The organism is Streptococcus devriesei DSM 19639 (assembly GCF_000423725.1).
Lineage (GTDB): Bacteria > Bacillota > Bacilli > Lactobacillales > Streptococcaceae > Streptococcus > Streptococcus devriesei.
Genome location: NZ_AUIN01000001.1, coordinates 1 through 57,340 on the forward strand (window position 1 = coordinate 1; position 57,340 = coordinate 57,340).

Consider the following 57,340-nt stretch of genomic DNA (forward strand, 5'->3'; position numbering starts at 1 on the left):
GGTCTTGAAAACCGTCAGGCGTGTAAAAGCGTGCGTGGGTTCGAATCCCACATCCTCCTTAAGTCATGAAGACGTTAAGAAAATCCGTATAAAAGTAGGGAACTGACGCAGCGTGGTTAGCACGCAAGGAAGTTTATCTTTTTTACTAGGATTTTAGTCTGAATACTGTTATTATTGTCGCGGGATGGAGCAGTTAGGTAGCTCGTCGGGCTCATAACCCGAAGGTCGTAGGTTCAAATCCTGCTCCCGCAATAGGAAGGCTCGGTAGCTCAGTTGGTAGAGCAATGGATTGAAGCTCCATGTGTCGGCGGTTCGATTCCGTCTCGCGCCATTTTAGCGGGTGTAGTTTAGTGGTAAAACTACAGCCTTCCAAGCTGTTGTCGCGAGTTCGATTCTCGTCACCCGCTTTTATAGTATAGCCAAGCAATAAGCTTGGGCGCGTAGCTCAGCTGGTTAGAGCGCACGCCTGATAAGCGTGAGGTCGGTGGTTCGAGTCCACTCGTGCCCATATATATTTGGAGAATTACTCAAGAGGCTGAAGAGGACGGTTTGCTAAATCGTTAGGTCGGGAAACTGGCGCGGGGGTTCGAATCCCCCATTCTCCGTAGTTAAACGAGATTATCTGTTGATATCTCGTTTTATTTATAGCTTGTGTGCGGGTGGTTAAAATGAAAAAAATTAGATTATCGCGTTTTATTGTTCTTGTTGTTACGGCGCTGCTGGCAATTTCAATAGGACTTTTTTTTATTTTTCAAGATTCTATTGTCATAAAATCAGTGTCTAAACCAGTCAATACTGCAGTTTCCAGCGTTGATAAAATTCTAAATTTACCGTTTCAATTGATCGATGGCACGAAACAGCTATTTAATGCGAATTCGGAGAATAAATCATTAAAGCGCAAAGTAGAACAATTCGAAGGGCAGCAAGGTGAGATCGAAAAACTAAAAGAAGAAAATACGGCACTTCGGAAAACCTTAAAAATTAAAAAATCTTTTCCGGATCAAACAGTCCTGTCTTCTAAAGTTATCGTTCGATCACCTGTCTCTTGGCTGGACGTTCTGACTATAGATTTAGGGGAAAAGGACGGAGTTACTAAGAACATGCTGGCTCTTTCCAATGGCAGTTTAATTGGAAAAGTTGCTCAGATAACCGCCAGTTCGAGTTCTGTAAAGTTGCTTTCCAATACCAAGAATATCGATGAGATTCCTGTTAAAATTGCTGCTAAAAAAGGAGATGTTTTTGGTATTTTAACGCATTATGACAGCGAATCCGGGACCTTTGAAATCACACAGCTGACTTCCTCTCTTAAAGTTCAAAAGGGAGATATTGTTACAACCAGTGGCTTGGACGGTCAGAGCACAGAAGGCATTTCTGTTGGCAAAGTTGTTTCTGAAGAAGATAACTCCAACAATCTTTCGCGAAAAATTATTGTCAAACCAGCGATTGATTTATCAGATATTTCCCACGTAACCTTGGTAGGTGATTAACCATGTCTGTCTTTAAAAATAAACCGTTTGCTATTTTATTAGCTTTTCTCCTCTTGCTTTTGGATGGGCACCTGTCATTATTATCACGGAGCCTGTTCCATAATCAGTTTATTGTTTCCAGCCATCTCTTGATTCTTTTCTTCTTATTTTATACCATTATTTTTAATCCTTATTTTGTCTTTATCTTGGCCTTTCTTTTAGGGATTATCTATGATTTTTACTACTTGGGAATCTATAATTTTGGAATTGCAACACTGCTGTTCCCGCTGATAGCGGTCATTATGATTAAAATCTGGAAGCACATCAGCAGCGAGAGACCGCTATCGCGTTTCTTAATTTTCTTTATTCTGATTTTCTTCCTTGATTTTAGCAGTATTGCTATAGCCTATTTTTATCAATTAACAGCTTATCCGTTAAATGATTTTGTTACTTATAACTTAGCACCATCCTTGATTTTCAATATAATTGCTTTTCTTTTATTGCAAAAACTCTTAGAGAAAACCTATCTTGAAAGGCGCCATTAAAGCTTTTTAAATAAAAATGTAATAATGCCGTAATATATAAAGCGGCTTTTTTTGATATAATAATAGAGTCTTATCGAAAAAGGAGTTATATTTGTAATGAAAAAAAGAATTTTATCTGCAGTTTTAGTTAGTGGTGTGACACTTAGCTCTGCGACAGTGTTGTCATCTGTAAGTGCTGATGATTTTGATTCACAAATTGCGTCGCAAGATGCTAAAATTAACAATTTAAATGCTCAACAGCAAGCAGCACAAACACAAGTCAATACTATTCAGGGACAAGTTAGTGCTTTGCAGACACAGCAAGCACAATTACAAGCTGAAAACCAAAGACTTGAAGCTCAATCTGTTGTTTTAGGGAAAGAAATTCAAACTCTTTCAAATAAGATTGTTGCACGTAACGAATCTTTGAAAAAACAAGCTCGCAGTGCTCAAAAAAGCAATGCAGCGGCAAGCTATGTTAACGCTATTGTTAATTCAAAATCAGTTTCTGATGCTATTAACCGTGTTTCAGCTATCCGCGAAGTTGTTTCAGCAAATAAAAAAATGCTTAAGCAACAAGAGCAAGATAAAGCAGCTGTTGAACAAAAACAACAGCAAAACCAAGCAGCTATTAATACCGTTGCAGCTAACCAAGCAGTAATTGTTCAAAATACAAATGCTTTAACAACGCAAAAAGCACAATTGGAAGCAGCTCAATTAAACTTACAAGCTGAATTGTCAACTGCACAAAATCAAAAAGCTACTTTGGTTGCTCAAAAAGCAGCAGCTGAAGAAGCAGCTCGTCAGGCTGCAGCAGCACAAGCAGCGGCTGAAGCTAAAGCAGCAGCCGAAGCTAAAGCTTTACAAGAACAAGCACAACAGCAAGCAGCAGCTAATCAACAAACTCAAGAAGCACAGCAGCCAGCTACTGATGCGAATGCTCAATCTAACAATCAAGCACAAGCTTCACAAGAACAAGCAGCTCCAGCGGCACAAGCTAGTGAATCTGCAGCACAGCAAGCGGCTCCAGCAGCTAATAATACCAATGCTGCAGCAGCACAACAAAGTGCAGCGCAAGCACAGCAACCAGCAGCAAGTACTACAACTGCAGCTCCGGCAGCGGCAGCATCTAATACTTCTTCTGCAAACACATATCCAGTTGGTCAATGTACTTGGGGTGTTAAATCACTTGCTCCTTGGGTTGGTAATTACTGGGGTAATGGCGGCCAATGGGCAGCTAGTGCAGCATCAGCAGGATTCAGAGTTGGTTCTACACCTACAGCCGGCGCTGTAGCAGTATGGAATGACGGCGGTTATGGACACGTTGCTTACGTTACAGGTGTTCAAGGCGGTCAAATTCAAGTTCAAGAAGCTAATTATAATGGTAACCAATCTATCGGTAACTACCGTGGATGGTTCAATCCAGGAAGTGTAAGCTACATCTATCCACACTAAAAAGTTATGTAAAAAGATAAGATACGTCTTATCTTTTTCTTTTTTCTCAAAATATCCTCGTAAATCTAATTGAAAAATTGCCTTAAAAACGTTAAAATGGAAAGGGATTAAAACTTTGGAGGAATTATGTCGTATTCTAATTTAAAATTGTTTGCTCTGTCTTCAAACAAAGAATTAGCAGAAAAAGTAGCCAAAACGATCGGAATCAGTCTTGGAAAATCAACTGTCCGTCAATTTTCTGATGGTGAAATTCAGGTTAATATTGAAGAATCTATTCGCGGGAAACATGTTTTTATTTTACAGTCAACCAGCTCACCTGTTAATTACCACTTAATGGAAATTTTAATTATGGTTGATGCTCTGAAACGTGCCAGTGCTGAAACGATCAGTGTTGTCATGCCTTACTACGGTTATGCCCGCCAAGACCGAAAAGCCCGTGCTCGCGAACCAATCACCTCCAAGTTAGTAGCCAATATGCTTGCAGTAGCAGGTGTTGACCGTCTTTTGACCGTTGATTTGCATGCTGCTCAAATTCAAGGATTCTTTGATATTCCTGTCGATCACTTGATGGGAGCACCTTTGATTGCTGATTATTTTGTCCGTCGCGGTATGTGCGGCAGTGATTATGTTGTTGTCAGTCCTGATCATGGCGGCGTTACGCGTGCCCGTAAGCTGGCTCAATTCCTCCAAACGCCGATTGCTATTATTGATAAGCGGCGAAATGTTAATAAAATGAATACCAGTGAAGTGATGAATATTATTGGTCATGTTTCCGGGAAAACCTGTATTTTAATCGATGATATGATTGATACGGCAGGAACCATTGCCCACGCTGCGGATGCTCTTGCTGAAGCCGGAGCAACAGCGGTCTATGCTTCTTGTACCCACCCTGTGCTGTCAGGGCCTGCTTTAGATAATATTCAGAATTCTGCGATTGAAAAGCTGGTTGTTTTAGATACTATTGATTTACCGCAGGAACGTTTGATTGATAAGATTGAGCAAATTTCGATTGCAGATCTCATTTCTGAAGCCATCATCCGTGTGCATGAAAAACGTCCGCTTTCACCTCTGTTTGAATTTACTTATCCACAATAAAAGAAGAATCGCTGTAAAGCGATTTCAGACTGAAGAAAAAGTCTATTTTCTCAAAAAGTAATATTTTGTTATGATACTTTCCTTAGGTAGCACGGACGGCAAAACCAAACGCCAAGGCTATAGCTCTTGACTAGGTTTTGCATTAGATTGCCGTTAGAAATAGTATCGATTTCTAACGGCAATCGTCATAGCGACTTCCGTTGGAATTCCATACCTAAGATTTGAGCCTAGGTCTCAAAATCTCCGAGAAGCAGAAACTCAATGTTTCTGCCTCTTTTGCTACATCGGAAAGTATCAGGTTAGGCTTTGATCGTTTCTATATCATTTTACAAAAATGAAAAGTGATATTATTCTATGATGAAATTTTAGAGCGAATTTAGTTTTGGAAGTTTGTCTACAACCTGGAATCGCTGTAAAGCGATTTTTTTATGGGGTGAAAAAGGCGATTTTTTGGTGTATAATAATGATAATATATTTGTAAGGGGTGTTTTTATGGATTTGAGCAAGCGTTTTAATAAGAATTTAGACCGAATTGAAGTTTCTATGATTCGTCAATTTGATCAGTCGATTTCAGATATTCCGGGGGTTTTGAAATTAACTTTGGGAGAACCGGATTTTCCAACACCAGAACACATCAAGGAAGCTGCCAAAAAAGCCATTGATGCTGATAAAAGTCATTACACAGGCATGGCAGGGCTCTTGGAGCTGAGGCAGGCAGCCAGTGCTTTTGTCAAAGAAAAATATCATCTTAACTACAATCCGGATAATGAAATTTTAGTTACTATTGGTGCCACTGAAGCTCTCTCAGCTGCTTTAACAGCTATCATAGAACCTGGGGATAAGGTTCTTTTGCCGGCGCCTGCTTATCCCGGCTATGAGCCTATTGTCAATTTGGTTGGGGGAGATGTTGTTGAAATTGATACCAGAGCCAATGATTTTGTGCTGACGCCTGAAATGCTTGAAAAAGCCATCATAGACGAGGGAGCAGCCCTGAAAGCAGTTATTCTTAATTATCCTACTAATCCGACAGGTGTTACCTATTCACGTCAGCAAATAAAGGATTTGGCTAGCGTCCTTAAAAAATACGATATTTTTGTTATCAGTGATGAAGTCTATGCGGAATTAACTTATACGGATGAAGCGCATGTTTCTATTGCGGAATATTTACCGGAACAGACGATTCTTATATCTGGTCTGTCCAAATCACATGCTATGACCGGCTGGCGTTTAGGCTTGATTTTTGCACCGGCTCTTTTAACGGCGCAATTAATCAAGAGCCATCAATATTTGGTTACTGCAGCGACTACCAGTGTTCAGTATGCGGCCATCGAAGCTTTGGTAAATGGTAAAAATGATGCTTTGCCAATGAAAGCAGAATATATCAAGCGCAGAGACTATATCATTGAAAAAATGGAAGAAATGGGCTTTAAAATAATTAAACCTGACGGCGCTTTCTATATCTTTGCTAAAATTCCTGTTGCCGAGGGTCAGGATTCCTTTAAATTTTTGCAGGATTTTGCCAGAGAAAAAGCAGTAGCCTTTATTCCGGGAGTTGCCTTTGGCAAGTACGGCGAAGGATACGTCAGAATTTCTTATGCAGCCAGCATGGAAACGATTAAAGAAGCCATGAAACGCTTGAAAGAATTTATGGAGCAGTATGCAGACTAAGGAAACCAGAGGCTTGGTGCTTTACAATCGTCATTTTCGTGAGAATGATAAGTTAGTTAAAATTTTTACGGAAAGTTCAGGCAAGCACATGTTTTTTGTACGCCATGCCGGTAATTCAAAGCTGTCTTCGGTTATTGAGCCGCTGACTGTGGCTAATTTCATCTTAAAGATTAATGATACAGGGCTTTCTTATATAGAAGATTATAAGGAGGTCTCTCTTTTTAAGGAGATTAATGCTGATATCTATAAATTAGCCTATGCCAGCTACCTTGTTGCTTTGGCGGATGCCGCTATTCCGGATGCCAGTTTTGATGCCAGTCTTTTTGCTTTTCTGGTTAAAACACTGGAGCTAATGAATGAGGGACTTGATTATGAAATCCTGACGAATATCTTTGAAATTCAGATTTTGGAACGTTTTGGTGTTCAGCTCAATTTCCATGAATGCTGTATTTGTCATCGTGTGGGGCTGGCTTTTGATTTTTCTCACCGTTATTCCGGATTGCTGTGCCCCGAACATTATGAAAAAGATGAGCATCGCAGTCACTTAGATCCCAATGTGCCTTATTTGCTGGATCGTTTTCAGTCTCTGCGTTTTGAGGATTTACAAACAATTTCGGTGAAAGCTGATATGAAAAAGAAGCTTCGGACATTTATTGATGGTCTTTATGAAGATTATGTGGGCCTTCATTTAAAAAGCAAGAAATTTATTGATGATTTGGATAAATGGGGCAGCGTGATGAAAAATGATGACTAAGAGATAAGGTCTGTTTAGATTATTTGTTATTTTTTTGTAACGTTTAAAGCCCTTTTGTTCATGGTATAATTAAGGATAATTGTAAAAAAAGGAAATAAGAATGAAAAAAATTGCAGTTGATGCTATGGGGGGAGATAATGCACCTCAGGCTATTATTGAAGGTGTTAACCAAGCTTTAGCAGAGTTTTCAGATATTGAAATTCAGCTCTACGGAGACCAAAGTAAGATTAAACCTTACCTTCAGACTAATGAGCGCGTCACTATTATTCATACTGATGAAAAGATTGATTCGGATGACGAGCCAGCCAAGGCTGTCCGTAAGAAGAAACAGGCTTCTATGATTTTAGGAGCGCAGGCAGTTAAAGATGGTAAAGCTGACGCTGTACTTTCTGCAGGAAATACAGGAGCCTTGCTTGCAGCCGGTCTTTTTGTTGTCGGCCGTATCAAAAATATTGATCGTCCGGGTCTCATGTCCACGCTGCCGACAGTTAATGGTCAGGGATTTGATATGCTTGATTTGGGAGCCAATGCTGAAAATACAGCCCGCCATCTGCATCAATATGCTATTTTAGGATCTTTTTATGCGCAAAATGTCCGCGGCCTTGCTAATCCGCGTATTGGTCTGCTCAATAATGGTACGGAATCAACCAAGGGAGATTCACTGCGCAAGGAGGCTTTTGAGCTTTTATCAGCTGATCAGTCGCTTAATTTTATCGGAAATGTTGAAGCGCGGGATTTGATGAATGGTGCTGCTGATGTTGTTGTTGCCGATGGTTTCACGGGAAATGCGGTCTTGAAAGCTATTGAAGGAACAGCACTTGGTATTATGGGACAGCTGAAAACGTCTATTAAAAAAGGCGGTCTTAGAGCAAAATTGGGAGCCTTTTTACTGAAAAACAGTCTTTATGATTTGAAGGATAATTTGGATTATTCAGGTGCCGGCGGTGCAGTTCTTTTTGGACTTAAAGCACCGGTTGTTAAGTGCCATGGCGCAAGTGATGCTAAGTCTGTTTATTACACGATAAAGCAGATACGCACAATGCTTGAAACCGATGTTGTGGGACAATTAGTGGGAGAATTTTCTAAAAAGGGGGATTAGAATGACTAATAGCGAGATTTTTGCAAAACTTTCTGCTCTGATTAAGGAACAGCTGCACGATGAGAAACTAGAGGTAACCAAAGAGACTGCTTTTAATGATGATCTGGGAGTGGATTCGATTGCTCTCGTGGAGTTTATCATTACCTTAGAAGATGAATTTGATCTTGATATTCCTGATGAAGATGTGGAAGATATCCAAACGATGGGAGAATTGGCAGATTACCTTGAACAAAGATTTAAAAAATAAAATCGTTCGTAAATAACGAACGATTTTATTTTTGTTATGTAACAAAGTTTGTTAAATCTTGAATTATAGGATTTCGTGTGTTAAAATCTAAAGTAGAATATATGAAAGGCGAACGATTTAATGACCAGAGAACTTATTTATTCGGGTAAGGCCAAGGATATTTTTGCAACGGAAGACGAAAATGTGATTATTGCGCAGTATAAGGACCAAGCAACTGCTTTTAACGGTGTTAAAAAGGAGCAGATTGCAGGTAAAGGGCAGTTAAATAATCAGATTTCGTCTTTAATTTTTGAAAAATTAAATGCAGCAGGAATTGCAACCCACTTTATTGAGAAAATTTCAGACACGGAGCAGTTAAATAAAAAAGTTGATATCATTCCGCTTGAAGTGGTGCTTCGTAACTACACTGCAGGTTCTTTTTCCAAACGTTTTGGCGTTGAAGAGGGCATTAAGCTGGATGTGCCGATTGTAGAATTTTACTATAAGAATGATGAGCTGGATGATCCTTTTATCAATGATGAACACGTCAAATTTTTAGGTGCTGCTAATGATGAGGATATTGCTTATATCAAGGCAGAAACGCGTCGCATTAATGACTTGCTGTCCGACTGGTTTCAGCAAATCGGCCTTAAACTGATTGATTTTAAATTGGAATTTGGCAAAGACAAGGCTGGTAATATTATTTTAGCGGACGAGTTTTCACCGGATAACTGCCGCCTCTGGGATGCACAAGGCCATCACATGGATAAAGATGTTTTCCGCCGCGGGCTGGGTGAGCTGACAGATGTCTATACGGTCGTTTTAGAGAGATTGAAGGGAATCAAGTAGGAAAAAGTATGGATAAACGTATTTTTGTTGAAAAAAAAGCAGCATTTCGCGTTAAATCGGAGTCTCTGGTCAAGGAGCTGAGCCATAATTTACAGCTAAAGACACTGTCAGATTTGCGAATTATACAAGTTTACGATGTTTTTAATTTGTCTGAGGAACTTTTGGACAAGGCTGAGAAGCATCTCTTTTCGGAACAGGTAACAGATGCTATTTTAACTGAGGAACAAGTGTCTGAAGCTCTTGATAGCTCTGCTTACTTTGCTATTGAGGCCCTGCCCGGTCAGTTTGACCAGCGTGCTGCCAGTTCCCAGGAAGCGCTGTTTCTGCTTGGTGCAGCTGATGATGTGCGGGTTAATACAGCCCAGCTCTATCTGGTTAATCAGACAGTTGAAGAAGCTGAATTGGAGGCGATCAAAAACTATCTGCTTAATCCTGTTGACTCACGTTTTAAGGATATACGAGCGGGAATTCAGCCTCAGGAATTTTCCAGCTCCGATAAAACCATTCCCAAGCTTGATTTCTTTACTACTTATCAGGCGGAGGATTTTGCTGCCTATAAGGCTGAGCAAGGTTTGGCTATGGAAGTGGATGATCTGCTCTTTATTCAAGATTACTTTAAGCAGCTGGGTCGGGTACCGACTGAGACGGAGCTCAAGGTATTAGATACTTATTGGTCGGATCACTGCCGGCATACGACATTTGAGACAGAGCTGAAATCTATCGATTTCTCAGCGTCGCAATTCCAATCACAGCTGCAGGCAGCCTATGACAATTATCTGTCTATGCGCCATGAGTTAGGACGCGATGACAAACCGCAGACACTTATGGATATGGCAACTATTTTTGGCCGCTATGAGCGGGCAAATGGGCGTCTTGATGATATGGAAGTGTCTGATGAAATCAACGCTTGTTCAGTCGAGATTGAAGTGGATGTTGACGGTGTCAAGGAACCTTGGCTCTTGATGTTTAAGAATGAGACCCATAACCATCCAACAGAAATTGAACCTTTTGGGGGTGCGGCAACCTGTATTGGCGGTGCTATCCGTGATCCTTTGTCTGGACGTGCTTATGTTTATCAGGCTATGAGAATTTCAGGAGCTGGTGATATTACAAGACCGGTAGCAGAAACACGTAAAGGAAAACTTCCGCAGCAGGTTATTTCTAAAACTGCAGCGCATGGCTACTCCTCTTATGGCAATCAAATTGGTCTGGCAACAACTTATGTCAAGGAATATTTCCATCCGGGCTTTGTGGCTAAACGAATGGAACTCGGTGCTGTTGTAGGTGCCGCACCAAAAGAAAATGTCGTTCGCGAAAAACCTGTAGCCGGTGATGTTGTCATACTGTTAGGCGGTAAAACCGGACGTGATGGTATTGGCGGTGCGACAGGCTCCTCTAAGGTTCAAACGGTTGAATCTGTAGAGACAGCAGGTGCGGAAGTACAAAAAGGGAATGCTATTGAAGAGCGCAAAATTCAGCGCCTTTTCCGTAAACCTGAAGTGACAACCTTAATTAAGAAATCTAATGATTTTGGTGCCGGCGGTGTCTGTGTTGCTATCGGCGAATTAGCTGACGGTCTTGAAATTGATTTGGATAAGGTGCCCTTGAAATATGCCGGGCTCAATGGTACGGAAATCGCTATTTCTGAATCCCAAGAACGAATGTCTGTTGTGGTTCGGCCTGAAGATGCTGAACAGTTTATGGCAGAATGCGCCAAGGAAAATATTGCTGCGGTTGCCGTTGCAACTGTGACGGAAAAACCAAATCTGGTCATGACTTGGAACGGCGAAACTATCGTTGATATTGAGCGCTCCTTCCTTGATACGAATGGGGTGCGCGTGGTTGTTGATGCCAGTGTCGTTGACAGCGGTGTCAAGCTGCCGGAGCAGCGGACAACTTCAGCAGAAACGCTTGAACAAGATATTTTAACTGTTCTTTCAGATCTCAACCATGCCAGTCAAAAGGGTCTGCAGACCATTTTTGACTCCTCAGTCGGCCGCTCAACGGTAAACCATCCGCTTGGCGGTCGCTATCAAATCACACCTGCCGAAAGCTCTGTGCAAAAGCTGCCCGTTCAAAACGGTATTACTAAGACAGCTTCTGTCATGGCGCAAGGCTATAACCCTTACATTGCAGAGTGGTCACCTTATCACGGCGCTGCTTATGCCGTTATTGAAGCGACAGCTCGCTTGGCTGCAACAGGGGCAAATTGGTCTCGTGCCCGCTTTTCTTATCAGGAATATTTCCAGCGTATGGATAAGCAAGCAGAGCGCTTCGGTCAGCCGGTAGCAGCTCTGCTGGGTTCCATTGAGGCTCAAGCTCAGCTGGGACTGCCATCCATCGGCGGTAAGGATTCGATGTCCGGTACCTTTGAAGATTTAACAGTACCGCCGACATTGGTTGCTTTTGGGGTGACTACGGCAGATGTTGATCACGTGCTTTCACCGGAATTCAAGCAAGCCGGAGAGACGATTTATTATCTTCCTGGGCAAATTCTGGCTGAAGAGATCGATTTTGCAGCTATTAAAAACAACTTGACAGCCTTGTCAAGCATTCAAAGTAAATACAAGTTGACAGCTGCTGCTGCTGTGAAATACGGCGGTCTTGCAGAAAGCCTTGCTCTTATGAGCTTTGGCAATCATATTGGTGCACAGGTTGAGCTTGATAAAGTTGACAATATCTTGACAGCTCAATTGGGCGGTTTCCTCTTTACCAGTACTGAAGATATTGCAGAAGCTGTGAAAATTGGTCAAACCAGCCCTGAATTTAATCTGACTATTAACGGTACAGTTCTTGATGGCCCAGCTCTTCTGGCGGCTTTCGAAGGCAGGCTGGAAGAGGTTTACCCGACCGAATTTGACCAAAGTAGAGCACTGGAAGAGGTGCCTGAGGTTGTTTCTGACACTGTTGTTAAGGCAAAGGAAACAGTCGCTGAACCTCTGGTATACATTCCTGTTTTTCCGGGCACCAATTCTGAGTATGATTCGGCTAAGGCTTTTGAACAAGCCGGAGCTCAGGTTAATCTAGTACCTTTTGTGACTTTGGATGAAACAGCCATTGCCCACTCTGTTGATACTATGGTGACTAACATTAACAAATCTCATATCATTTTCTTTGCCGGCGGTTTCTCCGCAGCGGATGAACCGGATGGCTCGGCTAAATTCATCGTCAATATCTTGCTCAATCAAAAAGTTCGCTCAGCTATTGACCGCTTTATTGACCGCGGCGGTCTGATTATCGGTATTTGCAATGGCTTCCAGGCTCTGGTGAAATCAGGTCTGCTGCCTTATGGCAATTTTGAAGAGGCAACTGAGACAAGCCCAACTCTCTTTTATAATGATGCTAACCAGCACGTGGCTAAGATGGTTGAAACACGCATTGCCAATACCAATTCGCCATGGCTGGCAGGTGTTGAAGTTGGTGATATCCATGCTATTGCCGTATCGCACGGCGAAGGGAAGTTTGTTGTAACAGCAGAAGAATTTGCAGAGCTTCGTGACAACGGTCAAATTTGGAGCCAGTACGTTGATTTTGACGGTCAGCCAAGCATGGATTCAAAATATAATCCTAATGGTTCTGTCAATGCTATTGAAGGCATTACCAGCAAAAACGGTCAGATCATTGGTAAAATGGGGCATTCAGAGCGTTTTGAAGACGGCCTTTTCCAAAATATTCCTGGTAACAAAGACCAAAAACTCTTTGAAAGTGCTGTTAAGTATTTCACTGGGAAATAATATCCTTTGAATAGGAGGTATGATATCGGTTAGACTTAGCGGTCTTTGGGCTGTCTAAGTTTTCACCGGTTTAACTTAGCATGACAGCAAGTTTGTCGAACTTGCTGTACTGATGGCCTAAGCGCTCGGTTAAAATAAGGAAATGGCAGAAAATCAGGATTTTCTAGACATTTTATCTTTTTGACACAGCGCTTGATGGGCCTTTGTATCGAGGTAAAAATGACATACGAAGTAAAATCTCTTAATGAAGAGTGCGGTTTATTCGGTATTTGGGGACATTCTCAAGCTGCACAGGTAACCTATTTTGGACTGCACAGTCTGCAGCACCGCGGGCAGGAGGGAGCCGGTATTCTATCCAATGATCAGGGCAAGCTCCTGCGTCACCGTGACACAGGTCTGGTATCAGAGGTGTTTAAAGATCCGGCCGATTTAGAAAAACTCAAGGGTCAGGCAGCGATTGGTCATGTTCGCTATGCAACTGCGGGAGAAGCTTCGATTGATAATATCCAGCCCTTTCATTTCAAATTCTATGATATGGCTTTTGGTTTGGCTCATAATGGCAATCTGACCAACACCAAAACGCTGAAAAGGGAATTGGAGCAAGATGGAGCTATTTTTTCATCATCATCGGACACAGAAATTCTAGCCCATTTGATCCGCCGCAGTCACAAGACTGACTTTGTTGATAAGGTGAAAGAAGCTCTCAATAAGGTAAAAGGCGGCTTTGCTTACCTGCTTATGCTGGAAGATAAAATTATTGCCGCTTTGGATCCCAACGGTTTTAGGCCGCTGTCTATTGGTCAGACGGCTAACGGAGCGATTGTGGTTTCCAGCGAAACTTGCGCCTTTGAAGTTATTGGAGCCAAGTGGCTGCGTGATTTAAAACCGGGGGAACTTGCCATTATTGATGACTCCGGTGTGCATTATGACAGTTACACAGATGAGACTCAGCTGTCCATCTGCTCCATGGAATATATCTATTTCTCACGTCCTGACTCTGTTATTCACGGGGTTAATGTACATACTGCTCGGAAAAATACCGGCCGCCGTTTGGCTCAGGAATTTGCACATGAAGCAGATATTGTCGTTGGCGTTCCAAATTCTTCCCTGTCAGCTGCCAGTGGCTTTTCCGAAGAATCAGGATTGCCAAATGAAATGGGTTTAATTAAAAATCAATACACTCAGCGAACCTTTATCCAGCCGACGCAGGAATTGCGCGAGCAGGGGGTTCGTATGAAGCTGTCGGCCGTGTCCAGCATTGTCAAAGGCAAGCGCGTGGTTATGGTGGATGATTCCATTGTCCGCGGAACAACCAGCCGCCGGATTGTCCAGCTGCTGCGGGATGCCGGCGCAGCTGAGGTTCATGTTGCCATTGCCAGTCCACCGCTTAAGTACCCTTGTTTTTACGGGATTGACATTCAGAGCCGCCGCGAATTGATTGCGGCTAACCATACCGTTGATGAAATTCGGCAGATTATTGGTGCAGACAGTCTAACTTATTTGTCTATTGATGGCTTGATTGAGTCTATCGGACTTGAAACAGATGCACCAAATGGAGGACTCTGTGTGGCTTATTTCGACGGTAAGTATCCGACGCCGCTCTATGACTATGAAAAAGCCTATCTTAAGAGTTTGAAGGAAAAAACAAGTTTCTTTCTTGATGAAGTGAAATAGCTTCTGGCATGTTTTAAAAAGCAGAGCACTCTTTTATACAAGCAATAAAAATGAAAAGGTAACGATTATGACAGAAAAAAATGCTTACGCGAAGTCCGGAGTTGACGTTGAAGCGGGTTATGAGGTTGTTGAGCGGATCAAAAAACACGTCGCTCGCACAGAACGCCTTGGCGTTATGGGAGCACTGGGCGGCTTTGGCGGCATGTTTGATTTGACAGCAACCGATGTTAAAGAGCCCGTCCTTATCTCAGGCACAGACGGTGTCGGAACCAAGCTCATGCTTGCTATCAAGTACGACAAACATGACACCATCGGGCAGGACTGCGTGGCTATGTGTGTCAATGACATCATTGCTGCAGGGGCCGAACCGCTTTACTTCCTTGATTATGTGGCAACCGGTAAAAATGAGCCTGCCAAATTGGAACAGGTGGTGGCCGGTGTGGCTGAAGGCTGTGTTCAGGCCGGTGCTGCCCTTATCGGTGGTGAGACGGCTGAAATGCCCGGCATGTACGGCGAGGACGATTACGATTTAGCCGGTTTTGCTGTTGGAATTGCTGAGAAATCACAAATTATTGACGGTTCAAAGGTCAAAGCAGGTGATGTCCTGCTGGGACTGGCTTCAAGCGGTATTCATTCAAATGGTTACTCCTTGGTTCGCCGTGTCTTTGCAGACTATACCGGTGAAGAAGTGCTGCCGGAATTAGAGGGCAAAAAACTCAAAGATGTCCTGCTTGAACCAACTCGGATTTACGTCAAAGCCGTCCTGCCTTTGGTTAAAGAAGGCTTGGTTAATGGGATTGCTCATATCACGGGCGGCGGCTTTGTCGAAAATGTGCCGCGGATGTTTGCGGATAATTTGGCCGCTGAAATCGAGGAAGATAAGGTTCCGGTTTTGCCGATTTTCAAGGCCCTTGAAAAATACGGCAATATCAAGCATGAAGAAATGTTTGAAATCTTTAACATGGGGATTGGTCTCATGTTGGCCGTCAGCTCTGAAAAGGCTGACCGCGTCAAGGAACTCTTGGACGAGCCTGTATATGAGCTCGGCCGTATCGTGGAAAAAGCGGGCGCTAGTGTGGTGATAAGATAATGGCAAAAAAAATCGCAGTCTTTGCTTCCGGCAACGGATCTAATTTCCAAGTCATCGCTGAGCAATTTCCAGTAGCCTTTGTTTTTGCGGATCACAGAGATGCTTATGTACTGGAGCGCGCTAAAAATCTGGGTGTGAAGAGTTATGCCTTTGAACTGAAGGAATTTGACTGCAAAGAAGATTATGAAGCAGCTATTATTGACCTCCTCAGCAAACATGCCATTGATCTGGTAGTGCTGGCTGGCTATATGAAGATTGTTGGACCGACGCTGCTTTCAGCCTATGAGGGGCGCATTATCAATATCCACCCAGCTTATCTGCCGGAATTTCCAGGTGCTCACGGTATCGAAGATGCTTGGCAGGCGGGTGTTGACCAATCCGGCGTGACCATTCACTGGGTAGACTCAGGTGTTGACACCGGACAAGTCATCAAGCAAGTTCGAGTGCCGCGACTAGCTGACGACACTATTGAAACTTTTGAAGCACGGATTCACGAAAACGAGTACCAGCTTTATCCTCAAGTGCTGGAGAGTTTGGGAGTGGGGAGGAAATAGAGAAGGCGTTGATTATGAGGATTTCAGCCGAAGACATCGCCCAATGGCAATAAACAGCTGTTGACTAGCACAGCGACCGCAGGTCGCCTAACCGATGTTTCTTGCCGTGGTGAAAAGACGATTGATGTTTTATCAATCGTCTCGGAACTTTTGAGACTTTGGCTCAAAAGTTAGGAATGAAATCCCGTAGGGAGTTGCTTCCGTCCGCACCACCTAAGAGAAACATCAAAAAGAAAGGAAAAATTGATGATTAAACGTGCACTGATTAGTGTATCTGACAAAGCGGGCATTGTTGAATTTGCCCAAGAATTGACAGCCCTTGGTTGGGAGATTATCTCAACTGGTGGCACCAAAACAGCTCTTGACAATGCAGGGGTAGCAACCATTGCCATTGACGATGTGACAGGTTTTCCTGAGATGATGGATGGCCGTGTCAAGACTCTTCATCCAAATATCCACGGTGGGCTTTTGGCTCGCCGTGATTTAGACAGCCATTTGCAGGCTGCCAAAGATAACAAGATTGAACTCATTGACCTTGTGGTGGTCAACCTCTATCCTTTCAAGGAAACGATTTTGAAGCCTGATGTGACCTATGCGGACGCTGTGGAAAATATTGATATTGGCGGACCATCAATGCTTCGTTCAGCAGCGAAAAACCATGCCAGTGTGACGGTTGTCGTGGATCCGGCTGATTATGCGGTGGTTCTTGACGAACTCAAAGCAGATGGTGAGACAGCTTACGCAACTCGTCAGCGCTTGGCGGCTAAGGTTTACCGCCATACGGCAGCTTACGATGCTTTGATTGCGGATTACTTCACAGCGCAAGTTGGAGAGACAAAACCTGAGAAACTAATCCTCACTTATGACCTCAAACAGCCCATGCGCTATGGCGAAAACCCGCAGCAGGATGCGGATTTCTATCAGTCAGCTATTCCAACGGATTATTCCATCGCGTCAGCTAAACAGCTCAATGGTAAGGAACTTTCCTTCAATAACATTCGTGATGCTGATGCAGCCATTCGCATTATTCGTGACTTTACTGACCGTCCGACCGTTGTGGCGCTCAAGCACATGAACCCTTGCGGTATCGGTCAGGCCGACACGATCGAAGGGGCTTGGGACAATGCTTACGCTGCGGATCCTGTTTCGATTTTTGGCGGTATTGTCGTTCTCAACCGTGAGGTGGATGCAGCTACCGCAGAAAAAATGCACAGCATTTTCTTAGAAATTATCATTGCGCCTTCATACTCAGACGAAGCGCTGGCTATCCTCACAACCAAAAAGAAAAACCTGCGCATCTTGGAGCTGCCCTTTGATGCCCAAGCAGAGAGCGAAGTCGAAAAAGAATACACCGGCGTAGTCGGCGGTATGTTAGTGCAAAACCAAGACGTCATCAAGGAAAATCCGGCCGATTGGGAAGTTGTAACCAAGCGCCAACCAGATGCGCGTGAGCAGACAGCTCTTGAATTTGCTTGGAAGGCCATTAAGTATGTCAAATCAAACGGCATCTTGGTGGCCAACGATCGCATGACTCTGGGGGTCGGACCTGGTCAGACCAACCGTGTCGGTGCCGTTAAGATTGCCCTTGAACACGCAGCGGATCGCCTTGACGGCGCCGTTCTTGCCAGTGATGCCTTCTTCCCATTCGCAGACAATGTGGAAGAAATCGCAGCCGCAGGCATCAAGGCTATTGTCCAACCCGGCGGCTCCGTCCGTGACCAAGAAGTCATCGAAGCAGCTGACAAATATGGCATTGCCATGGTATTTACGGGAGTAAGGCATTTTAGACACTGATAATAAAAAGACAGGCATCTATTGGGGAATAGATGCCTTTTGGGGGGAGGAGATTCGTTATGTTAAAATACTTTAGGAAAAATAGTAAGGTTTTATTGCTGCTTGTTGCATTGATTGTTGTTTCTGGGCCGCTATTTTCAATCATCTTATCATCCATTTCCAGCTTATTGAATACCAACTTAGGGGATTGGTTAAGCTTCTATGGTGCGATGACAGGCATTGTGATTTCATTGGTTGTTATTCATTTCCAGCTCTATCTGGAAAATGAAAAAAATCTCAAAGGGCAGCGGCCCAAGCTGTTTTTAGAATACGATTATCAGGATATCAAACCCGGCTGCCCTATTTATTATCAAGATAAATATTGGTTTGGATTGATTCACCGCAAAGAAAACAGCAAAAAACTGGCGGTACGTTCCTTTAAAAATTTTTATTCTGAGGAGGGTAAGATGGATAAAGCCCTATCCTTTGAAATTCAAAACAACCGTCCTGTATTTGATCTTCAAATCCAATTTGGCAATCAGGGAAGCTATGTAGCTATCCCAAAGTTAAGTGAGGATCAAAAAATATACGTCGTATCAAAAGAACATCAAGATGCCATTTTTGCTTATTTGTCAAAAAACAATAAAAATGCAAAAGAAACATTCACTCACGTTCCTCCATTATTGAAAATATATTATACTACTACCGCTGATGAAAAAATTTACCAAGAGTATTCTGTAGATGCAAATGGTTACTGTGAATTAGTAAAAGAAAAGTATGATGTAAACTATCCAAGCCTATCAGGAAAAGACTATATTTGTGATTACTTCGTGCGATGATCTAGAGAATTAATCTGCGTAAAATATCTTTTGATTTTACTTTAAGCTTTCTGCAAGAAAATTTTAAGGACAGCTTAAGCTAGCGCTCGTATACTATAGTCATCCTAGCAATAGGATTCCAAAACTTTTCTTTTTCATAGCAGTGGCTGCTAGTCATCTTCTCACGGCTTTGCCGCTTAAGCTGACAGTAGCTGTTGCATACGTATTCGTACGACCTGAAGGTCTACGACTACGGTAAAATCTCCTAAAAACAGCCCAACTTTTGTTGGGTTGTTTTGCTGTTAAAATAGTAACAACTAATGTAAAATTTTCACCAAACATGGCTCGGTATCCATCACTGTAAGGAGCTAAAGCTCAAACAGTGAGCGTATCTTTTTCATAGCAGTGGCTACTAGTCATCTTCTCGCGGTTTTACCGCTTAAGCTGACAGTAGCTGTTGCATACGTATTCGTACGACCTGAGGGTCTACGACTGCGGTGAAATCTCCTAAAAACGGCTCAACTTTTGTTGGGTTGTTTTGCTGTCTTTGCTTGCCCATCAAATACAGTCTGGACAGCTGCCAAGGACAGCAATTCTAGAAGATAGCAGTTAAAATTGTTCGGAAAAAATTTATTCAGAACAATGCATTTTATATGACAAATGCAACAGGATGTTACAGCCGTAAGATAGTTCTGTTAAGGTGAGCCGATGAGGAGGCATTTGAAAAAAACTATGTTAGGATAGGATTATCTCAAAAAACGAAAGGGACTATAACATGAAATTCAATCAAAAAATGCTATTAGCCTCAACACTCGCCTTATCACTTTTTGCAGCTTTTGAAGCAAAAGCTGACGATAAGGCAGCAAACTGGGCACCGCGCACAGTAGAAGAAGTCAAAACAGACTTAGTCAGTCAAGGCAATCAAACCACTTATACCGTTCAATACGGAGATACCCTCAGTACCATCGCAGATGCTATGTCTGTTGATGTCAATGTTTTAGCCAAGGTCAATCAAATTGCCAATATCAATCTGATTTTCCCGGGAACTACTATCACAGCAAGCTATGATGCTCAGCACAATGTCACAGGCATGACCATTGAAGGTGCAGATAACAGCGCAGTTTCAGGGCAGTCAGCATCGGTTAATTTTTCAACCAATGAAGTAACTGTCGGAGAGACCACAACATCTCTGGATGCTGTCGAAACTCCGGCGGCATACCAAGCACCGGCTGCTGAAACAACCGTACCGACAGAACAAGCAAGCTCAGCTCAGCCGGCTGCAAGTTCAGCGCCAGTCAGTGCAGAGCAGCCTGCGGTTCAGTCCACACCGGCTCAGGCAACCGCACCGGTTGCACCAACGGCAGCTCAAACAACCACTGCAGAATCTGCCTCAGCACCTGCACCTACCGCACAAACAAACGCTGCAGACACAGCTAATTCAGCCGCGCCGGCGCAAACAGAGGCACCAGCTGCCAGCCAAGCAGCGACGACGACTGCCCCTGCAGCTCCAGCCGCTGAGACTGAAGCGCCAGCAGCAGAACCAGCGCAGCAACAAACAAGTGTTGACACCACAGGTCTTCAGCCGTCCGCTGCAAACTTTGCCAACAAGGTAGCTAATACTTATGGTGCTACGGATATCGGCGGTGTCCGTGAAGGCGACAGCGGTGACCATGGTACAGGTAATGCCGTTGATGTTATGGTTTACGATGATACCAATCTTGGTAAGCAAGTTGCTGACTATGCTACTTCAACCATGGCGGAAAATAATATTTCTTATGTGATTTATCAGCAAAAATTCTATGGACCGACCGATAACGTCTACGGCCCTGCCAACACTTGGAACCAAATGCCGGATCGCGGCAGCGACACGGCCAACCATATGGATCACGTCCACGTGTCATTTAATAACTAATTAGCAAGTTAGAAACCTTAGAATCATTCAAAGGTGTTACTTCTAAAAAAGCTCCTCTTATAAGCGGCCAGTGAAAAGCAACTATTCACTGGATACTGTGAGAGGAGTTTTTTCTATGCTTTAAAATTGATAAATCTATTCTTCTTCTGGGTAGACAATTCCCCATTCTTTGCGCAGCTGAGTCATGATATCCATGACATCTTGCGTGTAACCCAGATGCATGGTGTTTTCGATACCTGCGACAGCTTTTTCCATATCAGCCACTTCATAGACAAGAGCCTGAGCGGTATCTCCAGCCTCGATCACCTCCTGGTGCCCATCCTCGGTATAGGTAATGACAGCTTTTTGTCCGCGCGGGTATTCATAAAGTTCGATATAACCCTTGTCGTAAGCGATCGTTCCGCGTTTAGGCTGCTTGGCATGGAGACTGAGGGTAATTGTCGCCATCTGGCCTTCATCATTGGTCAGAAGGATTCCCGCTTGCTCATCCACGCCGGTTGGTGCCAGCTGAACCTGTGAAGCAATCTGTTTCGGACTTGATGCCATAAACCAGCGGATAAAGGACAGCGCATAAACACCGATATCCAGCAAAGCGCCGCCCGCTAAATCACGGCTGAAAAAGCGGTTAGTCATGTCGTAGTCTTTATAACTGCCAAAGTTCATCTGGATAAGTTTAAGTTCGCCCAGCTGACCGGAATTCACAATCTCTGTTAGTTTACGGTAAATGGGCATATGAAAAATCGTCATGGCTTCTGCCAAAACAACATGGTTTTTCTGAGCCAGTTTAATGGCTTCATCAAGTTCATCTGAATTCAGTGTAATTGATTTTTCACACAGCACGTGTTTACCGGCAGCCAGTGCTTTTCTGAGAAAATTGATATGAGTGTTATGCGGCGTTGAAATGTAGATAATATCCACATCGGGATCGTCAAAAACGTCATCAATCTTGTCATAAACTTTGTCAATACCGTATTTTTGGGCAAATGCAAGGCCTTTTTCGTGCGTACGGTTGGCAACTGAATAAATAGTGCGTCCTTGAGACTGCAGAGCCTGAGCGAGTTCGTTGGCAATAACGCCAGTCCCCAGCGTTGCCCAATTGTAGTGTTCTTTTGTCATCATAAGCGCCTCCTTTTCTTTAGTATATCAGAAAAAGGGATTAGATATTCAAAAATATTTGAAATACTGAGAAGATTGGGAATAAATTTTTCTGCAAATCAGAACCAGAAGAATTTCAGATTTTTGAGGAAACAGATAAAATAATTTTATCTATTCAAACAAAAAGTTTCTGCATACCGCCATGCAGGGCTTTTTTTGATGGACAAACGCACTATTTGCGATTGGACTGTTTACAAGTAAGGTTTTTCGGATGACAGGAAAATGATGTCATAAAATCTAACATCGTTTTGTAGATTTGCCTTGGCAGCCGATCTTTTTTGGGTTATAGTTATACTGTAATAATTCTGATAAAGGAGAAAAAGAGATGAACAACAAGAAGAAAAACAAAGGCCCTCTTCTGGGTGCTGCTTTTATCATGGCTACCTCTGCTGTGGGACCGGGCTTTCTAACGCAAACCGCAAAATTCACCAGTGACTTTTCGGCCAGTTTTGGTTTTGTGATTCTGGCTTCAATTGCCCTGGCTTTGATTGTTCAGACCAATATTTGGCGTGTCTTAACGGTCAGCGGTTTGAGAGGTCAGGATATTGCCAATAAACTTCTGCCGGGTTTGGGGTATGTCTTAGCTTTTCTGATTGTTTTGGGCGGTCTCGTTTTTAATATTGGAAATGTTGGCGGCGGGGCTCTTGGTTTTAATACCTTATTGGGTCTTCCTACGACAGTGGGTTATTTCCTGGCTGGCGGTCTGGCTATTTTAATTTTTCTTTTTAAAAATGCTATGACAGCGATGGATAACTTTACCAAAGTTTTAGGCGGCTTGATGATTCTTGTTATCTTTCTTGTTATTCTTATTGTCAATCCTCCTTATGGAACCGCTTTAAAAGAAACCTTTATGCCGTCAGCCGGCCTTTCAAATCTTTTTAACGCTATTTTAACGCTTCTAGGCGGCACAGTTGGAGGCTACATTACCTTTGCAGGAGCGCATCGTTTGATTGATGCCGGTTTTACAGGTCAGGAAAACTTAGATCATGTTAAGAAAAGTTCCATCATGGGTATTTCTATCGCAACAATTGTCCGCATTTTCTTGTTTCTGGCTATTTTAGGAGTTGTTTCCAAAGGTGCTGTCTTAGATCCTAACAATCCGGCAGCAGATGCATTCAAGCAAGGAGCTGGCGAACTGGGCTACCGTTTCTTTGGCTTGGTACTCTTATCGGCAGCCCTGACGTCAATTGTTGGTGCGGCTTATACGTCTGTTTCTTTTCTCAAGACATTGAGCAAGACAGTGGCTAAACACGAAAAGACGGTCACGATTATTTTTATCATTATTTCAACCTTTATCATGGCCTTTTTGGGACAGCCGGCTAATCTGCTGGTTGTTGCCGGCGCCTTAAATGGTTTGATTTTGCCTTTAACGTTAGGCATTTGTCTTATTGCCAGCCAAAAAACAAGTATCATGGGTGCGGCTTATAAGCATCCTAAGTGGCTCTTCTGGCTGGGAATTCTTGTCGTTGGCATTACAGCTTATTTGGGGGTAGTGTCCTTAGGAAATTTGGGGCAGTTGTTTTCATAGGCAATTCGCTGAGAGGAGGTTTGTATGGAATATAGAATTAGACTGGCTGGCGATTCAGCTCTGCTGATTGAATTTGAACAGGACATTAAGCAGGAGACAAATCAAAAAATCAAAGCTATGCTCCAGCTGCTGAAAGAACAGCCAATTGAAGGTGTTCATGATATTATTCCTGCTTTTGCCTCACTGCTGATCAACTATGATCCGCACATTCTTTCTTATAAGTCTCTGGTCAGCCAACTAACGACGTTGCTGCAGCAAGATATAAGGACTGCTCAAAAGGAGCAGCGGATCATTGAAATTCCTGTATGCTATGGTGGGGAGTACGGACCGGATATACAATTTGTTGCTCAGAATGCCGGTTTATCGGAAGCAGAAGTCATTGCCAGACATACTAGCCGTGATTATCTGATTTATATGCTGGGCTTTCTGCCGGGCTTCCCTTATTTGGGCGGTTTGGATGAGACCATTCATACCCCTCGTTTGGAAAATCCAAGACTGACTATTGCGGCCGGCAGTGTTGGCATTGGCGGCAGCCAAACAGGTATCTATCCTCTGGCTTCTCCCGGCGGCTGGCGCTTAATCGGCAGAACACCTCTTAAGACCTATGACCCTCAAAAACAGCAGCCCTTTATCTTTGGAGCCGGTGATTATATTCGTTTTAAGGCTGTTGACGAATCGGATTATCACAGTATTCATCAGGCTGTTTTGGCTGGCAGTTATGAGATTGCTGTATTGACCGGAGAGGAGGTTAGAAATGGGGATTAGAATCCTAAAACCCGGGCTCATGACAACTGTTCAAGACAGCGGCCGCAATGGTTATCAAAGTCAGGGATTCAGTGTTTCGGGTGTTATGGATGTCAGATCGTTTCGGATAGCCAATCTTCTGCTGGACAATCCTGAAAATGAAGCTGTTCTCGAATTTTCTCTGGTGGGCCCAATCTTAGCATTCACTCAAGATACAATTATTGCCATCACCGGTGGGGATTTTCAGCCGACAGTCAATGGCGAGCCGGCAGCCATGTATACTGCTCTTTATATACATGAAGGAGATGTTCTAGCCTTTGGCGGTGCTAGGACGGGTTCGCGGGGTTACATCAGTTTTTCCGGCGGTTTGAAGATTCCAGAGGTTATGGGGAGCCGCTCAACCAACGTCAAAGTCGGACTGGGCGGCTTTAAAGGGCGGCAGCTGCAAGCAGATGACTATATTCCCTTTCGCAGCAATCGCCTTTACCTGCCGCACTTTTTATCCAGAAAACTGCCGGCTGATGATTTTGATCAGGGAAAGGCAGTTTTGAGAGTTGTTTTAGGACCGCAAGATCACTATTTTACAGAAGAAGGCCTGCAGACTTTTCTGAGAGAAACTTATACGGTTACCAAAGATTTTGACCGGATGGGCTGCCGTTTAGACGGTCCGTCTGTTGTTCACAAGGACAAGGCAGATATTATTTCTGATGCGACTGTTTTTGGGGCCATTCAGGTGCCGGCTCACGGCAAGCCTATTGTTTTATTGGCCGATCGTCAAACGACAGGCGGCTATGCTAAAATAGGAGCCGTTATTTCTGTGGATCTTCCCAAATTGGTGCAAAGAAAGATGAATCATCGCATTCGCTTTGAAGCTGTTTCGGTTGAAGAAGCTCAGAATCTGCTGCAAAAAGAAGCCGCTGAATTTGAACACATGCGCAGCCGCATTCATCAGCCCTGCCCGGAAATACTGACGCGGCGTCGTACAGCTAAGCGTTTGGCTTCACTTTTTGAAAGGAATTGCATTTGACGTTTGTTTGACATTGACAGTTAAGTAGGTAATATCATGATTCATAAAATACTTGTAGCCAACCGCGGCACAATAGCGGTTAGTATCATTCGGACCTGCCGCTGCTTGGGGATTCAGACAGTCGCTGTCTATTCCAAGGAAGATGCTCAAAGTCTGCATGTACAGCTGGCAGACCAACGCCTTTGCATCGGTCAGGGTTCGCTTGAGAACAGTTATTTGAACCGGGAGAATATCATTTCAGCTGCTTTATATACCGGCGCTGATGCTGTTCATCCGGGCTGCGGTTTTCTGGCAGAAGATGCTGCCTTTGCCAGACTTTGTCAAAAGCACGGACTTATTTTTATTGGACCGAGTCCGGAGCTTATTGAACAGCTCCATACCGGCTCTCGGCTTGAGCAGATAAGAGAGAAGATCCGTCTTCCTTTCTTGCCTGAAAATGCGCCTAAAGAAACTGCCGAAGGCTCTGCGGACTTTTCTCGAACGATTGAGGTTCCCATTATCGCTGATCAGTTTGGCAAGATTGTGGTTTTAAAAGAAAAAGACTGCCTGAGCCGGGCAAACGGACAGAGTATACTGGAAGAGACGCCTTCAGCGGTCCTTGGTACAAAAGGCCGGCAGGCATTAAGACAGACGGCTTTTGAGATTGCTAAGGCCCTTTGTTATACCAATGTTGGGACGGTGATTTTTGCTCTGAACAAATCGCAGCAGGTCTATGTTAAAGGAATAACTGCCGGTATTTCATCAGGATATGGTTTAACAGAAATGGCAGCGGGACTGGATGTGATTGGTGAGCAGATTAGAATTGCGGACGGTGAAGCTCTGTCTTTTAAACAAGAAGAAGCTGCTAGCAAAGGGCATGCCCTTGTCTGTCACATCAGAGCAAATTTTTCTGCTGAAAGCTCTGAGGCAGAGTCTCGCTTGGTTCATCATTTGCATGTGCCCGCCGGACACGGTGTCAGAGTGGATACGGCTCTTTATGCCGGTTATCAGATTCCTGCCTATCAGGATTACGATACAGAGATTGCTCAAGTTATTGTTCAGGCGCCCAGCAGAGCAGCTGCCATTCAAAAAATGAAAACGACCTTAGATGAAATGGTCGTGCTTGGTGTTGAAACTAATTTAGATTTTCAGTATAGTATAATGGAAGATCCTAAATTTAGAGACGGTAGAATTGACAAACTAAATAGTGATGATTGAGCCAAGGAGATTGGTATGACGTATAAAATTGATTTAAACAGCGATTTAGGAGAGAGTTTTGGGGCTTACCACATGGGACAAGACAGCGAGATTATCCCTTTAATCAGCTCAGCTAATATTGCCTGCGGTTTTCATGCAGGGGATCCTTTGGTTATGTTAAGGACCACCCAATTAGTGCAAGAAAATAAAATTGCCATGGGTGCTCATCCGGGCTTTTCTGACCTGATAGGTTTTGGCCGGCGCAACCTGCAGATAAGCACGAAGGAAGCTGCAGCCGATACAACTTACCAGATAGGTGCTTTGGATGCTTTTGCCAAAGCCGGCAACATGCAGCTGCAGCATGTGAAACCGCACGGAGCTCTTTACAATATGGCCTGCAAAGACAGCAAGCTGGCAAGGGCTATTGCTCAGGCTGTTGCCAGCTATGATGACAGGCTCATTTTGCTGTGCCCCGGTGCCAGTGAATTGGCGCTGGCTGCTAAAGCCAGCGGTTTAAGAGTGGCAAAAGAAGTTTTTGCGGACCGTGCTTACGAAAGTGATGGTTCCTTGGTCAGCCGCAACAAAGAAGGCGCCATGATTACCGATGAGCATGTGGCTATAGATCGCTTAATCCAAATGATTAAAGATAAAACAGTTGTCAGCATTGATGGCAAGACCATACCCATTGAGGCAGACTCTGTCTGTGTCCACGGGGACGGCCCCAAGGCACTTAAATTTGTCAAAGAAATCAGACAAGCCTTTCAACAGGAAGGCATCACAATCAGCCCTTTGGCAGACATTGTTGACTGAGCTTCTGCACAAGCTCCTTAATAATCCATAAAAAACTCAGCATTGTATTGAAACGGTTTTAGTGTTTTTCCAAGGTTTCATACATGACTGAGTTTTTTTCTATGATTAAATTTATAAAGTTATATATTCACAAAAACTACTGAAATCATTTCTCAGTAATTTTTGTGCTTTATGAGTACCCAATTTTTATTGTTAGCATCACTTCTTATGAACTCTTTGTGGAATTCTACGTTTCGGAGGTTTTACAGTGGAAAAACCATTCTTAGGATTAGTAAAATATTTAGATAAAGATTCAGTTATGATAAAACTGACTACAACTCCTATCATGCTGCAAAAGAGTATCATATTTCTATAGTCAATAAAATGATAAGGATACTGCGCATCTATAATAGGAATAGAATGGTGTTTTCCCCACTTAATCAGTAAGTTCAATAATAACAGGGTCAAAAACAATGTAATATTAAACCCATAAGCCATAAACTTAAACTTTGCAGAAGGTTGAATTGTTCGTTTTAATCTAAATTCTTGTACGCTAAAGATACCTTGCAAAAAAGTAGAGCTAATTACAGGAACCACCCACATCAGAAGATCTAAACCACCATCGTTTTGGAAATAGAGAAGGATAGCAGCAATTATTACAATAGTTATAAAATAGCTGAATCCGAGGATAATAAAAGCACTTGCCTCCTTCTTTGAAAGAACATAGATTTTATAGGACAAAATTTTTATATAGAGTAAAGACACATAAAAGAAAAGATAAGAGAAAACCTCTAATGCTCCGTTTACCGTTATTAAAGAATGATTTAAGATTTGATCAATATTAGCAAGAGTAGCGAAATAAGCGAAAAATGAAAAAGTTTCACTAATGATATAAGAATTATCATTTATCAAAAGTGATAATTTCTTGCTGTATAGTTTGATAATAAAGAGATATCTTACCCCAAGTAAACCAAAAACACAGATAACTATTATTAGGTTTGGTATTTTTTGAAACCATGCTGTTAATAAATATAACAGTGGAGTTGTTAGAATATCTGTAAGGATGTGTACCCACGGATTGTTACTAACAAACCATTTACTAAGATAAAAAGTACCTAGATTGAGACATGAGATGATAAATGCAAATACTAGATTTATTAGCTCAAACTGATAAAATAAAACAAATTCTATCAGTGTCAATCCTCCAAAAGTAATAAAATAGATAGGGATTATCCATAGCAGATCTACCTTCTTGATTTTAACCTCATGACCTTTTAAAAAGAACTTTAAGAGTAGAAAGCATCGCAAAATAGTAAGAGTGACTATAAACATAGCAACAAAGATTAAATAAAGCTGCGTGAAATGAGTTATGAAAGCACAAAGCGCATTGATTAAAGATATTGATGAAAAGCAAACAAGATTTCCCCGATTATCTTTTATAAATTGAGTTATTCGTTTCACTTTATCAGCTTGGTTATTTGTAAAAATTTTCAATCTCATTCCCTCCTTTTTTAATTGTTCATTATAACATAGGTGTTAAAAAAGAAAATGCTAGTGATTATTAATTTTTAATAACATTAGGGTGTTCCGTGGGGATTTTTTCTAATAATTGACTCAGTCATTTTTCGTTATAAACTTTACTGATCTTATTCTTTTTACGGTTATTCCATTACGATTATTTCGTAATAACGAACAAATATGTTATAATAATCCTATATAATTCGTGAAATATCTGTGTTTTACGAAATAAACTCAGTTTTTGGGAATTTTTCCAGACGTTTTCTTTATATTGAGGTATCTTAGCTATGAAACTTTTGGTTGTTGGTTCTGGCGGTCGTGAGCATGCGATTGCGAGGAAGTTGTTGGAGTCTCCGCAGGTTGAGCAGGTCTTTGTGGCGCCCGGCAATGACGGGATGACGTTGGATGGTTTGGAAATTGTAAATATCGGAATTTCCGAACATTCTGCTTTGATTGATTTTGCAAAGAGCAATGATATTGCCTGGACTTTTATTGGTCCTGATGATGCCTTAGCAGCTGGCATCGTTGATGATTTTAACCAAGCTGGGCTTAAAGCTTTCGGACCGTCAAAATTAGCGGCGGAGCTGGAGTGGTCCAAAGATTTTGCCAAGGAAATCATGGTCAAATACGATGTTCCGACAGCAGCCTATGGCACATTTACCGACTTTGAAGAAGCCAAGGCTTATATCGAAAAGCAGGGCGCACCAATCGTCGTCAAGGCTGATGGTTTAGCACTGGGCAAGGGTGTGGTCGTAGCTGAAACCGTGGAACAGGCTGTAGAAGCGGCGCGCGAGATGCTTTTGGACAATAAGTTTGGTGATTCGGGTGCGCGCGTGGTTATCGAAGAGTTTCTGGACGGTGAGGAGTTCTCCCTCTTTGCCTTGGTCAACGGCGATAAGTTTTACATCCTGCCGACAGCCCAGGATCACAAACGGGCCTACGACGGCGATAAGGGTCCCAATACAGGAGGCATGGGAGCTTATGCACCGGTGCCGCACCTGCCTCAAAGCGTGGTGGACACGGCGGTGGAAACCATCGTCAAGCCTGTGCTTGAGGGCATGATTAAAGAAGGACGGCCTTATCTGGGCGTGCTCTACTGCGGCTTGATCCTGACCGCTGATGGTCCCAAGGTCATTGAGTTTAACGCGCGCTTTGGTGACCCTGAGACTCAGATTATCCTGCCGCGTTTGACGTCTGATTTTGCGCAGAACATCACGGATATTTTGGAGGGTAAAGAGCCGCACATGACTTGGCTGGATAAGGGAGTGACCCTGGGCGTGGTTGTCGCATCAAACGGCTATCCCCTCGCCTATGACAAGGGTGTGGAGCTGCCAGCTAAGACCGACGGCGATATCATCACTTATTATGCAGGGGCTAAGTTTTCGGAAAATGGCAGAGCCCTGCTGTCAAACGGCGGACGTGTCTACATGCTTGTTACCACAGCAGACACGGTCAAAGCTTGTCAGGACAAAATTTACAAAGAACTCTCCAAACAAAACACAGACGGGCTCTTCTACCGCCACGATATCGGCAGCAAAGCCATTAAAGTTTAGCGTAGCTAAGCGACCGAAGGTCGCTAAAATCCGACAGTTTCCGCCGTAGTGAAAAGACGATTAACGTGTTAATCGTCTAGGGGAATTTCGAGACTGTGGGCCCGAAATTAAGCAATGGAACGCCTTAGGCGGTCGCTTGCGTCCCCACTACCCAAGGAAACTGTCAAAAAAGAAGGAATTTTCATGAAAAAACCAATTATTTCTATTATCATGGGGTCTAAATCCGACTGGGCTACCATGCAAAAAACCGCAGAAGTTTTAGATCAGTTCGGCGTGGCTTATGAAAAGAAAGTCGTCTCAGCCCACCGCACGCCGGATCTTATGTTCAAACACGCCGAAGAAGCACGCGGCCGCGGCATCAAGGTTATCATCGCCGGAGCCGGCGGAGCCGCCCATCTGCCGGGGATGGTGGCAGCCAAAACAACGCTGCCGGTCATCGGTGTGCCTGTTAAATCACGCGCTTTGAGCGGCCTTGATTCCCTTTATTCCATCGTTCAGATGCCGGGCGGTGTGCCTGTTGCGACCATGGCCATTGGTGAAGCGGGAGCGACCAACGCTGCTCTGACAGCTCTGCGCATTCTCTCGGTTGAGGATGAAAAAATCGCTCAGCTGCTTTCTGATTTTCACAAAGAACAAGGCAGAATTGCCGAGGAGTCGACTGATGAGCTCAACTAAGACAATAGGAATTATCGGCGGCGGTCAGCTGGGGCAGATGATGGCCATTTCTGCTATTTATATGGGACATAAGGTCATTGCCTTAGATCCCGCAGCGGATTGCCCAGCTTCTCGGGTAGCAGAGGTTATTGCGGCACCCTACGATGATGTGGACGCTCTGCGTCAGCTGGCGGTACGCTGCGATGTCTTGACCTATGAATTTGAAAATGTTGATGCAGACGCCCTCGACGCTGTTGTCAAGGACGGTCAGCTGCCTCAAGGCACAGATTTGCTCCGCATTTCCCAAAACCGAATTTTTGAAAAAGACTTCCTCTCTAACAAGGCAAATGTCCCTGTGGCACCCTACAAGGTGGTTCACTCCAGCAGCGATTTGGACGGTCTTGATCTGTCTAAAAATTATGTCCTCAAAACCGCGACAGGCGGCTATGATGGGCATGGTCAGGTAGTCATCAGGTCTGAGGAAAATCTGGCTGACGCCTGTCAGTTAGCGGACACAGCAGACTGTGTTCTGGAAGAATTTGTCAATTTCAATCTGGAAATTTCCGTCATCGTATCAGGAAACGGGACAGACGTGACGGTCTTTCCCGTTCAGGAAAATATCCACCGCAACAATATTCTCTCTAAAACCATTGTTCCGGCCCGTATTTCGGATGAATTGAGCACTCAGGCACAGACCATGGCGGTGCAAATCGCCAAACAGCTGAAGCTGTCGGGCACCCTTTGTGTGGAAATGTTTGCGACCGCCGATGACATCATTGTCAACGAAATCGCACCGCGCCCTCACAACTCAGGGCACTATTCCATCGAGGCCTGCGATTTTTCCCAGTTTGACACTCATATCTTAGGTGTGCTTGGAGCACCCCTGCCCGGCATTCACCTGCATGCACCGGCTGTCATGCTCAATGTCCTCGGCCAATACATGGAAAAAGCCCAAGCCTATGTTCGCGCCAACCCTAGCGCCCACCTCCACCTTTATGGTAAACTAGAAGCCAAGCGCAACCGCAAAATGGGACACGTCACGGTGTTAAGTGATGAGCCGGATGAAGTGAGGGAGTTTTAGGCAGTGAAACAAATTTTTAGATAATTAATCTTACCAATGAGAAATAAACAATATATAGGAGCTGTTAGCTAGTGGGATTATTTAATTTTGGAAAGCCTAAGGATGAAATTTTAGAAGAAAAATTAGCTAAGCTATCATCTGATATTGAATCAAAGAAAGTCTTATTAAAAGATTTGAAGGCACAAATAAGAGACACACATAAAGTTCTATCTATGGATGAAACTATTGTACATAAACAAGCAGAGCTTGATCATCTTAAACAGCAAATTGATTTAGCTAATGATAATTTAAGTTTACAAGAGTTTGGCTTTTTTGAGAGGCAGTATAAATTTTCCGATAGTACAAAATATAAGGATAAATTAGATACATTACGAATGCAGCAGAAATCAATGGTTAAAAATAAGCAGGCAGGAGTTATTATACGGCCAATGCTTTTAGATAATAGTAAGAGCAAGGGGCGAGCTATGCAAAATCAGCTTATAAAGGCTGCTATCCGTGGTTTTAATGGCGAAGCTGATGCACTGCTCGTTAAAGTATCTGTTAGCAATGTTGATAAAAAGGTTCAAGCATTAAGAAGAGCATTTGAACAACTTAATAAGATGTATGCTAGAAACCTGATTGGGATAACCTATGAATATCTTGAATTAAAAATTGCTGAATTGAGATTAGCTGCAGAATATGAACTTCAAAAACAAGAGGAAAAAGATTTGCTTCGTGAACAAAGGGAAAAGGAACGCGAAGATAGAAAACTGCAGGCGGAAATAAAGGCTCGGCGTAAGCAGCTTGATAAGGATAGAAAACATTTCAAACAGATGGTTGACAATGTTGAGAAGTTATTAGAGACAGCGGCTAGTGATGAGGTGGAAAAATTGAAGTTGCAGTTAGCAGAGTATCAAGAAAAGCTCTCTGAACTTGATGAACTTGAAGAAGATATTGATTATCGCGAAGGACATGCAACAGCAGGATATGTTTATATTATTTCTAACATAGGTTCGTTTGGAGAAAATGTTTATAAAATAGGCGTAACCCGTCGCTTGGAGCCTTTAGAGCGTATTCGTGAGTTGAGCAGTGCTTCTGTACCTTTTCGATTTGATGTTCATGCTCTTATTTTTAGTGAAGAAGCTTTTGCTCTGGAAACAGATCTTCATAATCAATTAGCAGCATATAGGGTTAATAAAGTAAATGGGCGTAAAGAGTATTTCAAGGTTCCTTTTGAAGAAATTAAATCCATTCTTGAGAAACATAAAGTGTTAGCTATTGAATTATCTGAACAGGCAGAAGCTTTTGAGTACAGACAAACTCTTGCAATTAATAATAAAAAATAAAGTTGGTTTTTAAATGAATAATATGAAGACAATCGGTCTTATCGGTGGTATGAGCTGGGAGAGCACAACGACTTATTATCAGCTCATCAACGAAACAATCAAAAAAGAGCTTGGCGGTCTGCATTCGGCCAAGATTCTGCTTTACAGTGTTGATTTTGCGGAGATTGAGCGCTATCAGGCCAGCGGCGACTGGGCTAAGAGTGCGGAAGTGCTGAGCCAAATTGCCCAGAAGCTGGAGCAGTCTGGTGCCGACTTCATTGTCATTTGCACCAATACCATGCACAAGGTCGCTCCGCAGATTCAGGAAAAAATCACCATTCCTATTCTGCACATTGCGCAGGCAACTGCTGAAGCTTTGCTTGAAAATGGCATTCAAAAAGTCGGTCTTTTGGGCACCAAGTACACCATGACCCAAGATTTTTATAAAGACAAACTGCTTGAAGCAGGACTTGAGGTGCTGATTCCAGATCAAGCTGGCATTTCCGAAGTCAACCGGATCATCTATGATGAGCTCTGTCTGGGAGACATCAAAGACAGCTCCAAGCAAACCTATCTTGCCATCATTGATGATTTGAAAAATGCTGGTGCCCAAGCCGTTATCCTAGGCTGTACAGAGATTGGTCTCCTCGTCAAACAAGCAGACACAGACCTCCCCCTCTATGACACAACAGCTATCCATGCAGAGAAAGCCGCACAATTAGCGGTAAATGGGTAGATTAGAAAGGGAAGGGTGACCATTTTGACAGTAAATGCTGACATGGTATGATAGGTATCAGGAGGTTAACACATGGAACTATTCATTTCAAAAGTCATCAGCAGCTTTTTAGAAATAGTATTATTTGCTATCATTCCATTTATTTATTGGTTTGGTATAGACAGGAAACACGCTACCTTTCTAGACTGGCTAGGCTTTAAGAAAGTCAATAAACAGGATTTTAAACAAGTCTTTGTGCCCCTACTGGTGATGACAGTATTATTTTTGCTTATTTCTCTCTTTATTTTATTCCGCTTAAAGGGAGTGTCAATGGCGACAACCGTTTTTCGAGGCGGTGGTTTTAAGGTTCTGCCCTCTATTCTCATTTATGGACTATTTAATACCGCTCTGCCGGAAGAATTATTCTTCAGAGGATTTTTATTGAAGCGTCTTATGCAAAAGCTGACCTTTCCTTTGGCTAATAGCATTCAGTCTTTGTGTTTTGCTTTAGTACATAGTCTCATATTTTTTAAAGTGCTGGATATTGGTTCCACAATCATGATAACAGTGTTCACATTTGTCATTGCTTATGGGATGGGATATATCAATGAACAAAAGAGCCAAGGATCCATTATTCCAAGTTGGATTATCCATGCAGCAGCTAATATTTTTTCAGGCCTATGTGCTGCGTTTATGCTGATTTAGTATCAAGATAGTTGTAAAATAGGAGCGAACTTATGGTAAAATCTAATAGGAAAGCAAGTTTTTTCTATCCTATTGATAAGGTATGGGAACTTGTCACTGACTTATCAAATCAAACCTGGAGAAATGATCTTGGTCAATTTGAAAAGGTAGATGATAGCCATTTTATTGAATATACCCAAAATGGCATTCAGACAAATTTTAAGGTGACCAAAGTCGATTTGTACAAGCTCTGGGAGCTTGAATTTGAAAATAAAAATCTCCAAGGCACTTGGCTAGGACGGTTTGATTATCATGATGGTCAAACAATTCTGGATTTTACAGAAGATGTCACTGTAAAAAATGCTCTCCTGTCACCATTTGTCTGGCTTTATTTAAGAAAGCAACAAAAACAGTATTTCCAAGATTTGGGAAAAGCGCTGGAAGTTAGATAGTAAAAACAAAACTGCAGGGGTGTGTGGTGGTTAGTGATAAATTGATTTTTTACAGGGGGATACATGGGCGAATTAGCTATAAAAAATGACAAACTTGCCAAAGTAAAGGAAGTGGAAAGTAGTTCACTTGATGTTGAGCTACTTCAAAATAAAAGAAGAAATCTTGAACAAATTAGTAATTATTTGTCGGCTATTGTTAATTCTTACAATGAAATTAAGCAAAATATCAATCCTGAGGAAATGTATGTTGTTAAATTCACTCAGGAGCAATTGAAAAAGTTCCAAAATGGAGAGATTGATTTTCAAAAGACAGCGGATAGGAAATCTCTACTACCTAATTTTGTGACTAGAGGAACAAATAACAATATTGTTTCTAAAGCTAGACTAGAAAAAATCGTACTAGATAATCCTGAAGCTTTACAGAATGTTATGTCTAATGTGAATCAATTAGTAAATGCTCAAAAAATAAACGATTTGGAAATTCTACTATCCGAAGTTAAACAAATTGGTTTAGACATTAAACAGGGGCAGAAAGATGATCGACGTGCTAAAATTTTAGGTGCGGAAAGTACAATCAATCACGCGCTGATGATGTCTAATGATAATCGACATAAGCAGTTTTTATTGTTGAATGCAGTAAGTCAGTTGAATGAAGGAAGAGAGGCGCTTATTAAGGAATTTGAGAACGAAGTCAGTAAACAAATTGCTATTCCAACATCAAAAATTAGGCTGTTTTTAAAATCATCATTTGATGATAAATTTAATGAAAATGTTTCAAAAAGTTTTTTTGAATTAAATGATCAATTTTCTTATATTGTAAAAGCTAGTGATTTGCTTGCTAAAACTTATTCGGTAACAGGAAATGGTGAATTGGTTGACATTGTTTATCTGCCTGTTAAATCTTTAGTTGAAAAACACCATGAGTATGTATCAAAGTTAGTAGAATTGCAAGATTTAGATGGTGAAGAGCACCAGCGTCAAATGAAATGGTGTATTGAACCCAATGAATTCATTGCTCAAATTGGAACAACAGAATTGTCAGAAGATGATGTAATTACAATAGAATTTACTGGGAAAGAGTTGTTAAAAGGAGAGATTCAAAATGGATAAAAAACAAGTTCATAAAATTGGCAAGATGATAAATAAGCCAGTCAAATTTGTGAAGAAAAATGCAGGATGGATTGTAACAGCCGTAGTTTCTGTTGGAGGAACTGCAATTGTTAACGCTTTGACAGAGAAAAACAGAAATCAGTAACTGTAGGTTGTGTCACAATATGAAGAGAATGTAAGTGGCAGAGAATTCTGACTTTTACTTCTAGTTTTGGAGTTAAAGCATCGTGATGATTTGCTTGAATTCATATATCTAAGTGGAAATAAGAGAAATTGCAATCGCGTTACTAGTAACAAAGAAAGGAAAACAATGCTAAACCGTTATTCACGCCCTGAGATGGCGAACATTTGGAGTGAAGAGAACAAGTACCGTGCTTGGCTGGAGGTCGAGATTTTGGCCGATGAGGCATGGTCGGAGCTGGGGGAAATCCCTAAGGAAGATGTGGCGAAAATTCGTGCCAATGCGGACTTTGATATCGACCGTATTCTGGAGATTGAACAGGAGACCCGCCACGATGTGGTTGCCTTTACCCGTGCAGTGTCTGAGACACTGGGCCGCGAGCGCAAGTGGGTTCACTACGGCCTCACCTCGACCGATGTGGTGGACACGGCCTACGGCTACCTCTACAAGCAGGCGAACGCCATCATTCGCAAGGACTTGGACAATTTCCTCACGATTATCGCTGATAAGGCGCGTGAGCACAAGTTTACCATCATGATGGGACGTACCCACGGTGTTCATGCGGAGCCAACGACTTTTGGTCTTAAATTAGCCACTTGGTACAGCGAAATGAAGCGCAACATTGAGCGTTTTGAACATGCGGCCGCCGGTGTCGAAGCCGGGAAAATCTCCGGTGCCGTTGGGAACTTTGCCAACATTCCGCCATTTGTGGAAAAATACGTCTGTGAAAAATTAGGCATTCGTCCGCAGGAAATTTCTACTCAGGTTCTGCCGCGTGACCTGCATGCTGAATACTTTGCCGTTCTTGCCAGCATTGCAACCTCAATTGAGCGCATGGCGACGGAAATCCGAGGTCTGCAAAAATCAGAACAGCGCGAAGTGGAAGAATTTTTTGCCAAGGGTCAAAAGGGCAGCTCTGCCATGCCTCATAAGCGTAACCCGATCGGTTCTGAAAATATGACGGGTCTTGCGCGTGTTATTCGCGGTCACATGATTACGGCTTACGAGGACGTCTCCCTCTGGCATGAGCGTGATATTTCGCACTCCTCGGCTGAGCGCATCATCGCACCGGACACGACTATTCTCATCGACTACATGCTTAACCGTTTTGGCAATATCGTCAAAAACCTGACGGTTTTCCCGGAAAATATGCTGCGCAATATGGGCTCAACATTTGGTCTTATCTTCAGCCAGCGCGTTATGCTTAAGCTTATCGAAAAAGGCATGACCCGTGAAGAAGCCTATGATCTGGTTCAGCCTAAGACAGCCTATTCTTGGGACAATCAAGTGGACTTCAAACCGCTTCTTGAAGCTGACGAAGCTGTTACGTCGCGCTTAAGTCAGGATGAGATTGATGAGCTGTTCAACCCTGTTTACTACACTAAGCGTGTTGATGAGATTTTCAAGCGCATTGGCCTAGAAGATTAATAAACGACAGACAGCTGTGACGAAAGTCGCAGCTTTTTACACTTAAAAATCAGCATAAAAATATCAGAAAAATTTACTATATTATAGACTTATGATAGAATAATAAAAAATGAGAAAGAGATTTTATGTTAGAAGATTTTGGGGAGAGAGTAAAGCGGCTGCGGTTAGAAAAGGGACTGACCAAAGAAGTTTTCTGTCAAGATGAGTCTGAACTGTCCATGCGGCAGCTGACAAGGATTGAGTCGGGGGAGTCTGTTCCTACACTCAGAAAGGCTGTTTATATTGCTGAGCGTTTGGGTGTGACACTGGATTATCTGACAGATGGGCGAAACATTGACCTGCCTAGCCGCTATAAGGAGCTGAAGTATCTGTTACTGAGAACACCGACCTACGGCGATCAGGAAAAGCTGGCTGAAAGGGAGGCTTATTTTGATGAGATTTTTAATCATTTTTACGACACCCTGCCGGAAGAAGAGCAGCTTGTGGTTGATGCTCTACAGTCGAAATTAGACATTCATCTCAGTGAAAATATTGATTTTGGGGTTGGCATTTTAAATGATTACTTTGACCAAATCTTGATGCGCAAACGCTATCAGGTAAATGATTTAATCATCATTGACCTCTATTTTTCCTGCCTGACCATCAGTGATTTGCGCAAGGATATTTTCGACTTAGATAAATACGATAAACTGATGCAGGTTCTGTTAAAGCAGAGTGATTATCTGCCCGTCGAAGATTTATTTGTACTTAATAATGTTCTGCTCAATAATTTCGGCATCCTCCTGCTTTTGGAAAAATATGACATGATCAAAGAGCTGATTGCAGTTGCCAATGACATCATGATGAAAACCTCTGATTTTCAAAAGAAACCTATTGTCAGTATACTCGAGTGGAAGCATTATCTGTTAGTCGAAAATGATGAAGCACGGGCTAGAAAAAGCTATGACTCCGCCATTTTATTTGCTAAATTAACTGAGAATACTACATTGAGAGAAAAATTAGAAAGAGAGTGGCAGCAGGATTCCCAAAACAGGACATAGATGTCCTGTTCAGACTGAAGAAAAAGTCTATTTTCTTAAAAAGTAATATTTTGTTATGATACTTTCCTTAGGTAGCACGGACGATAGCGACTTCCTTCGGAATTCCATATCTAGATTTTGAGCCTAGGTCTCAAAATCTCCGAGAGGCAGAAACAGTGAGTTTCTGCCTCTTTTGCTACATCGGAAAATATCGGGTTAGGCTTTGATCGTTTCTATATCATCTTACAAAAACGAAAAGTGATAGTATTTTATGATGAAATTTGAGAGAGAATTTAGTTTTGGGAGTTTGTCTACAACCTAAACAGGACATAGATGTCCTGTTCTTTTCTTCTCCAATACTTTATAATGATACCATCAAAAAAGAAAGGAGAAAGGGTATGGCTACAGTTTTTTTAACAATTTTAAGAGCCCTTGACTGGTGGGGAATCTAGTTTGTGAAAACACAGCTAAAACTTCCAGATAAGGCTTTTTGATCAGTATCAGGCCGCACAGTTTTTTAGCAAATATACCAGAAGTACTCAAAAGCGGTCTTACGGTCAAAAAGAGAAAGATTTTTGCCTTTCAGCAAAGGTCTTTCTTTTTTTGCAGAGCTGTTTAAATTTTTGGCCGAGACTGATTTTTGTCTTTTTCTTTTGCCTGCAAGATGATACAATTAAACTATGACTAGAATTTTAGATAATGAGCTTATGGGTGATGAAGAGTTTGCTGAACGAACTCTGCGCCCGCAGTATTTGCAGGAATATATTGGTCAAAATAAGGTAAAGGATCAGCTGAAAATTTTTATTGAGGCGGCCAAGCAGCGCGATGAGGCTCTGGATCATGTCTTGCTTTTTGGTCCTCCGGGGCTTGGTAAGACCACGATGGCCTTTGTCATTGCGAATGAACTGGGAGTCAATCTCAAACAAACCAGCGGACCGGCTATTGAGAAGGCTGGTGATTTGGTAGCTGTTCTCAATGAATTGGAACCTGGAGATGTGCTTTTTATTGATGAAATTCACCGAATGCCCATGGCTGTAGAAGAGGTTCTTTACAGTGCTATGGAGGATTTCTACATTGACATTATGATTGGTGCCGGTGAAACCTCCCGCAGTGTGCATCTTGATTTGCCGCCATTCACGCTGATTGGTGCAACGACACGTGCCGGTATGCTCTCTAATCCATTGCGGGCCCGCTTTGGGATTACCGGTCACATGGAATACTATACAGAAGCTGACCTGACCGAGATTGTTGAGCGGACAGCGGATATTTTTGAGATGGAAATTACCCATCAGGCTTCGCTCGAATTAGCCAGACGCTCCCGCGGAACTCCGCGTATTGCTAACCGTCTGTTAAAGCGCGTGCGTGATTATGCGCAGATTATGGGAGACGGTCTGATTGATAATCAAATAACGGATAAGGCTCTGACCATGCTTGATGTGGATCATGAAGGGCTGGATTATATTGACCAGAAGATTCTCAAAACAATGATTGAAATGTATCACGGCGGGCCTGTGGGCCTGGGAACGCTGTCGGTGAATATCGCGGAAGAGCGTGAAACGGTTGAGGACATGTATGAGCCCTACCTCATTCAAAAAGGCTTTATTATGCGAACGCGCAGCGGCCGTGTCGCAACGGCTAAGGCTTATGAACACTTGGGCTATGATTATATAGAAGACAACTAACGGCTTGAGCATTAAAAGGAAATGATATATGAAGAAGATTTGTTTTGTCTGCTTGGGAAATATCTGCCGCAGTCCAATGGCCGAATTTGTCATGAAAGCAGTTGCTTCCGACAATCTTGAAATTGCCAGCCGAGCTACTTCCGGCTGGGAGCACGGCAATCCGATTCATCGCGGGACACAGAAAATTTTTAAAAAATATGATATTGCCTATGATTCTTCCAAGAAATCTCAGCAGATTAGCATGACTGACTTTCGCTATTTTGATGTTATCATTGGTATGGATCGTGCAAATGTCCGTGATTTGAAGAAAATGTCAAAGGGTCAGTTTGATGATAAAATCTTCCTTTTTACAGATGGCGGAGTGCCGGATCCTTATTATACAGGGGACTTTGAAGAAACTTACCGCTTAGTTCAAAAGGGCTGCCGCATGTGGCTGGGAAAAATTGATTAGCTGCACCTTGTTATATTTTCAAATTGTAGTAAAATGGCATTATTAAATAGAATTGAATAAATAAGATGAAGAAGATACAGATAACAAGAGAAAAATTAGAATTATTAGCAGTCATTGTCATCGTTGTATGCGGCTTATCTGTTTTTAGCATTAAATTTGGCAGCAAGGCAACGCTGACCTATGAAAATGGCAAAATTCAATACACCGGCTATGTCCTCAACCATCGGATGAACGGTCAGGGCAAGCTGACCTACCCTAACGGAGATGTCTATGAGGGCAACTTTGTTAACGGTGTTTTCAACGGCCGCGGTACTTTCAAATCCGGCATGGGCTGGTCCTATACCGGAGAGTTCAAGAAAGGTCAGGCTGACGGTCAGGGCAAGCTGATTGCTAAGGACAAGAAAATTTATAAAGGAAAGTTTAAACAGGGAATTTATCAAAAATGAGAATAAAATGGTTTTCTTTTGTTAGAATTGCCGGGCTTTTTCTGGTTTTATTCTATCACTTCTTTAAGCAGGCTTTTCCGGGCGGCTTTATTGGAGTAGACGTTTTCTTCACTTTTTCAGGGTATCTTATCACAGCCTTGCTGATTGATGAGTATGCTCGAAATAAGGCAATAGACCTTTTAGGCTTTTTGCGGCGGCGCTTTTATCGTATTGTTCCGCCTTTGGTTATCATGGTGCTGGTAACCATGCCCTTTACCTTTTTGATTAGAAAAGATTTTGTGGCGGACATTGGCCGGCAGATTGCTGCTGTGCTGGGATTCACGACTAATCTTTATGAGATTTTTACGGGCAGCAGCTATGAAAGTCAGTTTATTCCGCATCTTTTTGTCCATACTTGGAGTTTAGCCATTGAGGTGCATTTTTACCTTTTTTGGGGTATTCTGGTGTGGTTTTTGTCAAGAAAGGTTAAAGATCAGCGGCAGTTCCGCGGGCTGATTTTCCTGATTTCGGCAGTTCTGTTTCTTTTCAGCTTTGCCAGCATGTTCATACGTGCTTTCTTTGTAAGCAATTTTTCAGTCATTTACTTCTCAACGCTGACGCACATTTTTCCATTTTTCCTGGGAGCTATTTTTGCGACAACCTCAGGGATTCGTGAAACAACCAAGCGGTTTAAGAAAAATGTTCGCCTCTGGCCGACAAAGCGCGTGCTTGTTTACATGATCGGCAGTGCGGCTTTGCTCTTTCTGTTAGGCTTTGTACTTGACTTTGATAGTATTATTACTTACCTATTTGGTTTTGGTCTGGCTAGCTTATTTACAGCTGTCATGGTCTATTCAAGCCGTATTTTGCATGAACAGACGCCTGATTTATCGGAGCCTGCTGCTGTCACTTATCTGGCGGATATCAGCTATGGCATGTATCTTTTTCACTGGCCTTTTTACATCATTTTTGGTCAGCTGATGAGTAACTGGCTGGCAGTTATCTTTACCTTGTTTTTCTCAGTTGTCTTTTCAACGCTTTCTTACTATGTTGTTGAGCCCTATATTGCCGGTAAACGCTCCTCTCTTTTTGGATTGGAAATCCACCTGGATCAGTATAAAAAATGGTTTTACGGTCTTGCCGGTCTTTTGACTGCTATCGTTTTGGGTATTACCGTCACTGCGCCGCATGTCGGTGCCTTTGAGACCAGCCTGCTGGTTGATTCGCTTAATCAGGCTGATAACAATATGAACCGAACCCATACGCTTGCTGCCGGTGATGCCGGTGCCATTAGTGATATTACTGTTATCGGTGACTCGGTCACACTGCGCTCCAGCTCTGCTTTTTCAGCAGTCCTGCCGGAAGCGCAAGTTGATGCAGCGGTAAGCCGAAATTTTGAAAGTGCCTATGAGATCTTCCAAAACCATATCACCAACAAGAGTTTGTCCAAAACAGTAGTTCTTGCTGTTGGTGTCAATTCAATTGAGGGATATGAAAACAACATCCAGCAGTTTATCAATGCTCTTCCGGACGGCCATCGTTTAGTTATTGTGACGCCTTACAATACTAAAGACGAGCGTATTCCTGATGTTCGCAGCTATGAGCTAAGTCTGGCTAAAAAGTACAAATATGTTACGGTTGCAGACTGGTATGAAGCGGCTGTTGCGCATTCTGAAATTTGGACGGAGTCTGATGGTGTTCACTATAATGACAGCAGTGATGAAGGGGCGAAACTCTATGTTGAAACCATTAAAAAAGCCATTCAGACGTCTGCTAAAAAACCTGCAAAAGGTGAAAAATAAGCAGTTTCTAAAAGGAATAAATGCCTAAGCGCAGGTAATTGATTCCTCCTTCTATAAAGAAAAGCATACCTGCCGATTTATGCCAGCTATGCTTTTTGTTTGTTGTTTCCCATGTGAATAAATGCTACAGAATAATGCTAGCAAAGCCAATATAAAGCGGGAAAATGAAGAGAAAAGCTGACACTGCTTAGGTCAATTAGTGTCTAAAGCTAACGTTCGATGTCATCTATAATAACATTTACAAAATCTTTAAAAAACTTTTAAAATGGGCTTGCAAAAACAAATTCTTGCGTTATAATATAGGTGACATCAAATGGTAGAAACAGGAGGGTACAGTGCAAATGTCTGCTTTGCTTTACAATGCTTTGGCGGTGGTATGGATTTCCATTGCCGGGGTAGATTCTCGCTGGGGCAACTAAATTTTTTACTCAAAAAGCTGGGAATTTCCCGGCTTTTTGAGTGCTTTCTAATCCAGCGGCTGCAGAGAAAATAAGTAGTTGACTAATGATTTAAAGGCGGTTTTAGATTTTTCACCTAGCTGAATAAAGCTACGCTCTTTTGATATAATTATGGTATAATGCTAAAAAAGCTATCTATAAAAGAAGAGGATGAATCATGACCCTAGTTTATCAATCAACTCGTGATGCCAATAATACTGTGACTGCCAGCCAGGCCATTTTGCAGGGATTAGCTGCAGACGGCGGTTTGTTCACACCTGTTTCTTATCCGCAGGTTGAACTGGATTTTGAACAGCTTAAAACAGCTTCTTATCAGGAAGTTGCTAAATTAGTTTTGTCTGCTTTTTTAGATGATTTCACTGAAGAAGAGCTGGATTACTGCATTGCACATGCTTATGATGATAAGTTTGACACGCCAGCGATTGCACCGCTTGTGAAACTTAACGGCCAGTATAATCTTGAGCTCTTTCACGGCTCAACAATTGCTTTTAAGGACATGGCTTTGTCTATTCTTCCTTATTTGATGACAGCAGCAGCTAAAAAGCAGGGTGTGGATAATAAAATTGTTATTTTAACAGCAACGTCGGGTGATACAGGTAAAGCTGCCATGGCAGGCTTTGCTGATGTTCCGGGAACGGAAATTATTGTTTTTTATCCTCATGGAGGCGTCAGCAAAATCCAAGAACTGCAAATGACAACACAAAAGGGCAGCAATACTCATGTCATTGCAATTGAAGGAAACTTTGATGATGCTCAGACCAATGTTAAAAAGATGTTCAATGATGCTGAACTGCGGGATAAGCTGCTGGAAAAAGGAGCTCAGTTCTCTTCTGCCAATTCAATGAATGTCGGCCGCTTGATTCCTCAGGTTGTTTACTATGTTTATGCCTATGCACAGCTGGTTAAATCCGGAGATATTCAAAATGGAGACAAGGTTAACTTTACCGTTCCGACCGGAAATTTTGGCAATATCTTAGCTGCTTATTATGCCTATCAAATTGGTGTGCCAATTGGAAAATTAATCTGTGCTTCCAATGAAAACAATGTGTTGACAGATTTCTTTAAAACAGGAACTTATGACAAAAAGCGTGACTTCTATGTTACCACCAGTCCGTCCATGGATATTTTAGTCTCATCAAACTTAGAACGGCTCATTTTCCATCTGCTGGGCAATGATTCTGCTAAGACCAAGGAGCTCATGGAAGCTCTGGCAGAAAAAGGCGAATACACCTTGGAAAATGCAGATCAAGATATTTTAGATTTGTTTGCAGCAGGGTTTGCCAGCGAAGCAGAAACAGCTGCAGAAATCAAGCGTGTCTATGAAGAGAATAAGTACGTTGAAGATCCGCATACAGCTGTTGCTTCTGCTGTTTACCATGCCTATAAGACAGCTTCAGGCGACCTGAGACCGACAGTCATTGCGTCAACAGCCAGCCCTTATAAATTTCCGCGGGTTACCGTTCAGGCGGTAACCGGTAAGGATTCAGGGGATGATTTTGCAGCTGTCCGCGACTTAAATGAACTGTCGGGTGTTGCCGTGCCGGCAGCGGTTGCCGGTCTTGACAGTGCTTTGGTTCGTCATCGAAAGGTAGTTGCAGCTTCTGATATGCAAAAGGCGGTTGAGTCTTATTTAGAGATCTGATAGGGAGTTTGGGGCGAAAGTCTCAAACTCTTAATTTTATCCGGCTTTAAATGATTGACGCGGATTGACGCGGTGATTTTTTGAACAGTGGGGAAAGTGGTTCCGTTAAACTGATGTCTGATTTTGTCGGTTTAGCGAGTGTTGTTACGGATTTTCGTGTATATGAATAGGAAACAAAGAAAGAAAATTATTGGGCTTGCTCTGCCGGCTATGGCAGAAAATCTTTTACAGATGCTGATGGGAGTTGTGGACAATTATCTGGTTGCGCAGCTGGGCTTGGTGGCTGTTTCGGGTGTTTCTGTTGCTAATAATATCATAACTGTTTATCAAGCTGTTTTTATTGCTCTCGGAGCTGCGGTATCCAGCCTGATTGCCAAGAGTCTGGGTGAGAGAAATACTGCGAAAACAAGATTTTATCAAGCTGAGTCCATTTTTATCACAATAGCTGTCAGCTTGATTTTGGGCGCTGTATCCTTGGTCTTTGGAGGGCAGATGCTGCGCTTCTTAGGGACAGCTCCTGATGTGACACAGGCAGGAAGTCTTTACTTAGCGCTGGTTGGCGGTCTGATAGTCAGCCTAGGCTTACAGACAACCTTGGGCGCTATTTTGAGGGCTCAAGGCAAGGCAAGTCTGCCGATGTATGCCAGCCTTTTGACCAATGTCCTAAATGCTCTTTTGTCAGCGGCAGCTGTCTTTTTATGCCACTGGGGTATTGCGGGTGTTGCCGGCGCGACAGTCTTCTCGCGTTTTCTTGGCGCGGCAGTTCTGGCGAGCCAGCTGCCAGTTAAGGAGATTCTGGCCGCGACGAAATTTAAACTGGATAAAGATCTGACGGCTCTCGCTCTGCCTGCAGCAGGAGAGCGGCTGATGATGAGGGCAGGAGACGTTGTTATCATAGCTATCATCGTCAGACTCGGAACGACAGCAGTGGCAGGAAATGCCATTGGAGAGACCCTGACACAATTTAATTACATGCCCGGTATGGGTGTTGCAACAGCAACGGTTATCTTGGTAGCGCACTATCTGGGCGAAGGCAGGAAAAAGGACATTCGGCAGGTCATCAAGGAATCTTATATTCTTTCTACTATATTAATGCTGTCAATTGGAGCCCTTGTCTTTTTTCTGGGAAGGCATCTGACGTTTCTTTTTACAGATAATGAAGAGGCTCTTCGGGCTAGTTTGATAGTGCTGTTTTATTCTTTTGCCGGCAGTCCTGCGACGTCAGGAACTTTAATCTTTACAGCGGTCTGGCAGGGTTTGGGAAAAGCAAAGCTTCCGTTTTATGCTACAACAATTGGAATGTGGCTTATCCGTGTTGTCCTAGGCTATATTTTGGCAATCAGTCTGGAAATGGGATTGTCCGGTGTCTGGCTTGCAACCTTGGCTGATAATGTTTTTCGCTGGCTCTTCTTATATTATATGTACAAAAGAGTGTATGAAAAAACGCCTAATCAATAAAGGGAGCAGTTCAACGGCTGTTTCCTTTTTAAAACCCTTTCATGGCAGAAAATAAAAAAAAGTCCTCAAACCCCTTGCAATGCTGGGGTTTATTTGTTATACTAATCGGGTGCTGTAAAAACAGCTTTTAGCTTTGATGCAAGAGGTTGCGACACGCTCGGCTGCATTGCCACGCAGCGGCCTGTCGGTTTTCTTGTGGAGCTAGCCTATTATTTTAAATAGACGAGAGGAGAAAAGATGGCAAACAAAAAAATCCGTATCCGTTTGAAAGCATACGAACACCGTACACTTGATACAGCGGCAGAAAAAATCGTAGAAACAGCGACTCGTACAGGTGCAAGTGTAGCCGGTCCAGTACCGCTTCCTACCGAACGCAGTCTTTACACAATTATTCGTGCGACTCACAAATATAAAGATTCCCGCGAACAATTTGAAATGCGTACTCACAAGCGTCTCATTGATATTGTGAACCCAACGCAAAAAACTGTTGATGCGCTTATGAAGCTTGATCTTCCAAGCGGTGTAAACGTAGAAATCAAACTTTAATTCGGTTTGAGCACAAAAAACGCTCGTTAAAAACTTTTTTGAGCATGAAAAACGCTCATTAAAAACTTTTTAAATCAAAATAAGTAAAGGAAATATTTTCTCATGACAAAAGGAATCTTAGGGAAAAAAGTGGGAATGACTCAAATCTTCACTGAAGCTGGTGAATTTATCCCTGTTACTGTCATCGAAGCAGCTCCAAATGTTGTGCTTCAAGTGAAAACTGTTGAAACAGATGGTTATGAAGCAGTTCAAGTTGGTTTTGATGATAAGCGCGAAGTATTGAGTAACAAACCCGCCAAAGGTCACGTAGCAAAAGCTGACACGGCTCCTAAGCGCTTCATTCGTGAATTCAAAAACATTGAAGGCTTAGAAGTTGGTTCAGAATTAACTGTTGAACAGTTCGAAGCCGGTGATGTTGTTGATGTTACTGGTACAACTAAAGGTAAAGGTTTCCAAGGTGCTATCAAACGCCACGGTCAATCACGCGGTCCTATGGCTCACGGTTCTCGTTACCACCGTCGTCCTGGTTCTATGGGACCAGTTGCGCCCAACCGTGTTTTCAAAAACAAACATTTGGCTGGACGCATGGGCGGCAACCGCGTAACTATTCAAAATCTTGAAGTAGTTCAAGTTGTTCCGGAAAAAAACGTTATCCTTATTAAGGGTAATGTGCCAGGTGCTAAGAAATCTCTTATCACCATCAAATCAGCAGTTAAAGCTGCTAAATAATAAGGAAAGGGGAAATCAGTTAACATGGCAAACGTAAAACTATTTGACCAAACTGGTAAAGAAGCTGGTCAAGTGACACTTAATGATGCTGTCTTTGGAATTGAACCAAATGAATCAGTAGTATTTGATGCTGTGATCAGCCAACGTGCTAACCTTCGCCAAGGTACTCATGCGGTTAAAAATCGTTCGGCAGTATCAGGCGGCGGCCGTAAACCATGGCGTCAAAAAGGAACTGGACGTGCACGTCAAGGTTCTATACGCTCACCACAATGGCGCGGCGGCGGTGTTGTCTTCGGACCGACTCCACGTTCATATGGCTACAAACTTCCGCAAAAAGTTCGTCGCCTCGCGTTAAAATCCGTTTATTCAGCAAAAGTTGCTGATGAAAAATTTGTAGCTGTAGATGCTCTTTCTTTTGAAGCTCCGAAAACTAAAGAATTTGCACAGGCACTTGCTGCACTCAGCATTGATTCAAAAGTACTTGTTATTCTTGAAGAAGGAAATAAATTTGCTGAATTATCAGCTCGTAACCTTCCAAATGTAAAGGTTGCTACAGCAGCAACTGCAAGTGTCCTTGATATCGTAAACAGCGACAAACTTCTTGTTACTAAAGAAGCAATCTCTAATATCGAGGAGGTTCTTGCATAATGAATTTGTACGACGTCATTAAAAAACCAGTTGTTACTGAAAAATCAATGGTTGCCCTTGAAGAAGGTAAATACACATTTGAAGTTGATACTCGCGCACACAAGCTCTTGATCAAACAAGCTGTTGAAGCAGCATTTGACGGAGTAAAAGTTGCCAGTGTCCGTACAGTAAATGTAAAACCAAAACAAAAACGTGTTGGCCGTTATACAGGCTTCACAAACAAAACTAAAAAAGCTATCATCACTCTTACAGCTGATTCAGAAGCAATCGAGTTGTTTGCAGCTGCTGAAGCAGAGTAATCTAAGGAGGAAATAAGGTGGGTATTAAAGTTTATAAACCAACGACAAATGGCCGTCGTAATATGACTTCTTTGGATTTTGCTGAAATCACTACAAGCACTCCTGAGAAATCATTGCTTGCTCCGCTGAAAAACAAGGCCGGCCGTAACAATAACGGCCGTATCACTGTTCGCCATCAAGGCGGCGGTCACAAGCGCCACTACCGTTTGATTGATTTCAAACGTAATAAAGACGGTGTTGAAGCAGTTGTTAAAACAATTGAATACGATCCAAACCGCTCAGCCAACATTGCACTCGTGCACTATGTTGACGGTGTTAAGGCTTATATCATTGCACCGAAAGGTCTTGAAGTCGGTCAGCGTATCGTTTCAGGTCCGGAAGCAGATATTAAAGTCGGAAACACACTTCCGCTTGCTAACATTCCAGTCGGTACCGTTATCCATAACATTGAGCTGAAACCGGGTAAAGGTGCAGAACTTGTTCGTGCAGCCGGAGCTTCTGCTCAAGTGCTGGGTCAAGAAGGAAAATATGTGCTTGTTCGTCTTCAATCAGGCGAAGTTCGCATGGTTCTTGGAACTTGCCGTGCTACTGTCGGTACAGTTGGTAACGAACAGCACGGATTGGTTAACTATGGTAAAGCTGGACGCAGTCGCTGGAGAGGTATCCGTCCGACTGTCCGCGGTTCTGTAATGAACCCTAACGATCACCCGCACGGTGGTGGTGAAGGTAAAGCACCGGTTGGACGCAAAGCGCCATCTACTCCATGGGGTAAACCTGCGCTTGGTCTTAAAACTCGCAATAAAAAAGCTAAATCTGACAAGCTTATCGTTCGTCGCCGCAACGAAAAATAGGCGGCCAAGCAGAAGTTTGTTAAAACTTTGTAGCGAGACCCCCGCACAGTTGACGAGGAAAACAGCAAGTTAAAACGCCGCTGTTTGACGTCAGCCACTGCGCCGGTCGGTTATGACACATTCCGCCAGCTCGGTAGGGTCTGTCAGGAAAAAGCTCAATTTGGACTTTTTTCCTCTTCCCAAGCCGCTGTGGTACATCTATTTAAAGGAGAAAATTACATAATGGGACGCAGTCTTAAAAAAGGACCTTTCGTCGATGAGCACTTGATGAAAAAAATCGAAGCTCAAGCTAATGACGAAAAGAAAAAAGTCATCAAAACTTGGTCACGTCGTTCAACGATTTTCCCAAGTTTCATCGGATACACAATCGCAGTTTATGACGGCCGTAAACATGTTCCTGTTTACATTCAAGAGGACATGGTAGGTCACAAGCTTGGTGAATTTGCACCAACACGTACTTACAAAGGTCACGCAGCTGACGATAAGAAAACACGTCGTTAATAGGAGGAGGACACAATGGCAGAAATTACTTCAGCTAAAGCAATGGCTCGTACAGTGCGTGTTTCACCTCGTAAAACACGTCTTGTTCTTGATCTTATCCGTGGTAAGAACGTTGCTGACGCAATCGCAATCTTGAAATTCACTCCAAACAAAGCAGCCCGCATTGTTGAAAAGACGCTTAATTCAGCAGTTGCCAATGCAGAAAACAACTTTGGTTTGGAAAAAGCTAACTTGGTAGTATCTGAAACATTTGCTAACGAAGGACCAACAATGAAACGTTTCCGTCCGCGTGCCAAAGGTTCAGCTTCACCAATCAACAAACGCACAACTCACGTTACAGTAGTTGTTGCAGAAAAATAAGGAGGTAAAATCGTGGGTCAAAAAGTACATCCAATTGGTATGCGTGTCGGGATCATCCGTGACTGGGATGCGAAATGGTATGCTGAAAAAGAATACGCGGATTACCTTCATGAAGATCTTGCAATCCGTAAATTCATTCAAAAAGAATTGGCTGACGCTGCGGTTTCAACTATTGAAATCGAACGCGCAGTAAATAAAGTAAATGTTTCCCTTCATACTGCAAAACCAGGTATGGTTATCGGTAAAGGCGGAGCAAATGTTGACGCTCTTCGTGCGCAACTTAACAAATTGACTGGAAAACAAGTTCACATCAACATCGTTGAAATCAAATCACCTGATCTTGATGCTCACCTTGTTGGTGAAAACATTGCTCGTCAACTTGAGCAGCGTGTTGCTTTCCGCCGTGCACAAAAACAAGCTATCCAACGTACAATGCGTGCAGGTGCTAAAGGAATTAAAACTCAGGTATCAGGCCGCTTGAACGGTGCAGACATTGCCCGCAGCGAAGGATACTCAGAAGGAACTGTTCCGCTTCACACACTGCGTGCGGATATTGATTACGCTTGGGAAGAAGCTGACACAACTTATGGTAAGCTCGGTGTTAAAGTTTGGATTTACCGTGGTGAAATTCTTCCAGCTCGTAAAAACACTAAAGGAGGCAAATAACAAATGTTAGTACCTAAACGTGTTAAACACCGTCGTGAGTTCCGCGGGAAAATGCGCGGTGAAGCTAAAGGCGGAAAAGAAGTAGCATTCGGAGAATACGGCCTTCAGGCTACAACCAGCCACTGGATTACCAACCGTCAGATTGAAGCTGCCCGTATCGCAATGACGCGTTACATGAAACGTGGCGGTAAAGTTTGGATCAAAATCTTCCCTCATAAATCATATACAGCCAAAGCTATTGGTGTGCGTATGGGTTCAGGGAAAGGTGCTCCAGAGGGTTGGGTAGCGCCGGTTAAACGCGGCAAAGTCATGTTTGAAATTGCCGGCGTGCCGGAAGAAGTTGCTCGTGAAGCGCTTCGTCTTGCCAGCCACAAGCTGCCGGTTAAAACTAAATTCGTGAAACGTGAAGCAGAATAAGGAGAAAACATGAAACTTCAAGAAATTAAAGATTTTGTTAAAGAGCTTCGTGGTCTTTCTCAAGAAGAACTTGCTAAGAAAGAAAACGAACTTAAGAAAGAACTTTTCGACCTTCGTTTCCAAGCTGCAGCAGGTCAACTTGATCAAACTGCCCGTTTGAACGAAGTTAAAAAACAAATTGCACGTGTGAAAACTGTGCAGTCTGAAAACAAATAATAGATTGGGAAAGGAGTCTTTTAAATGGAACGTAAACAACGTAGAACATTAGTTGGTCGTGTTGTGTCAGATAAAATGGACAAAACAATCACAGTTGTAGTTGAAACAAAACGTAACCACCCAGTCTATGGTAAACGTATTAACTACTCTAAGAAATATAAAGCGCATGATGAAAACAATGTTGCTAAAACCGGCGATATCGTTCGCATCATGGAAACTCGCCCGCTTTCAGCAACAAAGCGTTTCCGTCTTGTTGAAGTGGTTGAAGAAGCTGTTATTATTTAATCAAGCCTGAAAGGAGAAAAAACTTAAATGATTCAATCAGAAAGTCGTTTAAAAGTCGCTGACAACAGTGGTGCTCGCGAAATTTTGACCATCAAAGTCCTCGGTGGATCAGGTCGTAAATTCGCAAACATCGGTGATGTTATCGTTGCTTCAGTAAAACAAGCTACTCCTGGTGGTGCGGTTAAAAAAGGTGACGTTGTCAAAGCCGTTATCGTTCGTACTAAATCAGGTGCTCGTCGTGCTGATGGTTCATACATCAAGTTCGATGAGAATGCAGCTGTTCTTATCCGTGATGATAAAACACCTCGCGGAACTCGTATCTTTGGTCCGGTAGCTCGTGAATTGCGTGAAGGCAACTTCATGAAGATCGTGTCATTGGCACCAGAAGTACTTTAATTAAAAAAACAAACTTAGTCCCCTAGGACTTCCTAGGGTGCCCTCAGGGCGTAAGAAATATACAGAGGAGAATAACTCAAATGTTTGTAAAAAAAGGCGATAAAGTTCGCGTTATTGCTGGCAAGGACAAAGGCGTTGAAGCTGTAGTTCTCAAAGCTCTTCCAAAAGTAAATAAAGTTGTTGTCGAAGGTGTGGCTATCATCAAGAAACATCAAAAACCAAACAACGAAAACCCTCAAGGTGCTATCGTGGAAAAAGAAGCACCTATCCATGCATCAAACGTTCAAGTTCTTGACAAAAACGGTGTTGCTGGACGTGTCGGTTACAAGTTTGTTGACGGCAAAAAAGTTCGTTACAACAAAAAATCAGGCGAAGTGCTTGATTAATCACGAAGGAAAGGAGAAGTATAATGGCAAATCGCTTAAAAGAAAAATATCTTAATGAAGTAGTTCCTGCATTGACAGAAAAATTCAACTACTCATCTGTAATGGCTGTGCCTAAGGTTGAAAAAATCGTCCTTAACATGGGTGTTGGTGACGCTGTATCAAATGCTAAAAACCTTGAAAAAGCTGCTGATGAATTGGCGCTTATCTCAGGTCAAAAACCACTTATCACTAAAGCTAAGAAATCAATCGCCGGCTTCCGTCTTCGTGAAGGGGTTGCTATCGGTGCGAAAGTTACTCTTCGTGGCGAACGTATGTATGAATTCTTGGATAAATTGGTTACAGTATCACTTCCGCGTGTGCGTGACTTCCACGGAGTTCCGACAAAATCATTTGACGGACGCGGTAACTACACACTTGGTATTAAAGAACAATTGATTTTCCCAGAAATCAACTTTGATAATGTTGACAGAGTACGCGGTCTTGATATTGTTATTGTAACAACTGCTAATACCGATGAAGAATCACGTGAATTGCTTACAGGCCTTGGAATGCCTTTTGCAAAATAATAAGGAGGTTTAAATTTGGCTAAAAAATCTATGATTGCTAAGAGCAAACGCCCAGCAAAATTCTCTACGCAAGCTTATACTCGTTGTGAAAAATGCGGCCGTCCGCATTCAGTCTACCGCAAATTTAAACTTTGCCGTGTCTGCTTCCGTGAATTAGCTTACAAAGGTCAAATCCCAGGCGTTACTAAAGCGTCTTGGTAATTAAATGATACTAAGGGCGTGACGGACTAAGTGAAAATAGGAAATCTAACGACGAACGCTTGCGTTCTAGGTGTATTTCTCTTTTTCACACAGGCCGTAGCCCGAGTTCAAATAACATGATACCAAGCCCGTAATGAACAAAGTAAAATTAGGAAATCGAGGATGTTTGCTTGCAAACAAGTCGATTTATCTATTTTGCACAGTTCATAGGGCGAGTTCAAATGAAATGATACTAAGGCTTTATCCTTAGTTCAAATCAGCTTTTCAGCCGAAAAGCATGTAACTAACCCGTGAGGGTTCATTAACTAGCAAGTGAAAGCATCAAACTACTAGTAAGAGGAGAATAATTTAAATGGTTATGACTGACCCAATTGCAGACTTTCTGACACGCATCCGCAATGCTAACCAAGCAAATCACAGCGTTGTTGAAGCTCCTGCATCAAACATCAAAAAAGGAATTGCAGAAATTCTTAAGCGTGAAGGCTTTGTAAAAAATGTTGAAGTCATCGAAGATGACAAACAAGGCATCATTCGTGTCTTTCTTAAATACGGACAAAATGGTGAAAAAGTTATTACCGGCTTAAAACGTATCTCTAAACCAGGTCTTCGTATTTATGCGAAAAGCCAGAATGTTCCTAAAGTTCTTAACGGACTTGGAATTGCTATCATTTCGACTTCAGAAGGTCTGCTGACAGACAGAGAAGCACGTCAAAAGAACATTGGCGGCGAAGTGATTGCTTACGTTTGGTAATTTAAGATACTAAGGACGTTAAAAAATCCGTATGAAAATAGGAGATTGACGCAGAAGTCTGAGGACTTCAAGGAAATCTATCTTTTTCACTAGGATTTTAGTCCGTGTTCAATTCAGCAAGCTTGTTGAATTGTTCGTATCAAATTTAAAGATAGAAACAAGATATTGTAATCGAGCACGCCTGCAACTCTTTGAAAAAAGATAAACTCTCCCTAGATGCGAGCATCTTTCAGTTGAGCTTCCTATTTTTCTTTGAGTTGCTTAACGGCTAAGTATCTTGTTTACCCCGTGAAAACTAGTCGCTTAGAGCGGCTTGATAATCTAACAGGAGAAAAGAAAACATGTCACGTATTGGTAATAAGGTGATTACATTGCCTGCTGGTGTAGAACTCAGCAATAAAGACAATGTGGTTACTGTAAAAGGACCTAAAGGGGAACTTACTCGTGAGTTTCCAAAAAGTATTGAAATCAAGGTTGAAGGTACTGAAGTATCACTTCACCGTCCAAACGATTCTAAAGAAATGAAAACAATCCACGGTACAGCTCGTGCTAACTTGAATAACATGGTTGTCGGCGTTTCTGAAGGTTTCAAAAAAGAACTTGAAATGCAGGGTGTCGGTTACCGTGCTCAGCTTCAAGGGAAAAAACTTGTGCTTTCCGTTGGTAAATCTCACCAAGATGAAGTGGAAGCTCCGGAAGGAATCACTTTTGAAGTTCCGTCCGCTACATCTATCATCGTAAACGGAATCAATAAAGAAGTTGTCGGTCAGACAGCTGCTTACATTCGCGGACTCCGTGCTCCTGAACCATATAAAGGTAAAGGTATCCGTTACGCTGGTGAATATGTACGCCGCAAAGAAGGTAAGACAGGTAAATAAGATTGGTTTGATAGCATTTGTAAGATATTGCAGCTGCTATAGAACATCTTTGTCAGTTTGATAATTATAAAATTTAAGAGGTAAAAATTGTGATTTCGAAACCAGATAAAAATAAAATCCGTCAAAAACGCCATCGTCGCGTTCGCGGTAAACTCTCTGGAACTGCTGATCGCCCACGTTTGAACATTTTCCGTTCTAATACAGGCATCTACGCTCAAGTAATTGATGACGTAGCGGGTGTAACGCTCGCAAGTGCTTCAACTCTTGACAAAGAAGTTTCAAAAGGAACTAAAACAGAACAAGCCGTTGTTGTTGGTAAACTCGTTGCTGAACGCGCAGTAGCTAAAGGTATTTCTGAAGTGGTGTTTGACCGCGGTGGATATCTCTATCACGGACGTGTTAAAGCTTTGGCTGATGCAGCTCGTGAAAACGGATTGAAATTCTAATAGGGAGGACACTTAATAATGGCATTTAAAGATAATGCAGTAGAACTTGAAGAACGCGTTGTTGCAATCAACCGTGTTACAAAAGTTGTTAAAGGCGGACGTCGTCTTCGCTTTGCTGCTCTTGTAGTTGTCGGAGATCGTAACGGCCGTGTCGGTTTTGGTACAGGTAAAGCTCAGGAAGTACCAGAAGCTATTCGCAAAGCAGTAGATACTGCTAAGAAAAACATGATCGAAGTACCAATGGTTGGGACAACAATTCCTCACGAAGTGCGTTCAGAATTTGGCGGCGCTCGTGTCTTGCTGAAACCAGCTGTAGAAGGTGCTGGAGTTGCTGCCGGCGGTGCTGTCCGTGCCGTTGTGGAATTGGCTGGTGTGGCAGATATTACATCTAAATCACTTGGTTCAAACACTCCAATCAACATTGTTCGCGCAACAGTTGAAGGTTTGAAACAGCTTAAACGTGCAGAAGACGTTGCTGCCCTTCGCGGTGTTTCAGTTTCTGATTTAGCATAAGAAAGGAGAAGTCATGGCACAAATTAAAATTACTTTGACTAAGTCTCCAATCGGCCGCATCCCTGCACAACGTAAAACAGTTGTTGCCCTTGGACTTGGTAAATTGAACAGCTCAGTTGTTAAAGAAGACACCCCAGCTATTCGCGGTATGGTCAATAAAGTTTCACACTTAGTGACTGTAGAAGAAGTTAAATAAGCGGGTCAGCTGAAATAATGAGAAAAGCTGATTTTCTCAAAATGATTTTAAGCTTGTCCCTGCAAGGCAGACTGTACAGGTAACCCCAGCTTTGGCTGGAGGAGCTGCACAGTCAGTTGCTAAAATTTATCAAGTCGCAGCGATTTATCCCTGCGGCTTGAATGCAATATAAATTCGTATAGGCGAGTCTTTACAGGGAACACCTTTTCCCCTGTAAAGGCGTTAGCATTTTACACATAAGGAGAAAAAATTTAAATGAAACTTCATGAATTAAAACCTGCTCAAGGTTCTCGCAAAGTCCGCAACCGTGTTGGACGTGGTTCATCATCAGGTAACGGTAAGACTGCAGGCCGCGGTCAAAAAGGTCAAAAATCCCGCAGCGGCGGCAGCATCCGTCCTGGATTTGAAGGTGGTCAAACACCGCTTTTCCGCCGTCTTCCAAAACGCGGATTTACAAATATCAATGCTAAAGAATACGCACTTGTTAACCTTGACAAATTAAATGTCTTTGAAGACGGTGCAGAAGTTACTCCTGCTGTTCTCAAAGAAGCAGGAATCGTTCGCAATGAAAAATCAGGGGTTAAAATCCTTGGCAATGGCGAATTAACTAAAAAATTAACTGTTAAAGCAGCTAAATTCTCAAAATCTGCTGAAGCAGCAATCACTGCTAAAGGTGGTTCAATCGAGGTGATCTAATGTTTTTTAGACTTTTAAAAGACGCCCTAAAGGTGAGAAGTGTTAGAAAAAAGATTTTCTTTACTA

Annotated in this window: 62 protein-coding genes and 5 tRNA genes (1 of these 67 cut by a window edge); 65 read left to right on the forward strand and 2 right to left on the reverse strand. The window is 42.6% G+C overall.

The window, feature by feature from the left end; translation table 11 throughout:
• Positions 1-178: 178 nt before the first annotated feature.
• The 21 genes from G573_RS0100005 to G573_RS0100105 all read left to right on the forward strand — a co-directional run bounded on the left by G573_RS0100005 (position 179) and on the right by G573_RS0100105 (position 20,691).
• A tRNA-Met gene (locus tag G573_RS0100005) sits at positions 179-252 on the forward strand.
• Between the two features lie 6 nt (positions 253-258).
• Positions 259-331, forward strand: a tRNA-Phe gene (locus G573_RS0100010).
• A 5-nt stretch (positions 332-336) separates the two neighbouring features.
• Positions 337-407 (forward strand) — tRNA-Gly (locus G573_RS0100015).
• A 27-nt stretch (positions 408-434) separates the two neighbouring features.
• A tRNA-Ile gene (locus G573_RS0100020) sits at positions 435-508 on the forward strand.
• Positions 509-517: 9 nt separating this feature from the next.
• A tRNA-Ser gene (locus G573_RS0100025) sits at positions 518-605 on the forward strand.
• A 63-nt stretch (positions 606-668) separates the two neighbouring features.
• Complete coding sequence (gene mreC, locus G573_RS0100030; protein ID WP_027974811.1) at positions 669-1,487, forward strand: rod shape-determining protein MreC; 819 nt, start codon at positions 669-671, stop codon at positions 1,485-1,487.
• A gap of 2 nt (positions 1,488-1,489) precedes the next feature.
• Positions 1,490-2,011 (forward strand): rod shape-determining protein MreD, encoded by a 522-nt coding sequence (gene mreD / locus G573_RS0100035; RefSeq protein WP_027974812.1) that lies wholly within the window; start codon positions 1,490-1,492, stop codon positions 2,009-2,011.
• Between the two features lie 96 nt (positions 2,012-2,107).
• Positions 2,108-3,445: a CHAP domain-containing protein gene (locus G573_RS0100040; protein WP_027974813.1), complete on the forward strand. Its 1,338-nt coding sequence runs from the start codon at positions 2,108-2,110 to the stop codon at positions 3,443-3,445.
• A 126-nt stretch (positions 3,446-3,571) separates the two neighbouring features.
• Positions 3,572-4,540, forward strand: a complete 969-nt coding sequence (locus G573_RS0100045; RefSeq protein ID WP_027974814.1) for a ribose-phosphate diphosphokinase — start codon at positions 3,572-3,574, stop codon at positions 4,538-4,540.
• Between the two features lie 492 nt (positions 4,541-5,032).
• Positions 5,033-6,208, forward strand: coding sequence for a pyridoxal phosphate-dependent aminotransferase (locus tag G573_RS0100050; RefSeq protein ID WP_027974815.1), 1,176 nt, complete (start codon positions 5,033-5,035; stop codon positions 6,206-6,208).
• A complete protein-coding gene (gene recO, locus G573_RS0100055; RefSeq protein ID WP_027974816.1) occupies positions 6,198-6,962 on the forward strand; it encodes a DNA repair protein RecO in 765 nt (254 codons plus the stop codon). The genes G573_RS0100050 and recO overlap by 11 nt, the downstream gene beginning before the upstream one ends.
• Positions 6,963-7,062: 100 nt before the next feature.
• A complete protein-coding gene (plsX, locus tag G573_RS0100060) occupies positions 7,063-8,061 on the forward strand; it encodes a phosphate acyltransferase PlsX (RefSeq protein ID WP_027974817.1) in 999 nt (332 codons plus the stop codon).
• Between the two features lies 1 nt (position 8,062).
• The gene (acpP, locus tag G573_RS0100065; protein ID WP_027974818.1) at positions 8,063-8,308 is read left to right on the forward strand and encodes an acyl carrier protein; all 246 of its coding nucleotides are present in this window, start codon (positions 8,063-8,065) and stop codon (positions 8,306-8,308) included.
• A 120-nt stretch (positions 8,309-8,428) separates the two neighbouring features.
• The gene (gene purC / locus G573_RS0100070; RefSeq protein WP_027974819.1) at positions 8,429-9,136 is read left to right on the forward strand and encodes a phosphoribosylaminoimidazolesuccinocarboxamide synthase; all 708 of its coding nucleotides are present in this window, start codon (positions 8,429-8,431) and stop codon (positions 9,134-9,136) included.
• A gap of 8 nt (positions 9,137-9,144) precedes the next feature.
• Positions 9,145-12,870, forward strand: coding sequence for a phosphoribosylformylglycinamidine synthase (locus tag G573_RS0100075; protein WP_027974820.1), 3,726 nt, complete (start codon positions 9,145-9,147; stop codon positions 12,868-12,870).
• 219 nt (positions 12,871-13,089) lie between these two features.
• On the forward strand, positions 13,090-14,544 hold the full coding sequence (purF, locus tag G573_RS0100080) for an amidophosphoribosyltransferase (protein ID WP_027974821.1): 1,455 nt from the start codon (positions 13,090-13,092) through the stop codon (positions 14,542-14,544).
• Positions 14,545-14,611: 67 nt separating this feature from the next.
• Positions 14,612-15,634 carry a phosphoribosylformylglycinamidine cyclo-ligase gene (purM, locus tag G573_RS0100085; RefSeq protein WP_027974822.1) on the forward strand — a complete coding sequence of 341 codons (1,023 nt, stop codon included), beginning with the start codon at positions 14,612-14,614 and terminating at the stop codon, positions 15,632-15,634.
• A complete protein-coding gene (purN, locus tag G573_RS0100090) occupies positions 15,634-16,188 on the forward strand; it encodes a phosphoribosylglycinamide formyltransferase (protein WP_027974823.1) in 555 nt (184 codons plus the stop codon). The genes purM and purN overlap by 1 nt, the downstream gene beginning before the upstream one ends.
• A gap of 246 nt (positions 16,189-16,434) precedes the next feature.
• Entirely contained in the window at positions 16,435-17,982 is a 1,548-nt protein-coding gene (purH, locus tag G573_RS0100095; RefSeq protein ID WP_027974824.1) for a bifunctional phosphoribosylaminoimidazolecarboxamide formyltransferase/IMP cyclohydrolase, read from the forward strand.
• A gap of 59 nt (positions 17,983-18,041) precedes the next feature.
• Positions 18,042-18,800 (forward strand): hypothetical protein, encoded by a 759-nt coding sequence (locus tag G573_RS0100100; RefSeq protein WP_027974825.1) that lies wholly within the window; start codon positions 18,042-18,044, stop codon positions 18,798-18,800.
• A 754-nt stretch (positions 18,801-19,554) separates the two neighbouring features.
• Entirely contained in the window at positions 19,555-20,691 is a 1,137-nt protein-coding gene (locus G573_RS0100105) for a LysM peptidoglycan-binding domain-containing protein (RefSeq protein WP_027974826.1), read from the forward strand.
• A 135-nt stretch (positions 20,692-20,826) separates the two neighbouring features.
• Here G573_RS0100105 and G573_RS0100110 read toward each other — a convergent pair whose 3' ends face one another.
• Positions 20,827-21,807, reverse strand: coding sequence for a Gfo/Idh/MocA family protein (locus tag G573_RS0100110; protein ID WP_156888775.1), 981 nt, complete (start codon positions 21,805-21,807; stop codon positions 20,827-20,829).
• A gap of 364 nt (positions 21,808-22,171) precedes the next feature.
• On the opposite strand from G573_RS0100110, the gene G573_RS0100115 reads away from it, so the two are divergent.
• The 5 genes from G573_RS0100115 to G573_RS0100135 are packed head-to-tail and all read left to right on the forward strand — an operon-like array spanning position 22,172 to position 27,131.
• Positions 22,172-23,374: an NRAMP family divalent metal transporter gene (locus G573_RS0100115; protein ID WP_027974828.1), complete on the forward strand. Its 1,203-nt coding sequence runs from the start codon at positions 22,172-22,174 to the stop codon at positions 23,372-23,374.
• Between the two features lie 24 nt (positions 23,375-23,398).
• Positions 23,399-24,139 carry a 5-oxoprolinase subunit PxpB gene (pxpB, locus tag G573_RS0100120; RefSeq protein WP_027974829.1) on the forward strand — a complete coding sequence of 247 codons (741 nt, stop codon included), beginning with the start codon at positions 23,399-23,401 and terminating at the stop codon, positions 24,137-24,139.
• Positions 24,129-25,145 carry a 5-oxoprolinase subunit C family protein gene (locus G573_RS0100125; RefSeq protein WP_027974830.1) on the forward strand — a complete coding sequence of 339 codons (1,017 nt, stop codon included), beginning with the start codon at positions 24,129-24,131 and terminating at the stop codon, positions 25,143-25,145. The genes pxpB and G573_RS0100125 overlap by 11 nt, the downstream gene beginning before the upstream one ends.
• Before the next feature lie 36 nt (positions 25,146-25,181).
• The gene (locus G573_RS0100130) at positions 25,182-26,342 is read left to right on the forward strand and encodes a biotin carboxylase N-terminal domain-containing protein (RefSeq protein ID WP_027974831.1); all 1,161 of its coding nucleotides are present in this window, start codon (positions 25,182-25,184) and stop codon (positions 26,340-26,342) included.
• Between the two features lie 15 nt (positions 26,343-26,357).
• Positions 26,358-27,131, forward strand: a complete 774-nt coding sequence (locus tag G573_RS0100135; RefSeq protein ID WP_027974832.1) for a LamB/YcsF family protein — start codon at positions 26,358-26,360, stop codon at positions 27,129-27,131.
• A gap of 198 nt (positions 27,132-27,329) precedes the next feature.
• Here G573_RS0100135 and G573_RS0100140 read toward each other — a convergent pair whose 3' ends face one another.
• Entirely contained in the window at positions 27,330-28,604 is a 1,275-nt protein-coding gene (locus tag G573_RS0100140) for a hypothetical protein (protein WP_156888773.1), read from the reverse strand.
• Between the two features lie 311 nt (positions 28,605-28,915).
• On the opposite strand from G573_RS0100140, the gene purD reads away from it, so the two are divergent.
• The 39 genes from purD to secY form a co-directional block, all read left to right on the forward strand.
• Positions 28,916-30,181: a phosphoribosylamine--glycine ligase gene (purD, locus tag G573_RS0100145; protein ID WP_027974834.1), complete on the forward strand. Its 1,266-nt coding sequence runs from the start codon at positions 28,916-28,918 to the stop codon at positions 30,179-30,181.
• Positions 30,182-30,364: 183 nt separating this feature from the next.
• Entirely contained in the window at positions 30,365-30,856 is a 492-nt protein-coding gene (gene purE / locus G573_RS0100150) for a 5-(carboxyamino)imidazole ribonucleotide mutase (RefSeq protein WP_027974835.1), read from the forward strand.
• Positions 30,843-31,916 (forward strand): 5-(carboxyamino)imidazole ribonucleotide synthase, encoded by a 1,074-nt coding sequence (gene purK, locus G573_RS0100155; RefSeq protein WP_027974836.1) that lies wholly within the window; start codon positions 30,843-30,845, stop codon positions 31,914-31,916. Before purE ends, purK begins: the two co-directional genes overlap by 14 nt.
• Before the next feature lie 71 nt (positions 31,917-31,987).
• Positions 31,988-33,241, forward strand: a complete 1,254-nt coding sequence (locus G573_RS0100160; protein WP_027974837.1) for an SNIPE associated domain-containing protein — start codon at positions 31,988-31,990, stop codon at positions 33,239-33,241.
• A gap of 22 nt (positions 33,242-33,263) precedes the next feature.
• Positions 33,264-33,956, forward strand: a complete 693-nt coding sequence (locus tag G573_RS0100165) for an aspartate/glutamate racemase family protein (protein WP_027974838.1) — start codon at positions 33,264-33,266, stop codon at positions 33,954-33,956.
• A gap of 72 nt (positions 33,957-34,028) precedes the next feature.
• Positions 34,029-34,640 carry a CPBP family intramembrane glutamic endopeptidase gene (locus G573_RS0100170; protein WP_027974839.1) on the forward strand — a complete coding sequence of 204 codons (612 nt, stop codon included), beginning with the start codon at positions 34,029-34,031 and terminating at the stop codon, positions 34,638-34,640.
• A 32-nt stretch (positions 34,641-34,672) separates the two neighbouring features.
• Positions 34,673-35,071: an SRPBCC family protein gene (locus tag G573_RS0100175; RefSeq protein WP_027974840.1), complete on the forward strand. Its 399-nt coding sequence runs from the start codon at positions 34,673-34,675 to the stop codon at positions 35,069-35,071.
• A 63-nt stretch (positions 35,072-35,134) separates the two neighbouring features.
• Positions 35,135-36,181: a hypothetical protein gene (locus G573_RS0100180; RefSeq protein WP_027974841.1), complete on the forward strand. Its 1,047-nt coding sequence runs from the start codon at positions 35,135-35,137 to the stop codon at positions 36,179-36,181.
• Positions 36,174-36,326, forward strand: coding sequence for a hypothetical protein (locus G573_RS11480; protein WP_169364428.1), 153 nt, complete (start codon positions 36,174-36,176; stop codon positions 36,324-36,326). Before G573_RS0100180 ends, G573_RS11480 begins: the two co-directional genes overlap by 8 nt.
• 165 nt (positions 36,327-36,491) lie before the next feature.
• Positions 36,492-37,790: an adenylosuccinate lyase gene (gene purB / locus G573_RS0100190; RefSeq protein ID WP_027974842.1), complete on the forward strand. Its 1,299-nt coding sequence runs from the start codon at positions 36,492-36,494 to the stop codon at positions 37,788-37,790.
• A 125-nt stretch (positions 37,791-37,915) separates the two neighbouring features.
• Complete coding sequence (locus G573_RS0100195; protein WP_027974843.1) at positions 37,916-38,830, forward strand: helix-turn-helix domain-containing protein; 915 nt, start codon at positions 37,916-37,918, stop codon at positions 38,828-38,830.
• Positions 38,831-39,489: 659 nt separating this feature from the next.
• The gene (gene ruvB, locus G573_RS0100205) at positions 39,490-40,491 is read left to right on the forward strand and encodes a Holliday junction branch migration DNA helicase RuvB (RefSeq protein ID WP_051175676.1); all 1,002 of its coding nucleotides are present in this window, start codon (positions 39,490-39,492) and stop codon (positions 40,489-40,491) included.
• 28 nt (positions 40,492-40,519) lie between these two features.
• A complete protein-coding gene (locus G573_RS0100210) occupies positions 40,520-40,942 on the forward strand; it encodes a low molecular weight protein-tyrosine-phosphatase (RefSeq protein WP_027974845.1) in 423 nt (140 codons plus the stop codon).
• A gap of 65 nt (positions 40,943-41,007) precedes the next feature.
• Positions 41,008-41,388, forward strand: a complete 381-nt coding sequence (locus G573_RS0100215; protein WP_027974846.1) for an MORN repeat-containing protein — start codon at positions 41,008-41,010, stop codon at positions 41,386-41,388.
• The gene (locus G573_RS0100220; RefSeq protein ID WP_027974847.1) at positions 41,385-43,169 is read left to right on the forward strand and encodes an acyltransferase family protein; all 1,785 of its coding nucleotides are present in this window, start codon (positions 41,385-41,387) and stop codon (positions 43,167-43,169) included. Before G573_RS0100215 ends, G573_RS0100220 begins: the two co-directional genes overlap by 4 nt.
• A 615-nt stretch (positions 43,170-43,784) precedes the next feature.
• On the forward strand, positions 43,785-45,269 hold the full coding sequence (thrC, locus tag G573_RS0100225) for a threonine synthase (protein ID WP_027974848.1): 1,485 nt from the start codon (positions 43,785-43,787) through the stop codon (positions 45,267-45,269).
• A 162-nt stretch (positions 45,270-45,431) separates the two neighbouring features.
• On the forward strand, positions 45,432-46,727 hold the full coding sequence (locus G573_RS0100230; RefSeq protein ID WP_037586619.1) for an MATE family efflux transporter: 1,296 nt from the start codon (positions 45,432-45,434) through the stop codon (positions 46,725-46,727).
• Positions 46,728-46,964: 237 nt separating this feature from the next.
• Positions 46,965-47,273, forward strand: a complete 309-nt coding sequence (gene rpsJ, locus G573_RS0100235; protein WP_003067229.1) for a 30S ribosomal protein S10 — start codon at positions 46,965-46,967, stop codon at positions 47,271-47,273.
• Between the two features lie 102 nt (positions 47,274-47,375).
• Complete coding sequence (rplC, locus tag G573_RS0100240; protein ID WP_027974850.1) at positions 47,376-48,002, forward strand: 50S ribosomal protein L3; 627 nt, start codon at positions 47,376-47,378, stop codon at positions 48,000-48,002.
• A 24-nt stretch (positions 48,003-48,026) separates the two neighbouring features.
• Entirely contained in the window at positions 48,027-48,650 is a 624-nt protein-coding gene (gene rplD / locus G573_RS0100245) for a 50S ribosomal protein L4 (protein WP_027974851.1), read from the forward strand.
• A complete protein-coding gene (locus G573_RS0100250; protein WP_027974852.1) occupies positions 48,650-48,949 on the forward strand; it encodes a 50S ribosomal protein L23 in 300 nt (99 codons plus the stop codon). Before rplD ends, G573_RS0100250 begins: the two co-directional genes overlap by 1 nt.
• Positions 48,950-48,966: 17 nt before the next feature.
• On the forward strand, positions 48,967-49,800 hold the full coding sequence (rplB, locus tag G573_RS0100255; protein WP_027974853.1) for a 50S ribosomal protein L2: 834 nt from the start codon (positions 48,967-48,969) through the stop codon (positions 49,798-49,800).
• A gap of 222 nt (positions 49,801-50,022) precedes the next feature.
• Positions 50,023-50,301 (forward strand): 30S ribosomal protein S19, encoded by a 279-nt coding sequence (gene rpsS, locus G573_RS0100260; protein ID WP_003086904.1) that lies wholly within the window; start codon positions 50,023-50,025, stop codon positions 50,299-50,301.
• A gap of 15 nt (positions 50,302-50,316) precedes the next feature.
• Positions 50,317-50,661, forward strand: coding sequence for a 50S ribosomal protein L22 (gene rplV, locus G573_RS0100265; RefSeq protein WP_027974854.1), 345 nt, complete (start codon positions 50,317-50,319; stop codon positions 50,659-50,661).
• Positions 50,662-50,673: 12 nt separating this feature from the next.
• Positions 50,674-51,327, forward strand: a complete 654-nt coding sequence (gene rpsC / locus G573_RS0100270) for a 30S ribosomal protein S3 (RefSeq protein ID WP_002262334.1) — start codon at positions 50,674-50,676, stop codon at positions 51,325-51,327.
• A 3-nt stretch (positions 51,328-51,330) separates the two neighbouring features.
• On the forward strand, positions 51,331-51,744 hold the full coding sequence (gene rplP / locus G573_RS0100275) for a 50S ribosomal protein L16 (protein WP_003029477.1): 414 nt from the start codon (positions 51,331-51,333) through the stop codon (positions 51,742-51,744).
• 9 nt (positions 51,745-51,753) lie between these two features.
• Entirely contained in the window at positions 51,754-51,960 is a 207-nt protein-coding gene (gene rpmC / locus G573_RS0100280) for a 50S ribosomal protein L29 (protein WP_003086901.1), read from the forward strand.
• A gap of 24 nt (positions 51,961-51,984) precedes the next feature.
• Complete coding sequence (gene rpsQ, locus G573_RS0100285; protein ID WP_027974855.1) at positions 51,985-52,245, forward strand: 30S ribosomal protein S17; 261 nt, start codon at positions 51,985-51,987, stop codon at positions 52,243-52,245.
• Between the two features lie 27 nt (positions 52,246-52,272).
• Positions 52,273-52,641 (forward strand): 50S ribosomal protein L14, encoded by a 369-nt coding sequence (gene rplN, locus G573_RS0100290; protein WP_003086899.1) that lies wholly within the window; start codon positions 52,273-52,275, stop codon positions 52,639-52,641.
• Positions 52,642-52,721: 80 nt separating this feature from the next.
• The gene (gene rplX / locus G573_RS0100295; protein WP_003086898.1) at positions 52,722-53,027 is read left to right on the forward strand and encodes a 50S ribosomal protein L24; all 306 of its coding nucleotides are present in this window, start codon (positions 52,722-52,724) and stop codon (positions 53,025-53,027) included.
• Between the two features lie 23 nt (positions 53,028-53,050).
• Positions 53,051-53,593 (forward strand): 50S ribosomal protein L5, encoded by a 543-nt coding sequence (gene rplE / locus G573_RS0100300; protein WP_027974856.1) that lies wholly within the window; start codon positions 53,051-53,053, stop codon positions 53,591-53,593.
• A gap of 15 nt (positions 53,594-53,608) precedes the next feature.
• Positions 53,609-53,794, forward strand: coding sequence for a type Z 30S ribosomal protein S14 (locus tag G573_RS0100305; protein ID WP_003086896.1), 186 nt, complete (start codon positions 53,609-53,611; stop codon positions 53,792-53,794).
• 352 nt (positions 53,795-54,146) lie between these two features.
• A complete protein-coding gene (rpsH, locus tag G573_RS0100310) occupies positions 54,147-54,545 on the forward strand; it encodes a 30S ribosomal protein S8 (protein ID WP_027974857.1) in 399 nt (132 codons plus the stop codon).
• A gap of 341 nt (positions 54,546-54,886) precedes the next feature.
• Entirely contained in the window at positions 54,887-55,423 is a 537-nt protein-coding gene (gene rplF, locus G573_RS0100315) for a 50S ribosomal protein L6 (protein WP_027974858.1), read from the forward strand.
• A gap of 89 nt (positions 55,424-55,512) precedes the next feature.
• A complete protein-coding gene (rplR, locus tag G573_RS0100320) occupies positions 55,513-55,869 on the forward strand; it encodes a 50S ribosomal protein L18 (RefSeq protein WP_002262324.1) in 357 nt (118 codons plus the stop codon).
• A gap of 18 nt (positions 55,870-55,887) precedes the next feature.
• Positions 55,888-56,382: a 30S ribosomal protein S5 gene (rpsE, locus tag G573_RS0100325; RefSeq protein WP_027974859.1), complete on the forward strand. Its 495-nt coding sequence runs from the start codon at positions 55,888-55,890 to the stop codon at positions 56,380-56,382.
• Between the two features lie 13 nt (positions 56,383-56,395).
• Entirely contained in the window at positions 56,396-56,578 is a 183-nt protein-coding gene (rpmD, locus tag G573_RS0100330; RefSeq protein ID WP_027974860.1) for a 50S ribosomal protein L30, read from the forward strand.
• Positions 56,579-56,833: 255 nt separating this feature from the next.
• Entirely contained in the window at positions 56,834-57,274 is a 441-nt protein-coding gene (gene rplO / locus G573_RS0100335) for a 50S ribosomal protein L15 (protein WP_027974861.1), read from the forward strand.
• On the forward strand, positions 57,274-57,340 hold the 5' portion of the coding sequence (gene secY, locus G573_RS0100340; RefSeq protein WP_027974862.1) for a preprotein translocase subunit SecY. 1,238 nt of this gene lie beyond the right edge of the window; the window shows 67 of its 1,305 coding nt (coding positions 1-67); its start codon is at positions 57,274-57,276; its stop codon lies beyond the right edge, outside the window. The genes rplO and secY overlap by 1 nt, the downstream gene beginning before the upstream one ends.

Bases quoted from the DNA above. Each gene is read 5' to 3' on its own strand.
- rpsH (WP_027974857.1), top strand. From the start codon at position 54,147: ATGGTTATGACTGACCCAATTGCAGACTTTCTGACACGCATCCGCAAT.
- G573_RS0100210 (WP_027974845.1), top strand. From the start codon at position 40,520: ATGAAGAAGATTTGTTTTGTCTGCTTGGGAAATATCTGCCGCAGTCCA.
- G573_RS0100115 (WP_027974828.1), top strand. From the start codon at position 22,172: ATGAACAACAAGAAGAAAAACAAAGGCCCTCTTCTGGGTGCTGCTTTT.
- rplC (WP_027974850.1), top strand. From the start codon at position 47,376: ATGACAAAAGGAATCTTAGGGAAAAAAGTGGGAATGACTCAAATCTTC.
- rpsJ (WP_003067229.1), top strand. From the start codon at position 46,965: ATGGCAAACAAAAAAATCCGTATCCGTTTGAAAGCATACGAACACCGT.
- plsX (WP_027974817.1), top strand. From the start codon at position 7,063: ATGAAAAAAATTGCAGTTGATGCTATGGGGGGAGATAATGCACCTCAG.
- G573_RS0100170 (WP_027974839.1), top strand. From the start codon at position 34,029: ATGGAACTATTCATTTCAAAAGTCATCAGCAGCTTTTTAGAAATAGTA.
- G573_RS0100075 (WP_027974820.1), top strand. From the start codon at position 9,145: ATGGATAAACGTATTTTTGTTGAAAAAAAAGCAGCATTTCGCGTTAAA.
- G573_RS0100180 (WP_027974841.1), top strand. From the start codon at position 35,135: ATGGGCGAATTAGCTATAAAAAATGACAAACTTGCCAAAGTAAAGGAA.
- purM (WP_027974822.1), top strand. From the start codon at position 14,612: ATGACAGAAAAAAATGCTTACGCGAAGTCCGGAGTTGACGTTGAAGCG.
- rpmD (WP_027974860.1), top strand. From the start codon at position 56,396: ATGGCACAAATTAAAATTACTTTGACTAAGTCTCCAATCGGCCGCATC.
- thrC (WP_027974848.1), top strand. From the start codon at position 43,785: ATGACCCTAGTTTATCAATCAACTCGTGATGCCAATAATACTGTGACT.
- G573_RS0100215 (WP_027974846.1), top strand. From the start codon at position 41,008: ATGAAGAAGATACAGATAACAAGAGAAAAATTAGAATTATTAGCAGTC.
- purH (WP_027974824.1), top strand. From the start codon at position 16,435: ATGATTAAACGTGCACTGATTAGTGTATCTGACAAAGCGGGCATTGTT.
- G573_RS0100110 (WP_156888775.1), bottom strand. From the start codon at position 21,807: ATGACAAAAGAACACTACAATTGGGCAACGCTGGGGACTGGCGTTATT.
- G573_RS0100105 (WP_027974826.1), top strand. From the start codon at position 19,555: ATGAAATTCAATCAAAAAATGCTATTAGCCTCAACACTCGCCTTATCA.
- G573_RS0100220 (WP_027974847.1), top strand. From the start codon at position 41,385: ATGAGAATAAAATGGTTTTCTTTTGTTAGAATTGCCGGGCTTTTTCTG.
- rplN (WP_003086899.1), top strand. From the start codon at position 52,273: ATGATTCAATCAGAAAGTCGTTTAAAAGTCGCTGACAACAGTGGTGCT.
- mreD (WP_027974812.1), top strand. From the start codon at position 1,490: ATGTCTGTCTTTAAAAATAAACCGTTTGCTATTTTATTAGCTTTTCTC.
- rpsS (WP_003086904.1), top strand. From the start codon at position 50,023: ATGGGACGCAGTCTTAAAAAAGGACCTTTCGTCGATGAGCACTTGATG.
- G573_RS0100175 (WP_027974840.1), top strand. From the start codon at position 34,673: ATGGTAAAATCTAATAGGAAAGCAAGTTTTTTCTATCCTATTGATAAG.
- rpsE (WP_027974859.1), top strand. From the start codon at position 55,888: ATGGCATTTAAAGATAATGCAGTAGAACTTGAAGAACGCGTTGTTGCA.
- purB (WP_027974842.1), top strand. From the start codon at position 36,492: ATGCTAAACCGTTATTCACGCCCTGAGATGGCGAACATTTGGAGTGAA.
- rplP (WP_003029477.1), top strand. From the start codon at position 51,331: ATGTTAGTACCTAAACGTGTTAAACACCGTCGTGAGTTCCGCGGGAAA.
- rpmC (WP_003086901.1), top strand. From the start codon at position 51,754: ATGAAACTTCAAGAAATTAAAGATTTTGTTAAAGAGCTTCGTGGTCTT.
- recO (WP_027974816.1), top strand. From the start codon at position 6,198: ATGCAGACTAAGGAAACCAGAGGCTTGGTGCTTTACAATCGTCATTTT.
- purE (WP_027974835.1), top strand. From the start codon at position 30,365: ATGAAAAAACCAATTATTTCTATTATCATGGGGTCTAAATCCGACTGG.
- G573_RS0100045 (WP_027974814.1), top strand. From the start codon at position 3,572: ATGTCGTATTCTAATTTAAAATTGTTTGCTCTGTCTTCAAACAAAGAA.
- purN (WP_027974823.1), top strand. From the start codon at position 15,634: ATGGCAAAAAAAATCGCAGTCTTTGCTTCCGGCAACGGATCTAATTTC.
- G573_RS0100195 (WP_027974843.1), top strand. From the start codon at position 37,916: ATGTTAGAAGATTTTGGGGAGAGAGTAAAGCGGCTGCGGTTAGAAAAG.
- purD (WP_027974834.1), top strand. From the start codon at position 28,916: ATGAAACTTTTGGTTGTTGGTTCTGGCGGTCGTGAGCATGCGATTGCG.
- G573_RS11480 (WP_169364428.1), top strand. From the start codon at position 36,174: ATGGATAAAAAACAAGTTCATAAAATTGGCAAGATGATAAATAAGCCA.
- mreC (WP_027974811.1), top strand. From the start codon at position 669: ATGAAAAAAATTAGATTATCGCGTTTTATTGTTCTTGTTGTTACGGCG.
- purK (WP_027974836.1), top strand. From the start codon at position 30,843: ATGAGCTCAACTAAGACAATAGGAATTATCGGCGGCGGTCAGCTGGGG.
- acpP (WP_027974818.1), top strand. From the start codon at position 8,063: ATGACTAATAGCGAGATTTTTGCAAAACTTTCTGCTCTGATTAAGGAA.
- G573_RS0100130 (WP_027974831.1), top strand. From the start codon at position 25,182: ATGATTCATAAAATACTTGTAGCCAACCGCGGCACAATAGCGGTTAGT.
- G573_RS0100050 (WP_027974815.1), top strand. From the start codon at position 5,033: ATGGATTTGAGCAAGCGTTTTAATAAGAATTTAGACCGAATTGAAGTT.
- G573_RS0100230 (WP_037586619.1), top strand. From the start codon at position 45,432: ATGAATAGGAAACAAAGAAAGAAAATTATTGGGCTTGCTCTGCCGGCT.
- G573_RS0100250 (WP_027974852.1), top strand. From the start codon at position 48,650: ATGAATTTGTACGACGTCATTAAAAAACCAGTTGTTACTGAAAAATCA.
- rplD (WP_027974851.1), top strand. From the start codon at position 48,027: ATGGCAAACGTAAAACTATTTGACCAAACTGGTAAAGAAGCTGGTCAA.
- rpsQ (WP_027974855.1), top strand. From the start codon at position 51,985: ATGGAACGTAAACAACGTAGAACATTAGTTGGTCGTGTTGTGTCAGAT.
- pxpB (WP_027974829.1), top strand. From the start codon at position 23,399: ATGGAATATAGAATTAGACTGGCTGGCGATTCAGCTCTGCTGATTGAA.
- G573_RS0100165 (WP_027974838.1), top strand. From the start codon at position 33,264: ATGAAGACAATCGGTCTTATCGGTGGTATGAGCTGGGAGAGCACAACG.
- G573_RS0100040 (WP_027974813.1), top strand. From the start codon at position 2,108: ATGAAAAAAAGAATTTTATCTGCAGTTTTAGTTAGTGGTGTGACACTT.
- ruvB (WP_051175676.1), top strand. From the start codon at position 39,490: ATGACTAGAATTTTAGATAATGAGCTTATGGGTGATGAAGAGTTTGCT.
- rplX (WP_003086898.1), top strand. From the start codon at position 52,722: ATGTTTGTAAAAAAAGGCGATAAAGTTCGCGTTATTGCTGGCAAGGAC.
- purC (WP_027974819.1), top strand. From the start codon at position 8,429: ATGACCAGAGAACTTATTTATTCGGGTAAGGCCAAGGATATTTTTGCA.
- rplF (WP_027974858.1), top strand. From the start codon at position 54,887: ATGTCACGTATTGGTAATAAGGTGATTACATTGCCTGCTGGTGTAGAA.
- rplV (WP_027974854.1), top strand. From the start codon at position 50,317: ATGGCAGAAATTACTTCAGCTAAAGCAATGGCTCGTACAGTGCGTGTT.
- rplE (WP_027974856.1), top strand. From the start codon at position 53,051: ATGGCAAATCGCTTAAAAGAAAAATATCTTAATGAAGTAGTTCCTGCA.
- rplO (WP_027974861.1), top strand. From the start codon at position 56,834: ATGAAACTTCATGAATTAAAACCTGCTCAAGGTTCTCGCAAAGTCCGC.
- G573_RS0100125 (WP_027974830.1), top strand. From the start codon at position 24,129: ATGGGGATTAGAATCCTAAAACCCGGGCTCATGACAACTGTTCAAGAC.
- G573_RS0100135 (WP_027974832.1), top strand. From the start codon at position 26,358: ATGACGTATAAAATTGATTTAAACAGCGATTTAGGAGAGAGTTTTGGG.
- G573_RS0100100 (WP_027974825.1), top strand. From the start codon at position 18,042: ATGTTAAAATACTTTAGGAAAAATAGTAAGGTTTTATTGCTGCTTGTT.
- purF (WP_027974821.1), top strand. From the start codon at position 13,090: ATGACATACGAAGTAAAATCTCTTAATGAAGAGTGCGGTTTATTCGGT.